General features: G+C 64.9%; 49 protein-coding genes and 1 pseudogene (2 of these 50 running past the window's edge). 28 read left to right on the top strand and 22 right to left on the bottom strand.

Annotation, left to right across the window (positions count from 1 at the left end):
• From IVB46_RS35565 to IVB46_RS35575, 3 genes are all read left to right on the top strand, one after another.
• A protein-coding gene (locus tag IVB46_RS35565) for a DUF1259 domain-containing protein (protein ID WP_247308414.1) crosses the window boundary here: on the top strand, positions 1-307 show its final stretch. 590 nt of this gene lie to the left of the window's left edge; the window shows 307 of its 897 coding nt (coding positions 591-897); its start codon lies beyond the left edge, outside the window; it ends in the stop codon at positions 305-307.
• 28 nt (positions 308-335) lie between these two features.
• Positions 336-932: a Fe-Mn family superoxide dismutase gene (locus tag IVB46_RS35570; protein ID WP_247308416.1), complete on the top strand. Its 597-nt coding sequence runs from the start codon at positions 336-338 to the stop codon at positions 930-932.
• A 142-nt stretch (positions 933-1,074) separates the two neighbouring features.
• Positions 1,075-1,821, top strand: a complete 747-nt coding sequence (locus IVB46_RS35575; protein WP_247308418.1) for a sulfite exporter TauE/SafE family protein — start codon at positions 1,075-1,077, stop codon at positions 1,819-1,821.
• A gap of 72 nt (positions 1,822-1,893) precedes the next feature.
• Here IVB46_RS35575 and IVB46_RS35580 read toward each other — a convergent pair whose 3' ends face one another.
• Positions 1,894-2,832: a transcriptional regulator GcvA gene (locus tag IVB46_RS35580; protein ID WP_247308420.1), complete on the bottom strand. Its 939-nt coding sequence runs from the start codon at positions 2,830-2,832 to the stop codon at positions 1,894-1,896.
• Positions 2,833-2,961: 129 nt separating this feature from the next.
• Here IVB46_RS35580 and IVB46_RS35585 point away from each other — a divergent pair, with 129 nt between their 5' ends.
• A complete protein-coding gene (locus IVB46_RS35585) occupies positions 2,962-3,198 on the top strand; it encodes a hypothetical protein (protein WP_247308422.1) in 237 nt (78 codons plus the stop codon).
• Between the two features lie 40 nt (positions 3,199-3,238).
• Entirely contained in the window at positions 3,239-3,931 is a 693-nt protein-coding gene (locus tag IVB46_RS35590) for a glutathione S-transferase family protein (RefSeq protein WP_247308424.1), read from the top strand.
• A 347-nt stretch (positions 3,932-4,278) separates the two neighbouring features.
• Here the strand turns inward: IVB46_RS35590 and IVB46_RS35595 are convergent, their stop codons facing one another.
• From IVB46_RS35595 to IVB46_RS35605, 3 genes are read right to left on the bottom strand one after another with little or no spacing between them, the layout of a single operon-like run.
• Complete coding sequence (locus IVB46_RS35595; protein WP_063984559.1) at positions 4,279-4,863, bottom strand: DUF1254 domain-containing protein; 585 nt, start codon at positions 4,861-4,863, stop codon at positions 4,279-4,281.
• Positions 4,860-5,438, bottom strand: a complete 579-nt coding sequence (locus IVB46_RS35600) for a DUF1214 domain-containing protein (RefSeq protein WP_028149914.1) — start codon at positions 5,436-5,438, stop codon at positions 4,860-4,862. The genes IVB46_RS35595 and IVB46_RS35600 overlap by 4 nt, the downstream gene beginning before the upstream one ends.
• A 9-nt stretch (positions 5,439-5,447) precedes the next feature.
• Positions 5,448-7,733, bottom strand: coding sequence for a PBP1A family penicillin-binding protein (locus tag IVB46_RS35605; protein ID WP_247308425.1), 2,286 nt, complete (start codon positions 7,731-7,733; stop codon positions 5,448-5,450).
• A gap of 293 nt (positions 7,734-8,026) precedes the next feature.
• Here IVB46_RS35605 and IVB46_RS35610 point away from each other — a divergent pair, with 293 nt between their 5' ends.
• On the top strand, positions 8,027-8,542 hold the full coding sequence (locus IVB46_RS35610) for a YcgN family cysteine cluster protein (RefSeq protein WP_247344619.1): 516 nt from the start codon (positions 8,027-8,029) through the stop codon (positions 8,540-8,542).
• A gap of 156 nt (positions 8,543-8,698) precedes the next feature.
• Positions 8,699-10,282: an MDR family MFS transporter gene (locus tag IVB46_RS35615; RefSeq protein ID WP_247308429.1), complete on the top strand. Its 1,584-nt coding sequence runs from the start codon at positions 8,699-8,701 to the stop codon at positions 10,280-10,282.
• Between the two features lie 3 nt (positions 10,283-10,285).
• On the opposite strand, the gene IVB46_RS35620 is transcribed toward IVB46_RS35615, so the two are convergent.
• The 8 genes and pseudogenes from IVB46_RS35620 to IVB46_RS35655 form a co-directional block, all read right to left on the bottom strand.
• Positions 10,286-11,986, bottom strand: a complete 1,701-nt coding sequence (locus tag IVB46_RS35620) for an alpha/beta-hydrolase family protein (RefSeq protein ID WP_247308432.1) — start codon at positions 11,984-11,986, stop codon at positions 10,286-10,288.
• 21 nt (positions 11,987-12,007) lie between these two features.
• Positions 12,008-14,521 (bottom strand): GAF domain-containing protein, encoded by a 2,514-nt coding sequence (locus tag IVB46_RS35625; RefSeq protein ID WP_247308434.1) that lies wholly within the window; start codon positions 14,519-14,521, stop codon positions 12,008-12,010.
• 95 nt (positions 14,522-14,616) lie between these two features.
• A pseudogene (locus tag IVB46_RS35630) lies at positions 14,617-16,260 on the bottom strand (thiamine pyrophosphate-requiring protein); the annotation flags it as partial.
• Between the two features lie 191 nt (positions 16,261-16,451).
• Entirely contained in the window at positions 16,452-16,886 is a 435-nt protein-coding gene (locus IVB46_RS35635) for a hypothetical protein (protein WP_247308440.1), read from the bottom strand.
• Between the two features lie 351 nt (positions 16,887-17,237).
• Positions 17,238-17,402 (bottom strand): Flp family type IVb pilin, encoded by a 165-nt coding sequence (locus IVB46_RS35640; RefSeq protein ID WP_014496710.1) that lies wholly within the window; start codon positions 17,400-17,402, stop codon positions 17,238-17,240.
• Between the two features lie 217 nt (positions 17,403-17,619).
• Complete coding sequence (locus tag IVB46_RS35645) at positions 17,620-17,799, bottom strand: hypothetical protein (protein WP_247308441.1); 180 nt, start codon at positions 17,797-17,799, stop codon at positions 17,620-17,622.
• A gap of 185 nt (positions 17,800-17,984) precedes the next feature.
• Positions 17,985-18,221, bottom strand: a complete 237-nt coding sequence (locus IVB46_RS35650; RefSeq protein WP_166098405.1) for a hypothetical protein — start codon at positions 18,219-18,221, stop codon at positions 17,985-17,987.
• A 60-nt stretch (positions 18,222-18,281) separates the two neighbouring features.
• Positions 18,282-19,268 (bottom strand): Ku protein, encoded by a 987-nt coding sequence (locus IVB46_RS35655; protein ID WP_247308442.1) that lies wholly within the window; start codon positions 19,266-19,268, stop codon positions 18,282-18,284.
• A gap of 235 nt (positions 19,269-19,503) precedes the next feature.
• Between IVB46_RS35655 and IVB46_RS35660 the strand changes: the two genes are divergently transcribed.
• From IVB46_RS35660 to IVB46_RS35715, 12 genes are all read left to right on the top strand, one after another.
• A complete protein-coding gene (locus IVB46_RS35660; RefSeq protein WP_247308443.1) occupies positions 19,504-19,659 on the top strand; it encodes a hypothetical protein in 156 nt (51 codons plus the stop codon).
• A gap of 235 nt (positions 19,660-19,894) precedes the next feature.
• Positions 19,895-20,569 carry a response regulator transcription factor gene (locus IVB46_RS35665; RefSeq protein WP_014496705.1) on the top strand — a complete coding sequence of 225 codons (675 nt, stop codon included), beginning with the start codon at positions 19,895-19,897 and terminating at the stop codon, positions 20,567-20,569.
• Positions 20,570-20,661: 92 nt separating this feature from the next.
• Positions 20,662-22,038 (top strand): sensor histidine kinase, encoded by a 1,377-nt coding sequence (locus tag IVB46_RS35670; RefSeq protein ID WP_247308444.1) that lies wholly within the window; start codon positions 20,662-20,664, stop codon positions 22,036-22,038.
• Between the two features lie 161 nt (positions 22,039-22,199).
• Complete coding sequence (locus tag IVB46_RS35675) at positions 22,200-23,603, top strand: hypothetical protein (RefSeq protein ID WP_063984548.1); 1,404 nt, start codon at positions 22,200-22,202, stop codon at positions 23,601-23,603.
• Between the two features lie 99 nt (positions 23,604-23,702).
• Positions 23,703-23,972 carry a hypothetical protein gene (locus tag IVB46_RS35680; protein ID WP_166105927.1) on the top strand — a complete coding sequence of 90 codons (270 nt, stop codon included), beginning with the start codon at positions 23,703-23,705 and terminating at the stop codon, positions 23,970-23,972.
• Between the two features lie 131 nt (positions 23,973-24,103).
• Positions 24,104-25,213 carry a c-type cytochrome biogenesis protein CcmI gene (gene ccmI / locus IVB46_RS35685; protein WP_247308445.1) on the top strand — a complete coding sequence of 370 codons (1,110 nt, stop codon included), beginning with the start codon at positions 24,104-24,106 and terminating at the stop codon, positions 25,211-25,213.
• 37 nt (positions 25,214-25,250) lie between these two features.
• Positions 25,251-25,760, top strand: a complete 510-nt coding sequence (ccmE, locus tag IVB46_RS35690) for a cytochrome c maturation protein CcmE (protein WP_063984547.1) — start codon at positions 25,251-25,253, stop codon at positions 25,758-25,760.
• The gene (locus IVB46_RS35695; RefSeq protein WP_247308446.1) at positions 25,757-27,736 is read left to right on the top strand and encodes a heme lyase CcmF/NrfE family subunit; all 1,980 of its coding nucleotides are present in this window, start codon (positions 25,757-25,759) and stop codon (positions 27,734-27,736) included. The genes ccmE and IVB46_RS35695 overlap by 4 nt, the downstream gene beginning before the upstream one ends.
• 4 nt (positions 27,737-27,740) lie before the next feature.
• Positions 27,741-28,223, top strand: a complete 483-nt coding sequence (locus tag IVB46_RS35700; protein WP_247308447.1) for a cytochrome c-type biogenesis protein — start codon at positions 27,741-27,743, stop codon at positions 28,221-28,223.
• Between the two features lie 128 nt (positions 28,224-28,351).
• Complete coding sequence (locus IVB46_RS35705; RefSeq protein ID WP_247308448.1) at positions 28,352-29,695, top strand: HAMP domain-containing methyl-accepting chemotaxis protein; 1,344 nt, start codon at positions 28,352-28,354, stop codon at positions 29,693-29,695.
• A 219-nt stretch (positions 29,696-29,914) separates the two neighbouring features.
• Complete coding sequence (locus tag IVB46_RS35710) at positions 29,915-31,492, top strand: Do family serine endopeptidase (protein ID WP_028149896.1); 1,578 nt, start codon at positions 29,915-29,917, stop codon at positions 31,490-31,492.
• Between the two features lie 274 nt (positions 31,493-31,766).
• On the top strand, positions 31,767-32,447 hold the full coding sequence (locus IVB46_RS35715) for a response regulator transcription factor (RefSeq protein ID WP_063986547.1): 681 nt from the start codon (positions 31,767-31,769) through the stop codon (positions 32,445-32,447).
• Positions 32,448-32,531: 84 nt separating this feature from the next.
• On the opposite strand, the gene IVB46_RS35720 is transcribed toward IVB46_RS35715, so the two are convergent.
• From IVB46_RS35720 to gspD, 9 genes are all read right to left on the bottom strand, one after another.
• Entirely contained in the window at positions 32,532-32,882 is a 351-nt protein-coding gene (locus IVB46_RS35720) for a hypothetical protein (protein WP_247308450.1), read from the bottom strand.
• Complete coding sequence (locus tag IVB46_RS35725; protein ID WP_247344624.1) at positions 32,879-35,419, bottom strand: arylsulfatase; 2,541 nt, start codon at positions 35,417-35,419, stop codon at positions 32,879-32,881. The genes IVB46_RS35720 and IVB46_RS35725 overlap by 4 nt, the downstream gene beginning before the upstream one ends.
• A 133-nt stretch (positions 35,420-35,552) precedes the next feature.
• Positions 35,553-36,974 carry an HlyD family type I secretion periplasmic adaptor subunit gene (locus tag IVB46_RS35730; RefSeq protein WP_247308461.1) on the bottom strand — a complete coding sequence of 474 codons (1,422 nt, stop codon included), beginning with the start codon at positions 36,972-36,974 and terminating at the stop codon, positions 35,553-35,555.
• On the bottom strand, positions 36,961-39,159 hold the full coding sequence (locus IVB46_RS35735; RefSeq protein WP_256468684.1) for a type I secretion system permease/ATPase: 2,199 nt from the start codon (positions 39,157-39,159) through the stop codon (positions 36,961-36,963). Before IVB46_RS35735 ends, IVB46_RS35730 begins: the two co-directional genes overlap by 14 nt.
• A 245-nt stretch (positions 39,160-39,404) precedes the next feature.
• Complete coding sequence (locus IVB46_RS35740; protein WP_247308468.1) at positions 39,405-42,566, bottom strand: AIDA repeat-containing protein; 3,162 nt, start codon at positions 42,564-42,566, stop codon at positions 39,405-39,407.
• 450 nt (positions 42,567-43,016) lie between these two features.
• Complete coding sequence (locus IVB46_RS35745; protein ID WP_247308470.1) at positions 43,017-44,402, bottom strand: hypothetical protein; 1,386 nt, start codon at positions 44,400-44,402, stop codon at positions 43,017-43,019.
• Between the two features lie 237 nt (positions 44,403-44,639).
• Positions 44,640-45,293 (bottom strand): transglutaminase-like cysteine peptidase, encoded by a 654-nt coding sequence (locus tag IVB46_RS35750; protein ID WP_247308472.1) that lies wholly within the window; start codon positions 45,291-45,293, stop codon positions 44,640-44,642.
• 202 nt (positions 45,294-45,495) lie between these two features.
• Positions 45,496-45,993 (bottom strand): tetratricopeptide repeat protein, encoded by a 498-nt coding sequence (locus IVB46_RS35755; RefSeq protein WP_247308474.1) that lies wholly within the window; start codon positions 45,991-45,993, stop codon positions 45,496-45,498.
• A 31-nt stretch (positions 45,994-46,024) separates the two neighbouring features.
• On the bottom strand, positions 46,025-48,298 hold the full coding sequence (gene gspD, locus IVB46_RS35760) for a type II secretion system secretin GspD (RefSeq protein ID WP_247308476.1): 2,274 nt from the start codon (positions 48,296-48,298) through the stop codon (positions 46,025-46,027).
• Positions 48,299-48,826: 528 nt separating this feature from the next.
• Between gspD and IVB46_RS35765 the strand changes: the two genes are divergently transcribed.
• Genes IVB46_RS35765 through gspM form a run of 9 tightly spaced genes read left to right on the top strand, consistent with a single transcriptional unit; the run spans position 48,827 to position 56,170 of the window.
• Positions 48,827-50,380 (top strand): GspE/PulE family protein, encoded by a 1,554-nt coding sequence (locus IVB46_RS35765; protein ID WP_247309109.1) that lies wholly within the window; start codon positions 48,827-48,829, stop codon positions 50,378-50,380.
• A 4-nt stretch (positions 50,381-50,384) separates the two neighbouring features.
• Positions 50,385-51,602, top strand: a complete 1,218-nt coding sequence (locus IVB46_RS35770; RefSeq protein WP_085402754.1) for a type II secretion system F family protein — start codon at positions 50,385-50,387, stop codon at positions 51,600-51,602.
• Between the two features lie 16 nt (positions 51,603-51,618).
• Positions 51,619-52,089 (top strand): type II secretion system major pseudopilin GspG, encoded by a 471-nt coding sequence (gspG, locus tag IVB46_RS35775; protein WP_166351418.1) that lies wholly within the window; start codon positions 51,619-51,621, stop codon positions 52,087-52,089.
• Positions 52,070-52,540 (top strand): prepilin-type N-terminal cleavage/methylation domain-containing protein, encoded by a 471-nt coding sequence (locus IVB46_RS35780; protein WP_256468685.1) that lies wholly within the window; start codon positions 52,070-52,072, stop codon positions 52,538-52,540. The genes gspG and IVB46_RS35780 overlap by 20 nt, the downstream gene beginning before the upstream one ends.
• Complete coding sequence (locus tag IVB46_RS35785) at positions 52,518-52,922, top strand: prepilin-type N-terminal cleavage/methylation domain-containing protein (RefSeq protein ID WP_085402756.1); 405 nt, start codon at positions 52,518-52,520, stop codon at positions 52,920-52,922. The genes IVB46_RS35780 and IVB46_RS35785 overlap by 23 nt, the downstream gene beginning before the upstream one ends.
• Complete coding sequence (locus IVB46_RS35790) at positions 52,922-53,605, top strand: prepilin-type N-terminal cleavage/methylation domain-containing protein (RefSeq protein WP_247308478.1); 684 nt, start codon at positions 52,922-52,924, stop codon at positions 53,603-53,605. Before IVB46_RS35785 ends, IVB46_RS35790 begins: the two co-directional genes overlap by 1 nt.
• On the top strand, positions 53,602-54,549 hold the full coding sequence (locus tag IVB46_RS35795; protein ID WP_247344627.1) for a type II secretion system protein GspK: 948 nt from the start codon (positions 53,602-53,604) through the stop codon (positions 54,547-54,549). The genes IVB46_RS35790 and IVB46_RS35795 overlap by 4 nt, the downstream gene beginning before the upstream one ends.
• On the top strand, positions 54,546-55,616 hold the full coding sequence (locus tag IVB46_RS35800; protein ID WP_247308481.1) for a PilN domain-containing protein: 1,071 nt from the start codon (positions 54,546-54,548) through the stop codon (positions 55,614-55,616). Before IVB46_RS35795 ends, IVB46_RS35800 begins: the two co-directional genes overlap by 4 nt.
• Positions 55,613-56,170 (top strand): type II secretion system protein GspM, encoded by a 558-nt coding sequence (gene gspM / locus IVB46_RS35805; protein ID WP_247308483.1) that lies wholly within the window; start codon positions 55,613-55,615, stop codon positions 56,168-56,170. Before IVB46_RS35800 ends, gspM begins: the two co-directional genes overlap by 4 nt.
• A gap of 56 nt (positions 56,171-56,226) precedes the next feature.
• On the opposite strand, the gene IVB46_RS35810 is transcribed toward gspM, so the two are convergent.
• Positions 56,227-57,335, bottom strand: the 3' portion of a protein-coding gene (locus IVB46_RS35810; RefSeq protein ID WP_247344630.1) for an O-antigen ligase family protein. It continues 154 nt past the right edge of the window; 1,109 of the gene's 1,263 nt are visible here — the last part of the coding sequence; its start codon lies off the right edge, out of view; the stop codon is at positions 56,227-56,229.

Raw genomic sequence — 57,335 nt, forward strand, 5'->3', positions numbered from 1 at the left:
GATCACGCAAGATGGCATGCCATTGACCCCCGTCGCTCCAATGGGCGTTGCGATCGGTATCAACTTCCAGCCGACCGGGGGCGGGAAGGCGGCCATCACGGGCGACTTCGTGCTGACGGGCAACGAGGTCAACCCTGTCATTCTGGCGCTGCGCACGCACGGCATCGAGGTGACCGCGCTGCATAGCCACATGCTGGATGAGCAGCCGCGACTTTTCTTCATGCACTTCTGGGCGAACGACGACGCCGTCAAGCTCGCCGAAGGATTGCGTGCGGCCTTGGACAAGACTGCCAGCACGAAGAGTTGAGCCAAAGATCGGGGGAAGGAGACGCCCGATGCGTTACGAAGCCAAGCCGATGCTGTTCGATCCGAAGTCGATCAACGGCATCTCCGAAAAGGTTCTTATCAGCCACTACGAGAACAACTACGGCGGGGCCGTGAAGCGGCTCAACGCGATTGGCGCGCAGCTCGCAGAGCTCGATTTCGCCAAGGCGCCGAACTTTCTTATCAACGGCCTGAAGCGCGAGGAGTTGATCGCAACGAACTCGATGATCCTGCACGAGATCTACTTCGACGGTCTTGGTGGAGCCGAGAGGCCGAGCGGCGCTCTCGCCGATGCGATTGCGCGCGACTTTGGCAGCATCGAGCGCTGGCGTACGGAATTCGCAGCCATGGGCAAGGCCGAAGGCGGCGGCTCGGAGTGGGTGATCCTTGCCTATTCACCCCGTGACGAGCGGCTCATCAATCAATGGGCCGCAGATCATACGACAACGCTCGCCGGCGGTCGGCCGGTGCTGGTGCTCGACATGTATGAGCACGCCTATCACATGGATTTCGGCGCTGCCGCCGCCCGCTATGTCGACGTCTACATGGAGGCCATTCGCTGGGAGAACGCCGCCAAATTGTACGATCGATACGCCGGGGAATCCTGAAAGAGGCGCGGGCCCGCATTTCGAGGCGATGGGGGATCGGACGCTGAGGTAAACAAGTGATCGATTGCGGGGACCCGCGACCTCCCCATCAGATGGATATCCATCCAAGTGCTCGCCTGCATTGTTCTTGGGGAGACGACCCATGGATGGACCTGTCTTCGCTCTCTTCGCACTTGCCGCGCTCGCTGGCGGCTTCGTCAGCGGCTTTTCCGGATTCGCCATGGGCCTCGTGGTGTCGGGCGTCTGGCTGCACATCATCACGCCGATGCAGACCGCTACCTTGATCGCAGGCTACGGCTTGCTCACGCAGGGCTACGGCATCTTCAAGCTGCGACATCTCCTCGACCTTCGGAAGGCTTGGCCGCTCGCGCTCGGAACTGTCGTCGGCATCCCGATCGGCGTCAGCATTCTCGCCTACCTGAACCCCAGCTACCTCCGATTTGGTGTGGGGCTCCTGCTGTTGCTCTACGCAATCTATGGCCTGACGAAGCCCGTATTCGCTCCGGTGAAGATCGGAGTCGGGGCCGATATCGCCATTGGCGTTTCCAACGGCTTGCTTGGCGGCCTGACGGGGCTCGGCGGCGTGATCTCGACGATTTCCTGCCAATGGCGCGGCTGGCCCAAGGACGTGCAGCGCGCGGTGTTTCAGCCGGTGTTGTTCGTGGCGTTCGTTGTCATTTCGACCGCTCAAGCCGTAGCCGGCACCATCACCAGGGAGACGCTGGTGCTCTATGCGCTCGGCGTTCCCTTCATGGTCGCCGGCCTTTGGTCCGGGTTCAAATTGTTCGGCAAGATCAACGATGAGAACTTTCGCAGGACCGTGCTGGCGCTTTTGCTGCTCGCGGGATTGTCGCTGATCGCATCGGTACTGTCGTTCGGACTGCGTTGATATCAGCCGAAGCCCCGGCGGCTTACCACCTCGGACTATTCTCCGCGGACGAGAAAATCGCCGGAAAGAGGCCTATCGCCGCCTCGCTGCCTTTGGTGTCCCGGTGACGGATTTAAGCAGGCGCAGGTCGCTCGCGGCCTCCGCGAGCAGCCAGTCACGAAATGTCGCAATCTTCGGAAGTGACGCGGTCGCCTTGGGGCAGACGATCCAATAGCTCTTCGACAATGGCACCGACTCCGGGAAGGGCAGCGCCAGCCGTCCATTGATCAGGTCCCAGGCCCCTAATGTCGTGCGGGCCAGGGCGATGCCCTGGCCGTTGATTGCGGCATCGATGACCATGCTGGCGCGATTGAGCACCGGACCATGCGTGACATCGGCGTCGTCAATGCCGACGCCACGTAGCCAATTTGCCCAGTCGGATCTGCTGTCGAGGTGGATCAGGGGAAATCTCAGGATATCCGCGACCCCGCCGATGCGGCGGCGTCCCGACAGCAGCTTGGGACTGCATACGGCGAAGAGCCGTTCCGTGCAGAGCCTTGTGGCATCGAGGCCCGGCCAGTTTCCATCGCCATGGCGGACCGCAAGATCGACCTCCTCACGCGCAAAATCGACGTGATGCATCGTTGCCGAGACGCGGAGATCGATTCCCGAATGCGCTTCCGCGAAATGGCCGAGGCGATGCACCAGCCATTTGGCGGCAAAATCCGGGGACGTGCTGACCGTGAGCACGCCTGCGTTTTGTCGCTGCAACAGCCGCTCCGTACCCGCGGCAATTCGGTCCAGCGCATCGCGTATCACCGCGAGATAGTCGCGGCCCGCTTCCGTGATGATCAGGCGCTGGCGCTCGCGGCTGAACAGCTTGATGGCGAGCTCCGTTTCCAACGCCTTGACCTGATGGCTCACCGCACCTTGCGTGACGCACAGCTCTTCGGCGGCCCGCGTGAAGCTCTCGTGGCGGGCTGCGGCTTCGAAGGCCTTTAGTGCGTTCAACGGTGGCAAACGCGGGCGCATGACGCACCCTCCTGAGGGACTTCATGAGAAAAATTGGGGCTGGCCCGAGAAACGATGCTTTGCGGACTTTGCCCTGCCGGCCCTATGCAGGCGGCCACGACACGAAATCATGGGAGTTGGAGGCAATAAATGTCAATACCTATTGCCGATCGTGGTTTTCCGTCGCGAGTTCGACGCAGCGCGACGGCTGCGGATCATAAACAAAATTCATGGCAGGCGTTGATCGGCAGATGGCTTGCCCGTATCGAGCGGATAAATCAGCGCGACGATCTTCGCGCGATTGCCGACAATCCCCATCTCCTTGCCGATCTCGGGCTCACCCGGGAAGAGGCCTTGGAGCAAGCGAACAAGCCGTTCTGGCGCTGATCGAGCCCGATCGACAGCAAGCGAACCGGGAGGAGAAAAGATGTCCGAGACCATCGTTTACGGCTTTCCCCGCAGCACGTTCGTCAACATCGTGCGGCTCGTCCTCACCCACAAGGACGTGGCCTACCGCTTCGAGGACCTCGAGCCCGTGATGGGCAGGAGCGAGCATCTCGCGCTCCATCCGTTCAACCGCGTTCCGATCTTCCGGCACGGCGACTTCACCGTCTACGAGACGCGCGCCATCGTCGGCTACATCGACGAGGTGTTCGCGGGAGCACGGCTGACGCCGCAGAACCCGCACGCGCGGGCTCGCATGAATCAATGGATCGGTGTCGTCGATTCCTACGTCTATCCCTACATGATCTACCATGTGACCCACGAGCGGCTGGTGTTTCCCGAGCTCGGGATTGCATCCGACGAGAAGGTGGTGGCGCACGCACTGCCCAAGGTCGAGAACGCACTCGTGGCCATCGAGCGCGAGCTCGCCGATGGTCGGGGCTACCTCCTCGGTCCAGAACTCTCGATCGCGGATTTCTACCTTTTGCCAAGCACCTTTGCGTTCAGCCTGACGGAGGAAGGCAAGGCCATGTACCCGAAATATCCGGCCTTCTGTCGATGGCGGGAGCGCATGGAGAGCCTGCCGACGACGCAGAAGCTGCGCGCGATCCTGCCGCCGCGCGCGCCCATTGCGCATGCCCGCGAGTGGGCGCACTCGCACCGCCCGAGATATTGAGCTAGGCTTGGACTGACACTGGGGGCAGGGACTTTCCGCCAGGTACCCGACGCAGTGGATTGCGTTTTCGAGCGGCGGGGGACGACGGTGATCCTTAGATCACGGCAACCTGTGCTACGACATGAAAAACGCGGCGGATTGCTCCGCCGCGGGTGTTACGAACTTTCGATGTTGCCATCATGCCAGTGTTTTGCCCGACGTGTCAAAGGCGGCCAAAATGGTCTCGCCGCTGAGGTCGCGCTGCTGCTGATCGGTCGTTCAAATTAGCTAACAGTTTCAATGCCCCCGCTACTGTGCATGGGGTTGTTTTTCAGTTTTTGTATTGCGGCTCGCCGAAACGGCCGCGCTCAGCGCCGTCCGCGCGGCGCTTCGGCCTTGGCGGGCGCCTCTGTTTGCGGCGCGCAGGTCGCAGCCTGAAGCGAGTTTTGCGCCTGCTGCATCAGGCCAGGCTCGGCGGCGAGCGCCTTCATCACGATCAGGCCGGTGGTAGCAGGGGAATCGATGATGAGGCGGTCGGCCGCGGTGATCTCTTCGTCCTCAGGCAATTCGTTGTGCTGCGGCTCGGTCATCAGGTCGAGCTCGATCACCTTCTTGCCGGCGGAGCGGTCGTTGATGGCGTAATAGGCGATCTCGTTGCGGGTGTAGAACGACACCGAGGTGTAGGCCTGGCTCACCGGCACCGTAAGCTTGAGCGGCCCGCCCGTGAGGTCGTAGCGGCAGATCGCGATCGCGAAGGCCGGGTCCATGAACGGCATCGGCGAATTGTTGGGATCGGCGAGGGGAAGCTGCGTCACGGCGTTGAGCTTGGTCATCGGCGTCAGCCGCGAATAGGCGTCCTGTGTCGCGATCCGCGGCAGCGCCAGCACGCTGACGAGATGGACCACGAGGCCCAGCACCACGCCCGCGACGATGGTGAACATCAGGCGGATCATGAGCAGCCCACCGTCTTGATCGTGGGCATCGGCGCATCGCGCTGGGTGCGCGTCGCGACCCCGACCGGTGTGTCGTAGAGGCGCAGCATCAGCGCGTAGCGCTCGATGCCGCCGGTCGGCAGCCAGTTGCCGGCGCGCGAGCGCGAGGCGATGCGGATCTCGAACGTCCCGTCGGACTGCCGCACGATCTCCTGGCTGGTGAAGCCATAGCGCTGCAGCGAGTTGGCGACGAGGTGGCCCTTGCGGTCGTACAGCGTCAGCGTCCAGAACCGCGCCGGCGGCGTCACGCCCGAGACGACGACGTCGCAGCGGCCGTCGAGCGCCTTTTTCTTCTCGTCGGCGGTCGCGGTGAAGGCGACGCCGTCACCGGTGCCGATCGGCAACTCGCCGTTGCGCACGATGGTGGCGCGCGAATAGGGATCGACGTCGGCGGTGCCGGTGCGGGGGCGGGCGGTCCACGGGCCGATGGTCAGCGCGCCGATCTCGGTGCCGCGCGTCGTCGTCATCCAGGTCGCGCCGACGCCGACCACGCTCGCGAGCAAAAGGGCCGTCAATGTGATCAGGATCAGCCGCACGGGTTTCGATCAGTTCTTGCGCGGAGCGGATGCATTCGCATTCTCTTCCGCGTAGTTCTGCGGGAAGGCGAGCGCGCTCGTCGACGAGGCCGGCTTGGCCAGCTTGTCGTCGTCGGCAGCCGCCTTGGTCGCGGTCCTGGCGGCGTCATCGAGCAGCTTCTCGACGCGCACCAGGACGTCGGCGCCGCGCTTGGTCAGCACGGGCGGCGGGCCGGGCTTGGTCTCCAGCACCTTCGGCGCCGCATTGGCCTGCGCTGCCGTCGGCTGCGGCGGCAGCTTCTGGCCCATGCCGATGCCGGGGATTTCCCGGACCTCGACGCCCTGATGCGCGGTGACCATGATGTCGTGCCAGGTCTGCGCCGGCAGCGATCCGCCGGTCATGCGGTTGGTCGGCGAATAGTCGTCATTGCCGTACCACACCGCGCAGGTGAAATTGCCGGTGTACCCGACGAACCAGGCATCACGATACGCATTGGTCGTGCCGGTCTTGCCGGCGGTCGGAATGCCGTCGAGCGCGGCGCGGCGCGCGGTGCCTTCGCTGACGACGTGGCTCATCATGCCGGCCATGTCGGCGGCAACGGAGGCCGGGATCGCCTGTCGCGGTTTTGGACCGTCGCGGTCCCAGCGCCAGACCGGATCACCGGCACCGGTGCGCACTTCCAGCACCGAATGCGGCGTCACCGCCTTGCCGCGGTTGGGGAAGGTGGCGTAGGCGACGGCGTGCTCGATCACGGTGACTTCGTCCGAGCCGATCGGCAGCGACGGCGTGTCGGGCAGCGGTGCCTTGAGGCCGAAGCGGCGGGCGACCTCGACGATCTTGGCGCGGCCGAGCTTGGCCGGGTTCGGCGCCTTCGGCTGTTCCTTCTGGCCGATGGCAATGGACAGCTTGACGGGCACGACGTTGATCGAGCGCGTGATCGCCTGCGTCAGCGTCACCGAGCCGGAATAGGAATGGCCATAGTTCTGCGGACACCAATTGCCGATGCAGACCGGACCGTCGACCACGATCGAGTTTGGCGTGAAGCCGTTGAGGAGCGCGGTGGTGTAGACGTAAGGCTTGAACGACGAGCCGGGCTGGCGGTAGGCGTCGGTGGCGCGGTTGAACTGGCTCGCGCCGTAGTCGCGGCCGCCGACCATCGCGCGGATGCCGCCGTCGAGATCGGAGACGACGGTCGCGGCCTGCGTCGCGTGATAGTCGCGGCCGAACTGGCGCAGCTGGTTCTCGATGGCGTCTTCCGCGGCCTTCTGCACGTTGGTGTCGATCGCGAGGCGCACCACGAAGACGCGCTCGGTGTACGACTTCGGGAAGGTGTCGACCAGCTTGCGCATCTCGTCGAAGGCGTAGTCGAGATAGTAGTTCGGCGAGGCCTCGTCGCGGCGATCGACCGCGAAGGCCGGGTTGCGGCGGGCGCCGAACACCTGGCCCTCGGTCATGAAGCCGGCATCGACGAGGTTGTCGAGCACGACGTTGGCGCGGGCACGCGCCGCGGGCAGGTTGATGTGGGGCGCGTATTTGGTCGGCGCCTTGAACAGGCCGGCGAGCATCGCGGCTTCCGCCAGCGTCACGTCGCGCGCGGATTTGTTGAAGTAGAAGTGGGCTGCGCCGTCGACGCCGAAGGTGCCGCCGCCCATATAGGCGCGGTCGAGATACAGCTTGAGAATCTCGTTCTTGGTCAGGCGCCATTCCAGCCAGACCGCGAGGAAGGCTTCGTTGACCTTGCGCTCGATGGTGCGCTCGTTGCTCAAGAACAGGTTCTTGGCGAGCTGCTGGGTGATCGAGGAGCCGCCCTGGCGGACGCCGCCGGCCTGGGCGTTGGTGACGAGTGCGCGCGCGGTGCCGGCGATGTCGATACCGAAATGCTCGTAGAAGCGGCGGTCCTCGGTGGCGAGCGTCGCCTTGATCAGCACGTCCGGAAAGTCTTCCAGCGGGATCGAGTCGTTGTGCTTGATGCCGCGGCTGCCGATCGGGTTGCCGTAGCGGTCGAGGAACGACACCGCCAGGTCGGACTTCTTCAGCCAGTCCTCGTCCGCGGTCTCGCGGAAGGCGGGGATGGCGAGGGTGAGCATCACCACCAGGCCGCCGAGGCCCAGCGTCGCGGCCTCCGACAGCGGCTCGATGAACACCCAGCGCTTCCACCGCCCGACATAGAAGCGGTCCATGAAGGTCGAGTAGCGCTCGTAGAGCTCGCGGATGCCCTTGGCGGAGGAGAACAGCGAGGAATCGATGCGCGCGTCGAGGTCCAGAAAGAAATTCCGGATGCGGCTCTTCCAGTTGGATGGTGTGTTCTGGACCACCTAGAACCCTTGAGGCTCGGTTCGACAGCGTTCAGGCACCCGGCCGGGGCGGCACCGAGACGTCTTGAGGGAATGTTACGACAAACCCAAGGCGCCGGTTTCGCGTCCGAGGGGACTTGCTGTTCCTTCTAGCCGAGCAGGGCCCATAAACCAATGGTCAGGCTCGCGATTTTGAACAACAGGCCTAATTGACCCCGGTTCATTACGGGCCTCAATTGGGCGTTGCTTGCAGCGTCCCGGCCGCACGCCGTAGATGAACGAGCCGTAGCTCTTTCGAACCCTTGTTGAGGCGCATGACCGCAGCTCCCAAACGACCTTCAGGCCAGGAAGGATTCTTCTGGAAAACCAAGACGTTGGAAGAGCTGTCGACGGCCGAATGGGAGAGCCTGTGCGACGGCTGCGGCCGCTGCTGCCTGAACAAGCTCGAGGACGAGGATACCGGCGATATCTATTTCACCCATGTCGGCTGCAAGCTGCTCGATGCCGGGACCTGCGGCTGCAAAGACTATCCGAATCGCTCCGCCAAGGTTCCCGATTGCGTCCGCCTGACCCCGGCCAATGTCCGCACCCTGAACTGGCTGCCGCCGAGCTGCGGCTACAAGCTGGTCGCCGAAGGGCGCGACCTCTATTGGTGGCATCCGCTGGTCTCGGGCGATCCCAACACCGTTCATGAAGCCGGCGTCTCCGTCCGCGGCCGGGTCGAGGGCAGCGAGGAGGAGATCCTGGACGAGGAGCTCGAGGACCACATCGTGCAATGGCCGGCGCAGCTGCCGAAACGGGCACGCCTGAAGCGACGTCCGAAGGACTGACCCGCCTGCGACGTCGAATCACGTCATCGCGATGACCCCGCGGCGGGATGCACCCATGCGCCGCGGTGCCTGCCTGAGAAGAACTTTCCTCTCTACATTGCCTGCATAGAACGAATCCTCCGCGGCGTTTGCGCCTCCTCACGGCTTCCGATCGAGATGAACAAGTTCGACCGGCAGAGCAGTTCTGCCGACATTCAGGCTTTGCCTGACGACATTGCCGAAGAGCTGTCCCGCCTTCCCAGCGAGGTCTTGAGCGTCGACGACGCGCCTTCGCTCGCGCCGCCGGCGCCGTTGTCGCAGGACGAGGTCCGGACCATCGTGATCAGCCTGATGCTGACGATGTTCCTGGCTGCGCTCGACCAGACCATCGTCGCGACCGCGCTGCCGACCATCGGGCGCCAGTTTAACGACGTCTCCAACCTCTCCTGGGTCATCACCGCCTATCTGCTCGCCTCGACCGCGGTCGCACCGGTGTTCGGGACGCTGAGCGATATCTACGGCCGCCGCGTGATGATCATCATTTCGCTCAGCCTGTTCGTCGCCGGCTCCGTGCTGTGCGCGATCGCGCCGAACATGCCGATGCTGATCCTGGCGCGCGGCCTTCAGGGCCTCGGCGGCGGCGGCATCATGCCGGTCGTGCAGACCGTGATCTCCGACGTCGTCTCCCCGCGCGAGCGCGGCCAGTACCAGGCCTATTTCTCCAGCGTCTGGATGGTCGGCGGCATTTTGGGCCCGGTCATCGGCGGCGTGTTCGCCGAGCATCTGCACTGGTCGATGATCTTCTGGATCAATCTGCCGCTCGCGGCCGCCGCCATCGCGATGCTGCTGCCGAAGATGAAGAAGATCCCGGTGTTCCACCGCAAGCGCAAGGTCGACTGGCTCGGCGGCGTGCTGCTGATGGCCTCTGCGGTCGTCTTCATGCTGGTGCTGACCTGGGGCGGCACGCGCTATCCCTGGCTCTCGCCGACGGTGCTTGCGATGGTGGGCGGCGCCGTCGCGCTCGCGGTCACCTTCGTCTGGCACGCGCGGCGGGCCGACGAGCCGTTCCTGCCGTTGAAGCTATTGACGGGTTCGGTGGCGCCTTTCGCCATGACAGCCGGGGGCTGCGGGCTCGGTGCGATCACGGGCCTCACCGTGCAGCTGCCGCTCTACTACGAGTCGGTCTACCATCTCAGCGCCAGCGAGGCGGGCCTTGCGCTGATTCCGCTCGCGGCGGTCTCGACCTGCGGCGCGGCGATTGCCGGCCGCACCATGGCGCGCGCAAAACACTACAAGCGCGTTGCCATCATCGGCACGTCCTGGGCCGCGCTGTGCGGCCTCGCCCTCACGGTCACCACCTTGCCGCTGTGGGGCTTGCTGATGCTGATGGCCGCCTTTGCGCTCGGCCTCGGCACGACATTTCCGGTCTGCGTGGTCTCGCTGCAGAATTCGGTCGCGCGCCCGCAAGTCGGCACCATCACCGGCGCGATGAACTTCTTCCGCTCGCTGATGTCCTCGTTCACGGTCGCAGCGTTCGCGGCGATCCTGCTGATCGCGCTCGGCACCGACGTTCCGCTGGCCGGCGAGCATCACGCCGCGGGTGCCATCGCAATTCCCTCCGACGACATGCGCCACGCCTTCCGCTACGTCTTCGGCGCCGCCACCGCGCTGATGACCACCGCCGCGCTCTGCCTGATCATGATGGAGGAGCGGCCACTCGCCGGCCCCTCCGTCACGCAGCAGGTGGAGATGGCGGAGTAGGGGTTAGCCGCCGCGATCGGGATCGTCGTCGGCATCACTTGCGTTCGTCTTTCGCGCCTTCGCCGCGAGCTGTTCCTTGAGCTTCGCGAGTGCTTCGGCGGACCAATCATTCACATCTGTCACCGCAACCCAGGCATCGACGTAATGCTCGGGCGCGTAGACATGGCCAAAGCCCATCGGCGTCGCGGTCGCGACCGCCATGTCGAGGGCGAGCTGCAGCATCGTCACGACAGGATACCATCGCAGCTCCGGTGACACGTCCGGCCCGCGCGGCGCGTTCATCCAGTCCGGCGCCCGATAGGCGTCGCGGTAGGCGAAGAAGGTGATCGCGTCGCTGGCATATTGCAGATAAACGACGCGCATCGGCCCCCAGGGCCTATCCGCCGGCACCGTCGGCCCGTTCTGGTTCATGAAGCGGACGAGGCGGCCGTCGCGGAATTCCGGGAGCCAGGCCGGCGATCCCGGATTGCGGTTCGCGGTGACCGAGCGCCAGATGCGGCTCTCAAATGGCGCCCCGCTCCATAGCGCGCCGCCAATGGGATCCCCGATCGTCTCGAACAGCTCCGCGGATTTCTCCGAGTTCATGGCGCCGAGGCTCAGTCCGTGCAAATACAGCATCGGCCGCTTGTCCTTCGGCAGCGTCGTCCAGTAGCCGTAGATCTCCGCGAATAACGCGCGCGACGCCTCGGCGCCGTATTCGGGCTGAAACAGCAGCGACAGCGGGCTGTTGAGATAGGAGTACTGCATCGCGACGCTCGCGACATCGCCATGGTGGAGATATTCGACCGTATCCATCGCGGCCGGATCGATCCAGCCGGTGCCGGTCGGCGTGATGACGATCAGGATTTTGCGGTCGAAGCCGTGCTGGCGCTTGAGCTCCTCGAGCGCGAGCCTGGCGCGCGCTTGCGCGGTGTTGCGGCTGCCGAGCCCCACATAGACGCGCACGGGATTCTGCGCGGGCCTTTCCGTGACGGCGCTGATCTCGGCTGCGGTCGGGCTTGAGGCGATGAACCGGCGCCCCATGCGCCCGAGCTCCGTCCATTTCACCAGCGATGCCGGGCTTCCCGTCCGGTCGGCTGCGGTCGGCTGCGGCCGCTCCGGCTCGAACAGAACATCGAGTTCGCGGAAGGACGAATCGAGTGCGTTGAACGCCGTGCGGATCAGGACATTGCTGGCGATCGACCAGAACAGCAGGGCTGCGATGAGCACGCCGATCACGTTCGCGACCTTCCGCGGAACGAGGCGTCGTGTGCGCGCGGCGAGAAAGCGGGCGACAAGCGCGAACAGCCGCCCCAGCGCCAGCAGCACGACGAACGTGATCAGGGCGATGACGCAGACCTTGAGCGGATGGGCGGTCTCCAACGGCGCCATCTTCATCACGGCGCGGATCGAGTTCTGCCATTCGGCCGTGCGCCACAGGAAGACGATGACGACGAGCAAGCAGACGGCTGCGGCCAGTGCATTCGCAATTGATCTTGCGCGCGCCGAAGGTTCGGGCAGTTCGAGATAGTGCCACAGCCGGCGCCACAGGATTCCGGTGAAATAGCCGATCGCAAAGCAGCCGCCGGCGAGGGCGCCTTGCGTGAGATAGCTGCGCGGGATCAGCGTCGGCGTCAGCGCGGCCGCGAAGAACAGCGCACCCAGCGTGAGGCCGACGCCGGACAGCGACAGCAATTGTCGCCGAATGAGCCGCACTGGATTCATGAAACCACCTCGCGAGCGACGCTATCCTCTGGTCGGGTCCGGAAAGCTGCTCTTTCGAGGCAGCAGGATCGTAAACTCGGTGAACGCGCCGGGCTCTGTCGCGACGTCGATCGTGCCGCCGTGCTGCTTCACGATGATGTCGTGGCTCATCGACAGCCCGAGACCGGTACCTTCGCCGGCCGGCTTGGTCGTGAAGAACGGATTGAACATCTTCGCCTTCACGTCTTCCGGAATGCCGGTGCCGTTGTCGCGGATGCGGATCTCGATGCTGTCGCCGCGGTCGCGGGTCGCGGCGATCACCACCGGCACGTAACCGGCGCCGCTGCCCATCTGGCGCCGGGTCACCGCATAGAAGCCGTTCGAGATCAGGTTCAAGAGCACCCGGGATATCTCCTGCGGAAACACCTCGGCCGAACCCGCCGCCGGGTCCAGCTCGCTCTTCAGCGTCACGTCGAAGAGCGGCTTCTCGGCACGCGCGCCGTGATAGGCGAGGTTGAGACTCTCCTCGACCAGCGCGTTGATGTCGCTGAGCCGATGCTCGCCGCCGCCCTCGCGCGAATGCAGCAGCATGTTCTTGACGATGGAATCGGCGCGCCTTCCGTGCTGCACGACCTTTCCAAGATTGTCCCTCAGCAGCCCCGTCAGCTCGTCGACCTCCGCGCGCAGATCGTCGGCGAGCGGGACGGGCGCAAGCACCTCGTTCAGCTCGTCGGTCAGCTCGGCCGAGAGCGAGGCGAAATTGTTGACGAAGTTGAGCGGGTTCTTGATCTCGTGCGCGATGCCGGCGGTGAGCTGGCCGAGCGAGGCCAGCTTTTCGGTCTGGACCAGACGGTCTTGCGCCGCGCGCAAATCGTCGAGCGATCTGGCGAGCTCCCGCGTGCGGTCCTGCACCTCGTTGAACAGGCGGGTGTTCTCGACCGCGATCACGGCCTGGTCGGCAAAGGTCTTGAGCAGGCTGATCGCCTTGTCCGGGAAAGGGCCGGCCTCGCGGCGCGTCACGCCGATGGTTCCGATCGCAATGCCGTCGCGCAGCATCGGAATCACGAGAATGCTGCGATAGCCTCGCGTCCGCGCCAGCTCCCGCATCGCCTCCGTGAGGTCGGGCTCGTTCTGCATGTCGCTGCGGAAGGCGTATTCACCACTCGTCGCCACCCGACTGTGAATGCCCGATGCCGCAAGCGGCGCTGGGAACGAGCTACGCAGCTCCGCGTTGCCGGCCTCGTTGTCAGTAGTGAACGCGGCCAGATGCAGCATGCCGTTGATGACGCGGGTGACGGTGGAGGAATGTCCGCCGACCAGCGCCTTGGCACTGTCGGAGATGGCCTGGAACACCGGCGTGACGTCCGCCGGCGAGGCCGCGATCACCTTGAGGATGTCGGCGGTCGCGGTCTGCCGTTCCAGTGCTTCCCGGGTGGCGTTGAACAGGCTGACATTCTTGACCGCGATCACCGCCTGGTCGGCGAAGGTCTGCAGCAGCCGCACATGATGCTCGGCGAATGCGCCGGTCGTCCGCCGCGTGGCGATGATGACGCCTTTGGCCTCGCCCTCGCTCATCAGCGGTGTGAACAGCATGCTGCGAAAGCCGCGGGCGCGCGCGATGTCGCGTGCCGCCGGCTCGAGCTCGGTATCCGGCAGCTGCGCCGATTCACCATGGGCCGTGAGCTGGTACGCCGGGAACTGCGCGAACGGCACCGGGAACGAGGCCTGGAGCACGCGATCGCCGGCCGGATCGCCCGGCGTGAATGCCACGAGGTGCGCGGCGCCGTCGACATAGCGCAGCACCGCGGTGGAGAAGCCGCCAATCAGCCGGTTGGCGTTGGCGGCGACGGCGTCGAACACCGGCTGCACGTCGGAGGGCGAACTCGCCAGCACTTTCAGAATGTCGGCGGTCGCGGTCTGCCGTTCCAGTGATTCCCGCGTCTCGTTGAACAGGCGCGCGTTCTCGATCGCGATCGCGGCCTGGTCGGCAAAGCTCTGTTGCAGCGCCATCTCGTCATCGGTGAAGGGCGCGAGGCGGTCGCGGTAGACGATCAGCGCGCCGATCGCCTTGCCTTCAAGCCGCAGCGGCGAGCCGGACATCGAACGCGTGCCGGCGGCGCGAGCGTGAGGCATGCCGGGCCAGTCGGCGATGGCCGGATCGACATTGTCGAGATCGGGGACATGAACCTGCCGGTTCTCGGCCACGATGGTGCCGGGCATGTTGCGGCCGCCGATCTTGAGCTGGGCGAGCGGCACGCCGGCGCCGACGCGCATGGAGCTGTCACCGACCCGGATCACCCTGGACCACCCGTCGCCTTCCGCAATGTGAATGGTGGCGCTCGGCGCGCCGAACAGATGCATGGTCGCTTCCGCGATCTGTTGCAGCGAGCCCTCAGCATCGCCCGAGGAGTTGGCGATGGTGCGCAGGATCTCCATGCTGGCGTTCTGGCGGTCGCGCGCAATGGCAAGCTCGGCCTGCAGGCGGGCATTCTCGGCCGCTTGGGATCGCAATTGCCGTTCGAGCTCGGCGGCCTTGTCCTGGGGAGGCGCGGTCATTGATAATCCGGCTAAGCGCCGCGACGTACGCGGTACCAAGCCCGATTATCACATCTCCTGCGGCCGGAGCCAGCGCCCACAGCCTTGTGGCCGCCTCAAGTCCCTGGCCGCGACACCTCGGTCTCCTTGCTGGTGATGAACTCCAGCAGCACCGGCACGCCTTCCTTCGTCTTCTGGATGCCGCGCTTGATCGCGGGGATGATGTCCTCCGGCCTCGTCACCCGCTCGCCATGACCGCCAAAGGCGCGCGCCATCGCGGCATAGTCGCCGGAAATGTCGGTCGAGCGATATTTCTCGGTCGAGATCGGCATCACCTTCAACTCGATCGCCATCGAGAAATTGTTGAGCAGGATCGACATGATCGGGATGCGCTCGCGCACCGCGGTCTCGAAATCCATACCGGTGAACCCGATGGCGGCGTCGCCCCAGACATTGATGCAGAGCTTGTCGGGCTTTGCGAGTTTTGCGCCCATCGCGAGCCCAAGGCCGTAGCCGAGCTGCGTCGTCTTGCCCCAGCCGAGATAGGTGAGGGGCTCGACCGCCTTCCAGAACGGCGAGAGCTGGTCGCGCGGGCTACCGGCATCATGGGTGATGATGGTGTTGCTGACGTCGACGGTGTGCTGGAGGTCCCAGAGCACGCGATAGGGGCTGAGCGGTGCGTCATTGCTGGTGAGTTTTGGCATCCATTTCGCCAGCCACTCCTTGTGCGAAGCGGCGATCTCGGCCGCGACCGCTGATGCGTCGCGATCCGCCGTGACGGTCTTGCCGATCTCCTCCAGCAGAGCATCGAGCACGAGGCCGGCATCGCCGACGAGGCCAACCTTGGCTTCCACATCCTTGTTCAGATGGTTCGGATCGAGCGTGGAGTGGATGATGGTCTTGCCCTTGGGCATCGCGATGCCAAAGCTGGTCTCGGTGAAGGAACAACCGATGCCGAAGATGACGTCGGCCTCAGCGAGGAATTTCGGGACCGCGCGCGGCACCGCGAGGCCGCCCGAGCCGAGCGACAGCGGATGCGTTTCCGGGAACGATGATTTGCCCCCTAAGCTGGTGGTGACGGGAATGGCGAGCCGCTCGGCGAGCCGCTTCAGTTGCGGCCAGGCCTGCGCGTAGTGCACGCCCTGGCCGGCATAGATCACGGCGCGCTTCGCGTTGACGAGCAGGGCTGCCGCCTCCTTCACATGAACAGGATCGGCGCCGTAGCGCGTGCGCAGCACCGGCGTGTAGTTCAGCGGCTCCGGCACCTCCTCGTTCCACATGTCGGCGGGGATCTCGACAATGACGGGCCCACCGCGGCCGTTCTTGAGCTTGGTGAAGGCACGGCGAAAAATGTTGGTGACCTCGGACGCTAAAATGATCGGCTCGGACGATTTCGAAAACGGCTTCATCGCCTCGCTGGAATTGAAGTTCGGCTCGATATGCGCGAGCCGGCGCTGATAGCCCATCGGCAGCACCAGCACGGGCACGGATTCGCCGTAGCATTGCGCAACGCCACCCATCGCGTTCTCGGCGCCGGGCCCATGCTGCATGCAGAACGCGCCGATCGAACGCCCCGACGTCACCCGCGAGATCGCGTCCGCCATATGCACCCCGACGCGTTCCTGCCGCACCATCACGGGCCGGATCTCGGCCTTGGCCGCGTGCTCGATCAGATGGTTGACCGGATAGCCGCAGAGGATTTCGATCCCCTCGCGCTTCATGATTTCCGCAATGGCGGTGCCGAGCTTCATGGCGTCTCTCTCCTCAGGCTTGGCCGGTTGCTCCGGCCGATTGGGGAGAGAGGATCAGGAATTTACAGGAGGGTAAAGCACGGGTGGGCGACGGTCGCGGTAGGTCAGCCATGCAGCGAGCTGCCGTAGCCTGGATAGAGCGACTTGTCCGCCGTAGCTCGAAGAGCGAAGGCGGAAGCGCAATCCGGGCTACAAACGTCCTATTTGCAGTTTTTGCAGATCGTCAGCTTTCGTTTCAGCGCCTCGTCTTCCTGATCGACCGATGACTGGCCGCCGAGGCCATTTGTATCGGGATTGGACGCGGAATTGGACTTGGCGCCCTTTGCTGCGCGTGACCTCACGGGCGGCGTCACCTGGCTTGAGGCGTCATTGTCGTCGACGGTGCCTACGCTGAAGCCGTCGTAGTCGGCGGCCGGATTAGGCATCGGCGGAGGCCCGCCGATCACAGGGGGCGAAGCCTCCCTGCCGGATGTCGCCGGCGGAGTTCTGGAAGTTTTGGCGCTCGCGCGTGGCGGCGATGCACTGGGCGGAGCAAGCGAAACCGGAGGCGCGACCGAAGTCTGTCCTTTCGCGCTGTCGTGCGACCAGGCGCCGACAAACATGAGGCTGAGAGCCAAGAGCGTCACGCTTCTCATCCGCATCCTTCAAATCGCTCTGGTCCAATGATTGCGCATGGCCCGTCGAACCACGCCGGGCCGAAGACTATCAGGACTCAAAAGGCCGTCAAAGCGCGGGAGCGCGAGGATGTGGTTGCTTGAAGGACGTTGCGTCGCGTCCGGGACACGATTTTGAGTGCGTTACGGGCCACGCACCGCTATTGCGATCGCAGCGAGGTAATCCAGAATTCCTCTGCGGGAGGCCTCTGGATTGCTTCGCTATCGCTCGCAATGACGAGATCGGGGAGGGAGCGTGCGTCGACGGACGCGCCGGAGTCGGCGCGTGCAGGGACGTCGCCTCAGGCCAGGGCGGCCGTTACGAGGCGGCCGTCACTTCAGCGACGAACTGATCGAGTTGAACTTGTTGTTGAGGAGCTGGCTGCCCGTGTTGTTCACGACGGTCACGATCGCCAGCGCAATGCCGGCGGCAATCAGGCCGTATTCGATGGCGGTTGCGCCAGTCTCATCGGCAAGGAAAGACCTAAGCAAAGTCATTGCCAACTCCTCTTCATCCGATCCAATGTGTGGCAGCGTCGTTTTCGGACTGGTAAATAGATCGAATAGATTTTTCTGCGCGGCGGAAGAATGAAGCCCGGGCGGTCGCGCCTCCGTCACATACGATGGCATCCATTAAATTAAGGTTCCATCGATCCATCCAAATGGATTCAAATCGACAGCCCCCCGCAAGGACACGCGGAAGCCGGTGCGCCTGTCAGGGCGTGATGGTCGGGCCTGGTGCAGCGGGGAGGCGGCGCTTCAGCACGGTCGCGAGACGGCCGACGAAGTCCTTCATCGTGCCCGGCTGCGGCCGCGGCGCCGTGCTCGCCGCCTGCTGGTGCTCAGGCGCGTCGTTCACGATGCTGATGTAGTTCTTTCTGACGTCCTGCTGCACGGGGGCACGCGAACCTTGGCTCGATCGGAGCCGGAACCATGCTGCGCATAAGGGGAACCAACGGTTAATTTTGTCGCCCGTAGGAATACCCTGTCGTGCTGGACACGAGGGCGCCGATTAACGGTTTGTTGAGCCTGTTCGTCACGGTCGGCACAGATGCCTGCCAGGGATGACAACCAAGGCTCTCATCGGCCGCGGCCGTCCGCATTCAGCGCCCGCAACATCGCGATGCGGGCGAACATTACCCAGCCGCCGCCTGTCTCGGCTGCGTTGATCAAGGTCTCGATGGCGGTCTGCCAGTGCACCTCGTGCTGTGCGTCCTCAGGCAGCTGCATGATGTAGTCCGCCGCGTCTTGCAGCGTCAGCAGCTTGCGCTTGTGACTTACGCGAACGGGATCGTCGAACGCCGTCGACCAGGGCATGTCAGGCCGGCCGATCGGCGAGGGGAGACATCACGGCGCGATCGCAGACGCGGATTGCGTCTAACCGGCCTTCTTCGCCCGCGCCGGCGCGCGCACCGGCTTGTCGGCCTTCTTGGGCGGCGCTTCCTTGGCTGCTGCTGTCTTGCCGCCCTTGCCGGCGATCGGCAGCAGCATCTCGCGCTGGCCCTCGACGCGCTTCTTCGGCTTCTTGCCCCTGACGGTCTCCCTGACGGCCTCCTTGGCGGCCTTGGCCGCAGGCGCCATGTCCTTCTCGCTGGCGATGCTCTTCTTCAGCGCGTCCATCAGGTTGATGACGTTGCCGCCGGTCTTCGGCGCGGCCTTCGCCGCGATCGGTGCACCGCTGCGCTTCTTGTTGATGAGGTCGATCAGCGCCGTCTCGTAATGGTCCTCGAACAGCTCGGGCTCGAACGCGCCGGACTTCTTCTCGACGATGTGCTTGGCGAGGTCGAGCATGTCCCTGGTCAGCTTCACGTCCTGGATGTCGTCGAAATATTCCTTCTCACTGCGGACCTCGTAGGGATAGCGCAGCAGCGTGCCCATCAGGCCGCTCTCGAGCGGCTCCAGCGCGATGATGTGCTCGCGGTTGGTCAGCACGACGCGACCGATCGCGACCTTGTCCATGGTGCGGATGGTCTCGCGGATCACCGCGAAGGCGTCGTGGCCGACCTTGCCGTCAGGCACGAGATAATAGGGGCGGATCAAATAGCGGCTGTCGATATCGGTCTTCGGCACGAACTCGTCGATCTCGATCGTGTGCGTGGAGTCCAGCGCGATGTCGTCGAGCTCGTCCTTGGTGACCTCGATATAGGTGTCGGTGTCGACCTTGTAGCCCTTGACGATGTCCTCGGAGGTCACCTCGTCGCCGGTCTCGGCGTCGACCTTGAGGTACTTGATCCGGTGGCCGGTCTTGCGGTTGATCTGGTTGAACGAGACCTTCTCGGTATCCGAAGTGGCCGGATACAGCGCGACCGGGCAGGTCACGAGCGACAGACGCAGAAAACCCTTCCAATTGGCGCGGGGGGCCATGGGCTACTCCAAACGCAACGGGGACAGAGGACGAGGATACCATCGGGGAACAACGAATCATAGCAAGGCGGATTGCGGAATCTTGCAACTGCGTTAACCGGCCGCCCGGCGCGCGGTTGCAGCCCGATGCAGCGGCAAAAACCGGAACATCATATCCAATCACGCGTTGGCTCAAGACATCAGGCCGCGAGGGGGGCGCGGCCACCGCAGCCGACATCCAGAGATTGAGGGCATTATGGCAGCCACGCGAGAGCACGATCAGATCGTCGAAACCGCCACCGAGGCGCGTCAGGGCGAGCCCGGGCCGTCAGTGGCGGCCCTGCTTACCATCTCGACCGGGCTCGCGGTCCTGATCCTTGCCGTCATCTGGTTCGTGTTCTTCCGGACCTGACGGCCGATCGAGGGGACGGTTCGGACCTTCCGACTCGCCGCGTAACGCGGCACATTGCGCCCGCCACGCCCGCCGGCTCGTCCGGTGGCTGCCTGGCGGGCGCCGTCGCGTCGGCGCTTGAGAAGCTCTATATGACCAAAAAGTAACGCGGCCGGTTCCCCGTGTTCATATTCAGTTCACGCCGGAATTGCTCATCTCTGGCGATCGATTGTGCAGTCTATTTCTGGAGAGAAGCGTGCGCCTGCTTGTTGTTGAGGACGACCCCGATCTCAATCGGCAGCTCACCAAGGCGCTGACCGACGCCGGCTACGTCGTCGATCGTGCCTTCGACGGCGAGGAGGGGCATTATCTCGGCGATAATGAGCCCTACGATGCCGTTGTGCTCGACATCGGCCTGCCGAAGAAGGACGGCATCTCGGTGCTGGAAGCCTGGCGCCGTAACGGCCGCACCATGCCGGTCCTGATCCTCACCGCGCGCGACCGCTGGAGCGACAAGGTCCAGGGGTTCGATGCTGGCGCCGACGATTACGTGCCGAAGCCGTTCCATCTCGAGGAGGTGCTGGCGCGCATCCGCGCGCTGCTGCGCCGCTCCACCGGCCATGCCCAGAGCGAATTGAGTTGCGGCCCCGTCACGCTCGACACCAGGACCGGGCGGGTCAGCGTTTCCGGCAATCCCGTCAAGATGACCTCGCACGAATATCGGCTTCTGGCCTACCTGATGCACCATTCGGGGCGCGTCGTATCCCGCACCGAGCTGGTCGAGCACCTCTACGACCAGGACTTCGACCGCGACTCCAACACCATCGAGGTTTTCGTCGGCCGCATCCGCAAGAAGCTCGACGTCGACATCATCCAGACCGTCCGCGGCCTCGGCTATCTCCTGACCCCGCCGCCTGCTCCCGGCGCTTGAGGCGTCAGGACTTGACGGCCGGCCGAACAGGGGCCTTGGTCCGGTCATGACGTCCGACGCCCCGCCCCCCTGCGCCTGCCGGGATCCTTCCGATGGCCGCTAGCTCGCTTGCCAACCGCCTGTTCCTATCGGCGACGGCGTGGCTCGTGGTGATCCTGGCCATCACCGGGGTGGTGCTGTCGTCGGTCTACAAGAACGCCACCGAGCGCGCCTTCGACCGCCGGCTCAATCTCTATCTGCGCACCCTCATCGCCGAGGTCGCGACCCCCGACGAGCCGCCGGACCGTCAGTTCCAGTCGCTCGGCGAGCCCCTGTTCGAGCTGCCGCTGTCGGGCTGGTACTGGCAGATCACGCGGACCGATACCGAAAAGCCGGAGGTGCGCTCCTCGCGCTCGCTCTGGGACAAGAAGCTGCCGAAGCTGGAGGAGCAGGGCACCGAGCTCACCGCCGCCGGCATTCGCCTCGCCTATGTCGACGGGCCCGAGGGACAGAACCTGCGCATGGTGGAGCGGCCGGTCGATCTCGGCGCGGACGGCAAATATCTGGTCAGCGTCGCCGGTGACGACACCGAGATTTTCGACGAGACGCGGAGCTTCGACTACTACCTCGGCGGCACCTTCACCGCGCTCGGCATCGTGCTGCTGCTGACCACGGTGTTCCAGGTGAGGTTCGGTCTTGCGCCGCTCAAGCGCATCTCGGAATCTATCGCCGACATCCGCTCGGGGCGGGCGGAGCGGCTCGAAGGTGAATTCCCGGTCGAGATCGCGCCGTTGGCGCGCGAGACCAACGCGCTGATCGATGCCAATCGCGAGATCGTCGAGCGCGCGCGCACCCATGTCGGCAATCTCGCCCATGCGATCAAGACGCCGCTCTCGGTGATCGTGAATGAGGCCGGCACGCACGCCACCGAGCCGTTCGCAGCCAAGGTGATGGAGCAGGCGGACGTGATGCGCGACCAGCTCGCCCATCATCTGGAGCGCGCGCGCATCGCGGCACGCGTCTCGGTGGTCGCGACCGTGACGGAGGTCGCACCCGTCATCGAGGCGCTGCGGCGGACCATGGAGAAGATCCATCGCGATCGCGGGATACTGGTCGAGGCCAAGGCCGATCCGTCCGCAAAGTTTCGCGGCGAGCGGCAAGATCTGGAGGAGATGGTCGGCAATCTCGTCGACAATGCCTGCAAATGGGCGGCCTCGCAGGTCTTCATCGAGGTTCTGGTGGAAGTGCCGCACCAGACGGGCACCGGCCCGCGCCTGCGGATCATCGTCGACGACGATGGCCGCGGCCTGTCGGAGGCCGAGCGCGCCCAGGTCTCCCGGCGCGGCCAGCGGCTCGACGAGTCCAAGCCCGGCTCGGGGCTCGGCCTGTCCATCGTGACCGACCTCGCCGCGCTCTATGGCGGCAGCCTCTCGCTCGCGGGCGCCCCGACCGGTGGCCTGCGGGCGGAGCTGGTCCTCCCCGGAATATAATCCTTTGTTCCGGCACGACTATTTGGCTGGTCCGGTACCGATCCGGACGAAACCGGAGCTATTTCGGAGCGACTTCCTAAACGGCTTCTTAAGTGGGCCCCATCTATGATCGCGCAGGACGCATCCTACGTCTGCCATTTTATCGTGCATCACCCGGGCGCATGAGCCAGACATCGATCGAGCGGCTGAGGGAATATCTCGCGCAGCTCCCGCCGCAGTCGCAGGCGCTGCTGATGCGGGAGTTCGAGCGCGCGCTCGAGCGTGGCCAGGACACGGCGGTGGCGACCCTCGTGCTCGAGCAGCTGCGCAAGATCGTTCGCAAGACCGAAGTCGACGAGGCTGCGCCGCCGCGCACGGACGATCTGTCGCGGCTGTTGTTCCAGGTGCTGGAACCGTTCCTGGTCGAGACGGGCGCCCCTGTCAGGGTCGGCCAGATCCGTCGCTCCTCGCTGCATCCGATCTGGCAATGGCTCGGTCGCGATGGCGCCCCCGACAAGGTCAACGAATTCGAGGCGGCGCTGGCGCGCATGCCGGCTTCAGACAGTGCAGGGCAGGTCGAAGCCCTCGCCGCGAAGCTCCAGGCCGTGGCCGCGGATGCCATCTTCGGGCTGACGGGTCCCGGCGGCGGCGACAAGTCGCGCGCGCTCGCCCGCGTCGGCCCGCCTAACGTGATCGAGGACCTCTATTCGATCGGAGCGGTGCTTCAGGTCCGGGAGGCCATCGCTACGCTGAACGAGAAGCTGCCGCGCTTCCTGCGTGCCTTCGGCGAAGCCCAGATCGCGTCAGTGACGTCCACGCTCAACATCCCCGCGCTCCAGACGCCGCAGATGCTGCCCTTCGCGCTGTCGATGGTCGTGCAGCGGATGACCGCGCCGTGGCAGATCATCCGCCTCGCCATCAAGATTGCCGCGTCCGACGACGAGATCCGCGTCGCGGCGACGCCCTACGGCGTGGCCGTCACGATCGCTTTGCATGATTTGTCCTGCGTTGCCGCGATCCTGCGCATGGACATCAAGCGCGGCCATTTCGAGAACGTCGCCGACAATCTCAAGGCGCTGCATGACGGCGTGCGCGGTCTTCGCACGGAGCTCGATCTGCGCAACGATTCCGTCTGGGGCAAGCAGCTGACCTCGATCCGGGCCGACATCTCCAATGCGCTGCAATCGGAGATCGACAGCGTTCCCGGCCGCGTTCGCCGCATCCTGCGCCAGCGCGCCGAGAAGGATATTCCGCCGGGGGCGCGGATCGACAGCACCGAGGTCGAGGAAACCGCGGCGCTGATCGATTTCGTCGCGACCTGCCGCAACTACGCGAGCGAGCTTGCGATCAACGAGGTGACGCTGCGCACCTATTCCGATCTCCAGCAATATGTCGAACGCTCGACCGAGCAGTTGGTGCAGTCGCTGCGAGCGGCCGATCACAAGGTCCGCACCTATCGGCAGCAGCAGGTGCAGGCCGCGATCCGCTTCTGCCAGGTGCTGTTCGGCGATGATTACGCGTCGCTGATGAGCCGCGCCGCGGAGAACGCGGCCACGGGCGAGCGCAAATCGTCGCGGGCAAGCTGATCAAGCGCATTTTTTTGTGATCACAATTTGTGGTTGACGGTGCCGGTGGCGGGCCCTACGGTCGCCGTGCAAATTTTTGGAATTTCTATCTGTGGGCGCATGAAACCCCTTATCAGCTCCATCGAAATTGAAAACCGCGTCATTGTCGCCAAGTATCAGAGGCTGATGGTTGGCGCGAAGGTGGTGCTGATCGAGAAGGCAAGCGGCCGGCAACTGCCTGAGACCGTCACCAGGGTTGCATCGCCCGTTCCCGTCGGGGCGTTGCGCATCAAATTGCCTGAAGCAATCGAGCCGGGAACATACTTCCTGAGGGCCTTCAACGGGCACGGCGAGGACGCCGCTCAAAGCGCGGACTTCGAGATCGGTTAAGCCGTTGGATTTTCACAGTTTCGGGACTGTGTGCGGTCGCGCCGAATTGACAATTGTCAATTGCCGCATCGTCCGGCCGTGGTGTAAAGCCACCTATCGGCGCGGTTCGCGCGCCGCCGGAAGCTTGCCAGATGACGCTATGGTTCGTGTTCGCGCTGATGACGGTCGCGGCGATTTTCGCCGTGCTTCTGCCGCTCGGCCGTAGCGGACGCGCGCAAAATCAGGGGAGCGAGGTCGCGGTCTACAAGGACCAGCTGGCCGAGATCGAGCGTGATCTCGCCGCAGGACTGATCGCCGCGCCGGAAGCCGAGGCCGCACGTGTCGAGATCAGCCGCAGGCTGCTTGCCGCGGCCGGGAGCGAGCCTGCATCGGAACCGACATCGAGCCTCAAATGGCGCCGCGCGGCGGCTGTGCTGGCGCTTGCCGGCCTGCCGCTCATTGCGATTGGCGTCTACATGCCGCTCGGCTCGCCCAGGCTCCAGGACTTTCCCCTGGCGCAGCGGGAGCGCGGGGCCGGGTCCGGCATGGCGCTCGAGAATCTCGTCGTGCAGGTCGAGCAGCATCTGGAAAAGAATCCGACCGACGGGCGCGGCTGGAACGTGCTCGCGCCGGTGCTGGTGCGGCTCGGCCGCTTCGACGATGCGGTGCGCGCCTATCGCAACTCGCTCACCTACAATGGCGAGAGTTCGGAGCGCCGGGCCGATCTCGGCGAGGCGATCGCGGCTGCTGCCGGCGGTGTGGTGACCGCCGAGGCCAAGACCGAATTCGAGCGCGCGCGTGGCCTGAACGCGGACGATCCCAAGGCGAACTATTTCCTCGGGCTTGCCGCCGAGCAGGATGGCCGCAAGGACGATGCCGCCAACATCTGGCGCTCACTGCTGGCGAAAGCGCCGGCGGATGCGCCGTGGCGTCCTCTGGTGCAGACCTCGCTGGCGCGGGTCGGCGGCGGTGGCGCTACGATGCCGGCGCTGTCGGACGAGACGATTGCAGCCTCCAAGGACATGAACGAGGGCGATCGCAACGCGATGGTGCGCGGCATGGTCGAACGCCTGGCCACCCGGCTGAAGCAGAACGGCGATGATGTCGAGGGTTGGCTGCGCCTGGTGCGCGCCTATCTCGTGATGGGCGATCGTGACAAGGCAATGGGCGCTTCGACCGACGCCCGACAGGCGGTTGCCAACGACGCCGCGCGGCTGCGCCAGCTCAACGAAGGCCTCAAGACTCTCGGGCTCGACGGATGACGATGTCGGGACGAGGCGAGCGGAGAACGGATACGCCATGACGCGCAAGCAGCGACGTATGACCATCATCGGCGGCTCCCTCGCAGTGCTCGCGCTTGCGGCCGCGCTGGTGCTCAACGCTCTGCGCGACTCCATCGTGTTCTTCTCGACGCCGACGATGGTCGCCGAAAAACACGTCGAGCCCGGCAAGCGGTTTCGTCTCGGCGGCCTGGTGCAGCCCGGCTCGCTCCAGCGCGGCGACAATCTCGCCGTAACCTTCGAGGTTGCCGACGGCGGCGCCAAGCTGCCGGTCGCCTACAAGGGCATCCTGCCCGACCTGTTCCGTGAAGGGCAGGGCGTGGTCGCCGAAGGCGCGCTCGACGCCAACGGCGTGTTCAAGGCCGACACCGTGCTCGCCAAGCACGACGAGACCTACATGCCCAAGGAAGTCGCCGATGCCCTGAAGAAGCAGGGGCATTGGAAGGACGATTACGGCGCCAAGGCTTCTGATAGCGTCAAGCCCGCGGCGACGACCGCGCAGGGCAACCCGCAGGGAGCAGTGCGTTGATCGCGGAATCCGGACACTACGCGCTGGTGCTGGCCCTTGGCCTGGCGCTGATCCAGTCCATCGTGCCGCTGATCGGTGCGCGCTTGCGCGATGCCGCGCTGATGAACGTGGCGCGCTCCGCCGCGCTGGCGCAGCTGCTGTTCGTCGGTGCGTCGTTCGTGGCTCTCGTGATACTGCACGTGAACTCGGATTTCTCCGTCGCCAACGTCTACGAGAACTCCCATTCGATGAAGCCGCTGATCTACAAGATCACCGGCGTGTGGGGGAACCATGAAGGCTCGATGCTGCTGTGGGTGTCGATCCTGGCGCTGTTCGGCGGAATGGTCGCCGCCTTCGGTAACAATCTGCCGCTGTCGCTGCGCGCGCATGTGCTGGCCGTGCAGGCGTGGATCGCCAGTGCGTTCTATCTCTTCATCCTGGTCACATCGAATCCGTTCCTGCGTATCGCCAATCCGCCGATCGAGGGACGCGATCTCAATCCGGTGCTCCAGGACATCGGCCTCGCCGTGCATCCGCCGATGCTCTATCTCGGCTATGTCGGCTTCTCGATCTCGTTCTCCTTCGCCATCGCGGCGCTGATGGAGGGGCGGATCGACGCGGCCTGGGCGCGCTGGGTGCGGCCGTGGACGCTGGTGGCCTGGATCTTCCTGACCCTCGGCATCGCGATGGGGTCGTACTGGGCCTATTACGAGCTCGGCTGGGGCGGCTGGTGGTTCTGGGATCCGGTCGAGAACGCCTCGCTGATGCCGTGGCTCGCCGGCACGGCGCTGCTGCACTCGGCGCTGGTGATGGAGAAGCGCAACGCGCTGAAGGTCTGGACCATCCTGCTGTCGATCCTGACCTTCTCGCTGTCGCTGCTCGGCACCTTCCTGGTGCGTTCGGGCGTCATCACCTCCGTGCACGCTTTCGCCACCGATCCGACGCGCGGCGTGTTCATCCTGCTGATCCTCTGCCTGTTCATCGGTGGCAGCCTGTCGCTGTTCGCAGGGCGCGCGACCTCGTTGAAGCAGGGCGGCCTGTTCGCGCCGATCTCGCGCGAGGGCGCGCTGGTCTTGAACAATCTGCTGCTCAGCGTAGCCTGCGCGGTCGTGCTGTTCGGCACGCTCTATCCGCTGGCGATGGAAGCGCTCGACTTCAAGATGTCGGTCGGCGCGCCCTTCTACAATCTCACCTTCGTCCCGCTGTTCGCGCTGCTGCTGCTCGTGGTGCCGTTCGGGCCGATGCTGGCGTGGAAGCGCGGCGATCTGCTCGGCGTCACCCAGCGGCTGCTTGCGGCGGGCGTTGCCGCGCTCGTTGTGATCGCCATCGTCTGGGCCTGGACCCGTGGTGGCAGTGCGCTGGCACCATTGGCAATTGGGCTTGGAGTCTTCGTCATCGCCGGTGCCGTGACCGATCTGTCCGAACGGACCGGTTTGTTCCGCCTGCCGTTCGCAACGACGCTGCACCGGGCCCGCGGCCTGCCGCGTTCGGCCTGGGGTTCTGTGTTTGCCCATGCGGGCCTCGGCGTCGCGCTGATCGGGATCGTCTGCGAGACCACCTGGAACAGCGAGTATATCGCGACCATGAAGCAGAACGACGTTGCACACGTCGCCGGCTATGATCTCAAGCTCGACGGCCTGTCCCAGCGTCAGGGGCCGAACTTCCGCGAGATGATCGCCGAGTTCAACGTCAGCCGCGACGGTGAGAAGATCAGCGTCATGACGCCGTCCAAGCGCAACTTCACGACGCGCGGGTCCTCGACCACTGAGGCCGCATTGCTGACGCGCGGCGCGAGCCAGCTCTACGTTTCCCTCGGCGACGCGACTGCCGATGGCGCCATTGCGGTGCGCATCTATCACAAGCCGCTGGTGCTGCTGATCTGGTGGGGACCGGTGCTCATGGCCTTTGGCGGCATGCTGTCGCTGTCCGATCGGCGCCTGCGGGTCGGCGCACCGAAGCCGGCGCGGGCCAAGCAGCGCCTTCAGCCGGCGGAGTGATCCGATGCGGCGGATGATGGTCACGATCGTTGCGCTCATGCTGCTGGCTTTGCCCGCCGCCCACGCCGTGCAGCCCGACGAGATCATGTCGGATCCCGCGAAGGAGGCACGCGCGCGCGACCTATCGCGCGAGCTGCGCTGCATGGTCTGCCAGAACCAGTCGATCGACGATTCCGACGCGCCGCTGGCGCGCGATTTGCGGCTGCTGGTGCGCGAGCGGATCGCTGCCGGCGACAGCAATTCGCAGGTGCTCGACTTCCTGGTCGCGCGCTATGGCGAGTTCGTGCTGCTCAAGCCGCGCTTCGAGCGGCAGACCGTGTTGTTGTGGCTGCTCGCGCCGCTGCTGCTGATCGGCGGCGGCCTGGCGCTCTGGCTGCAAATCCGCCGGCGCGCGCGAAGCGGTGCAGACCTACCAGCTCCGCCGCTCACTGCGGATGAAGAGGCACGGCTCACAGCCTTGATGTCGGACGAGACGAAGTCGTCCTAGCGACTTCAAGTCGTCCCGGCCTACGTAATGATACGTAGGCCGTCTGCGGCCGCGTGTTTCATGCTCTGTTGACCTTTGTCTGGAAGCTTGTCGCGAAATTCGATTCCAGATTTTTGAGTCCTCAGCCGATGTTCACGAACAGCAATCTGACGATCCGCTTCCTGGTCGGCGCCGTCGTCGCTGCATTATTGTTCCTGCTGGGCATCGGCGGCGGCACCGGCTTCGTCGCGGTGCTCTACCTCAACAACGAGATCACCAGCCTGTCGTCGGATTTCGCCGCGCTGAGCGGCCCCGCGCGCGAGCATGCAATGCTGATCTACCAGCAGGCGCAGGCGGCATTCTCCTATTTTCTGATCGCCTGCGGCGTGATCGCGGTGGTCGCTGTCGCGATCTGCCTCACTACCTGGTTCGCTGTGCGCAACGGCATCCTCAATCCGCTGGCGGCGATTGTGCACGCCATGCGTGAGGTCGCCGATCAGAAATTCGAGACGCCTGTTCCGGGCCTCGGCGGTACCAACGAGATCGGCCTGCTCGCCGGCGCACTGGAAGTGTTCAAGACAAACGGCTTGGAGCGGCGGCGCCTCACCGAGCAGCAATTACACGAAGCGCAGCATCAGGCCGAGCGGTCGAAATTCCTGGACGCCCGGATCAAGCGCTTCAACGATCTCGTTGCCAGCGTGGTCGACAGCGTGGCGTCCTCGGCCGCGCACCTGAAGAGCAATGCCGAAACGCTGTCACGGACGGCCAACGACACGAGCTCCAAGGCCAATGCGGTCGCGAGCGCGGCGAACCAGGCCAGCGCCAGCGTGCAGATCGTCGCGGGCTCGGCCGAGGAGATGACGAACTCGATCGGCACGATCAGCCGCCGCGTCACCGACGCGACGCAGCGTGCCGAAGGCGCGGCGACGCAGGCCGAGAAGAGCCGCGACACCATCCACACGCTGTCGGATGCCGCCGACAAGATCGGCGAGGTCGTGCAGCTCGTGCAGGCGATCGCCTCGCAGACCAACCTGCTGGCGCTCAACGCCACCATCGAGGCGGCGCGGGCTGGGGACGCCGGCAAGGGTTTTGCCGTGGTTGCCTCCGAAGTGAAGAGCCTCGCGCACCAGACCAGCAAGGCGACGGAGGAGATCACCTCGCACGTCGCCAGCATCCAGGGCATCACCGCGGAGACGCGCGGCGCGATCGACGGCATCTCGAAGACGCTGTCGGAGATCTCGTCGATCATGTCGGGCATCGAGGTCGACACCGCCCAGCAGCGCAACGCCACGCAGGACATCACCCGCAGCGCGCAGGATGCCGCGCATGGAACGCTGGACGTCTCCAACCACATCGTCCAGATCACCTCGACGTCGGCGGAGACCGGCCGCATGGCGGCCGAAGCGCGCGATTCCGCCGTCGATCTGTCGCAGCAGGCCGAAACCCTGAAGCGTGAAGTCGACGAATTCATCGTCAGCGTGAGGGCGAGCTGATCTCGCCAAAGGCGTGTTCGACGCTCGTCAGGGGAACTCGATTAAGTTCCTGTAAGGCCACGACTTTCGGCGTGCGATAAACTGCCGCAACGGCGCGACCCTTCATTACAAAAGTTTAACCCCGCCGCCAGCGCACGGTAAGGCGGGAGCCCCCATCTTCATGTCCGTAACGTGCTGCCATCCGGCACCGAAAGAATTCAAGGCCTTGGAGATTCCTGCATGACCGACCGTCCCGACCTCACGAACCTTCCGTCCTACCGGCCGCCCCGCCGGTCGGTTTTCTCCGCGCGCAGGATCGCGCTGATGGCTTCGGTCGTCGCTGGCCTCGGGATTGCCGTCCACGGCTTCAGCCCGTCGACCTCGCCGAGCGAGCTGTTCTCCAGCCCGGCGCATGCGCAGGTCAACAACGAGGTCCGGAAGGTTGAGCGTCCGGTCGGGTTCGCCGACATCGTCGAGCGCGTGAAACCGTCGGTGATCTCGGTGAAGGTCAATATCAAGGAGAAGACCGCGAGCAACGACGATGGCGATGATTCCTCCTCGCCGTTCCAGCCGGGCTCGCCGATGGAGCGCTTCTTCCGCCGCTTCGGCGGTCCGGATGGTTTCCCGGGCCAGAAGGGTGGCCGCGGCCGCGTCGTGCAGGGCCAGGGCTCCGGCTTCTTCATCTCCGCCGACGGTTTTGCCGTGACCAACAACCACGTGGTCGACGGCGCCGACAAGGTCGAGGTCACGACCGACGACGGCAAGACCTATACTGCCAAGGTGATCGGCACCGACCAGCGCACTGACCTCGCCCTCATCAAGGTCGAGGGCAGCTCGAACTTCCCGTTCGCCAAGCTCGCCGACAGCAAGCCGCGGATCGGCGACTGGGTGCTCGCGGTCGGCAATCCCTTCGGCCTCGGCGGCACCGTGACTGCGGGCATCGTCTCGGCCAGCGGCCGCGACATCGGCAACGGTCCCTATGACGATTTCATCCAGATCGATGCGCCCGTGAACAAGGGCAATTCCGGTGGTCCCGCTTTCGACACCAATGGCGAGGTGATGGGCGTCAATACCGCGATCTACTCGCCCTCCGGCGGCAGCGTCGGCATCGCGTTCTCGATTCCCGCGAGCACCGTGAAGAGCGTGGTGGCCCAGCTCAAGGACAAGGGCTCGGTCAGCCGCGGCTGGATCGGCGTCCAGATCCAGCCGGTGACGTCCGATATCGCCGACAGCCTCGGCATGAAGAAGGCCGAAGGTGCGCTGGTGGCGGAGCCGCAGGCGAACGGTCCGGCGGCGAAGGCCGGCATCGAGTCCGGCGACGTGATCACATCGGTCAACGGCGAATCCGTCAAGGATGCCCGCGAGCTTGCCCGCACCATCGGCGGCATGGCGCCCGGCGCGACCGTGAAGCTCAACGTGTTGCACAAGGGCCAGGACAAGGTCGTGAACCTCACCCTCGGCCAGCTGCCGAACACGATCGAGGCCAAGGCCGACACCGACAAGGATAGCGGCAAGGGTGCGAGCCGTGGCACCGACGTGCCCAAGCTCGGCATGACCGTCGCGCCCGCCGACTCAGTGGCTGGCGCCGGCAAGGAAGGTGTCGTGGTCACCGAAGTCGATCCGAAGAGCGCCGCGGCCGAACGCGGCTTCAAGGAAGGCGACGTCATTCTCGAAGTCGGCGGCAAGAGCGTGAGCACCGCCGGCGAAGTCCGCGACGCCATCAACACGGCGCGGACCGACAACAAGAACAGCGTCCTGATGCGCGTGAAGAGCGGCGGCCAGTCGCGCTTCGTCGCCGTGCCCATCGCCAAGGGCTAAGCCTTCAGGAGGTCTACGAGATGAGGGGTGTCGCCGGCATCAGTCGCCCCCGCCGCCGACGCCCTTCGGGGGAGCAGCGTAAGGCCCGCTCCCCCAGCCTACCTTCCGGTGGAATTACGCCCCCCTCCGTCGGAAGGCCTAGGGCGGTGAGGTCCCCCCAGCTTCACCGCCCGCCTTTTTGCCTACCCAAGTCCCGTTTGCTTGGCTTGCATGCGATTGCCGCTCGCGCCATGTTCAGGAAAGGTTGACCCCCTTGACCGCCGCCGAACGCACGATGCGCCTCCTCATCATCGAAGACGACCGCGAATCCGCCGACTATCTCGTGAAGGCGTTTCGTGAAGTCGGACACATTGCCGACCACGCCGCCGACGGCGAGGAAGGCCTCGCCATGGCCGAGAGCGGCGATTACGACGTGCTGGTGGTCGACCGCATGCTGCCCAAGCGTGACGGCCTGTCCCTGATCGGCGCGTTGCGCGACAAGGGCGACTCGTCGCCGGTGCTGATTCTCTCCGCGCTCGGGCAGGTCGACGATCGCATCAAGGGTCTGCGCGCCGGCGGCGACGACTATCTGCCGAAGCCTTATTCCTTTGCCGAGCTGCTGGCCCGGGTCGAAGTGCTGTCACGGCGCCGCGGCGGTCCGGCCGAGGACACGCTCTACCGCGTCGGCGATCTCGAGCTCGACCGGCTGTCCCATCGCGTCGCCCGCGGCAAGGACGAGCTGACGCTCCAGCCGCGCGAATTCCGCCTGCTCGAATACCTCATGAAGCATGCCGGCCAGGTGGTGACGCGCACCATGCTGCTGGAGAACGTCTGGGACTACCATTTCGATCCGCAGACCAACGTGATCGACGTGCACATTTCGCGGCTGCGCTCCAAGATCGACAAGGGTTTCGAGCGGCCGCTGCTGCACACGATCCGCGGCGCCGGATATATGATCCGGGATGGGATACGTTAAAGCTTTGGATACTCTTCAATACGCAAGGCACTGAGCCAGAAGAATTTTGAAGCTTCCCCGGAAAGGGCGGGGTCGATGAGAAATTCAGCGGTCGCGGCTTTGCGAGCCGCCGCGCATCAAGAGCGTGGTCAGGATTAGATGAAGGACGACCGCCGGCCACAGAAGGACGCCGCTCATTCCACCTGCGAAACCGAGGTAGGCCAAATATAGGGTGATGGCTCCGTTATAGATCAACATGCCCGGCAGTGGCGGCCACCCTGGCCAACAGGCGATCCCCAAGGCAATCAGCGCAATGCCGGCGACACGCGCGACCGGCGTTGCGACACCGGAAAGCTGCTCGCCCAGCAACAACTGGCCAACCAGCGACGGCGCGATCAACAGCGCCAATCCCGTTGCAGCTTCGCTGATGGCGGCGAACGCCAATGCGCCTTTCATTTCTTCCCAACGTTCGCGGGTGGCTTTTGAGACTTCGACTCTTCAATGGGATCCGGCTCCGGCGCTGGCATAGATCCAAGTTCTGCCTTGGCTTGCGCTGGGTCCTTCAACTCAGGTCCGAGCTTGAACGTCAGCTTGTTGATCTTGCCCGTGAACTTGAACGGAGGATCGTAGCGATACTCGAGCATCGCGACCCCGGTGCGGGTGTCCTGGCCGACGTCGAAGGTCTCGTCCTCCGGGAACGTGATGGGCGTACCGTGTTCTATGGATTTCCGGTCTGCTTCCTTGCCATCCACTGAAAGTACGCCTGTACCGCCCTTGCCCAATCCCGGCCCATCCGACTTGAAGTCGAAGACGATGGTGTGCTTGCCCGCGGTCAACTCCGGTCCCGACCAGACCGTGCGCTTGAGGTTGAGCAGGTTGTAGAGGAACACGGGCTTACCCCGCCGAAGGCCCGCCACACCCTTGCTTAGAAGTAGCCCGTAGCCGCCGAAACGTCCGCCTTCGGTGACGATCATCCCTTCAGCGCCGCCGTTGGGAATCTCAACCTCGGCGGTGATGGTATAGGACTTGTTGAGGATGCTCGGCGCGGCGCTAGCCGGCACACCGGTCAGTTCGCCCGAATAGGTGAATACCGTCTGCCCGGCCGTCAGGCTTGGGCGCGGCGTATTCCAACGCGCGAGCGTCGTGTTATCGAGCGGCAGCACGTTGTACTTCTTCGCCTCGACGTCGAAGAGGGCCTGCATTTCCTTGACCTTCTCCGGCATCTTGGCGGCCAGATCTTCAAACTGGGTGGGGTCTTCCTTGACGTTGTAGAGCTCCCACTTGTATCCGGTGATGACATCCGGCGGTGGCGCGCTGCTCAGCTCCCAGGGAAGCGTGATCGGCGTCGTGGCCGCCACCCACCCATCGTGATAGATGGAGCGATTGCCGAGCATCTCGAAATATTGGGTCGTGTGCATCGTCTTCGCGTTGGTGTTCGCCTTGTCCCAAGTATACGCCATACTCACCCCTTCCATGGGGCTCTGTTTGATACCGTCGATCGCCTCGGGTTGCGAAATGCCGGTCGCTTCGAGGATGGTCGGAGCGATGTCGATGACATGATGGAACTGGCGGCGGATGCCTCCCACGTCGTTGATGTGGCCAGGCCAGGACATGACCACGCCCTGGGCGGTCCCACCGAAGTGCGACGGCACCTGCTTCACCCACTTGAACGGGGTGTCCATCGCCCACGCCCAGGGCGCGGCAAAATGCGGGAATGTCTTGTCTGAGCCCCAGAACGGGTACCAGAGGTACTGCGCCTTCACCGGCACCGGGACACCATTGAAGGTCGTGAACTCGTTCGGCGTACCGTTGATCATGCCTTCGGCGCTCGCACCGTTGTCACCGCCGATGTAGATGATCAAGGTGTTGTTGAGTTCACCGAGGTCTTCGACCGCCCGGATGACCCGACCGATCTCGTTGTCGGCGTAAGCGAGGTAGGCGCCATAGACATCGGCTTGCTTGATGAAGAGCTTCTTCTCCAGCTCGCCCAGGGAATCCCACTGCGGCAATTCTTTCGGCCACGGCGTCAGTTGGGCGTTTTCGGGCATGATGCCCAAACGCTTCTGGTTGGCGAAAATCTTCTCCCGCACCTTGTTCCATCCATCGTCGAACAAGTGCATATCGCTGATCTTCTTGATCCACTCCGGTGTTGGATGATGTGGCGCATGGGTTGCGCCAGGTACGTAATAGACAAAGAACGGCTTTTCAGGCGCAATTTCCTTCAGCTGCTTGATGTGCTGGATAGCCTCGTCGGCCATGGCCGTCTCCAGGTTCCAGCTGGGATTGTCCTGGAAGGGATAGATGGCCGTCGTGTTGCGAAACAGATTTGGTTGCCACTGGCTGGCGTCGCCGCCGACAAAGCCGTAAAAATATTCGAATCCCATGCCGTTTGGCCATTGATTGAACGGCCCTGCCTGGCTCGACTGGAACGAGGGTGTGTTGTGGTCCTTGCCGAACCACGAGGTGGCGTACCCGTTCGCCTTCAGGATGGTGCCGACGGTGCCTTTCTCGATCGGAATAATGGAATCGTAACCCGGGAACCCAGTCGATATTTCACCGACTACTCCGAAGCCGACCGAATGATGATTGCGGCCCGTGATGAGCGCCGCCCGCGTCGGTGAGCACAGCGAGGTGGAATGAAAATTGGTGTAGCGCAGGCCCTGCGCGGCGATACGATCCATCGCGGGCGTGGGGACAACGCCGCCGAAGGTGCTCGGCGCTCCGAAACCTTGGTCGTCGGTCATGATGAGCAACACATTGGGCGCGCCCTTCGGCGGTACGACACGCGGTGCCCACCACGCCTTCGACTCCGAGGCTCTCTCGTTGATGACCCCTCCGAATTCTGGAGGCGGCGGCGGAAGCAGCTTGCCGTCAATTGTCGTCGTGGCTGCGGGCGAGCCTGGGGTACCCGTGATCTGCTGAGCCGACGCGGAGATGCAACCGAGGGCGAGAACACTTGCTGTGGTCGCAAGGGTGCGGCAACGGATTTTCATATTCCGACCTCCCGCAGTCCATTTGGCGGGTTGAGGCTGTCACCGCTAACCGATACCTGCTTGATTTAGGTCAAATGTGCCGGTTGGGCTGGGCCAGAGATCCCGATACCTTCCCGCCGGATTCGCGGCCGTCTCACCGTTCCCGCAAGCTCTCCTGCCCATACCGGATCAGCGGCGACACCAGATAGCTGATGATCTTCCTTGTGCCGGTCTTGATCTCGACGGTTACGGCCATGCCGGGCGCGAGGTTGACGGTGCGGCCGTCGATGTCCATCTGGGCGCGGTCCAGCGAGACGCGGGCGGCGTAGACCAGCTCCTGGCCCTTGGGCTCACTGGATGATGTCTCGGCGCCGGCCGGCGTGTCGCCGGGCTTTTCCGGCGGCTTCTGGCGGACGATGGCGTCCTGGGAGACGCTGAGCACCTTGCCCTGGCGCAAGCCGTAGCGGGTGAAGCTGAAGGTGTCGACCTTGATCGCGGCGTCCTCGCCGGGATTGACGAAGCCGATGTCGCGGTTCGAGATCATCGCCTCGATCTCGAGGCCGCCGCTGGTGGGCACCACCACCATCAGCGTCTGAGCCGGCGTCACCACGCCGCCGACCGAGTGCACGGCGAGCTGCTGGACGATGCCGTCCTCCTGCGCGGCGAGGCGGAGCAGGCTGGTGCGCTGCTCGGCCTTGACGATGTCCTGGCGCAGGCCAGCCGCCTTCTGCTCGGCTTTCGCAAGCTCGTCGAACAGGCCGCGCTGATATTCCGCCTCGGTGCGCCGCAGCGTCTCCTCGATGCCTCCAACGGCGGCATCGGCCTCGGCATAGTGGCTCTTCTGGACCAGCAATTCCTGCTGTTGCGCGACCAGGTCCTGCGTTTCCGTGAGGTATTGCAGTTTGGAGCCGAACTCGCGGTCGACGAGATATTTTCGTACATCGACCCGCTGCTGCATGATGGGAATGAGCGCGCTGATCTTGCCGATCGTGGCCTCGCTGGTCGAACGCTCCGCTTTCTTCTGCGTGCCCTGCCATTCGAGCGAGGTGATCTTGGACGCCTGCTCGGCGGCCTGCGAGGCCAGGAAACGCTTTGCGGTGCGGATCTGATCGGAGGTCGCGCGCGCGGGCGCGATGAATTTGGCGGGATCACCGCCGGCAAGTGCGGCGTGCAGACGTGCGATGTCGAGCTCGCTCGCCAGCAGATCGCTCTGGAGATGGCCGAGCTCGGCCTGGCTCATGGTGGGATCGAGCTCGATCAGGAGGTCGCCGGCCTTGACGCGCTGACCGTCCTGCACGTGGATGGCGCGCACGACCGCGGTCTCGAACGGCTGGATCACCTTGGTGCGGCCGTCGGGGACGATCTTGCCGGTCGCGGTCGCGATGATGTCGACCGTGCCGATGCTGGCCCACACCAGCGCGATCAGAAACACCGCCGAGATCGACGCGGAGATGGCGCGGCCGATCGGCGAAGGCGGGGTCTCGACGATCTCGAGCGCCGCGGGGAGGAACGCCAGTTCGTCGCGCGTCCGCGTCGGGCTGCGCAGCGAGGCCATCATCGCCTTAGCCGACTTCATGGATGCCTGCCTGGACACGATGCAGCGTGGCGTAGCGGCCGCCGCTGCGGATCAGCTGGTCGTGCGAACCGTCCTCGACGATACGGCCACGCTCCACGGTGATGATGCGGTCCGCGGTGCGCACGGTCGACAGACGGTGGGCGATGATCAGAACGGTACGGCCCGCCGTGATCTCGCGCATGTTGTGCTGGATGATGCGCTCGCTTTCATAGTCGAGCGCGCTCGTTGCTTCGTCGAAGATGAGAACGCGCGGATTGGTCGTCAGCGCGCGTGCGATCGCGATGCGCTGGCGCTGGCCGCCGGACAGTGTGCTGCCGCGCTCGCCGATGACGGTGTCGTAGCCATCCTGGAGTTCGAGGATGAAGTCGTGTGCGCCAGCGAGCTTTGCCGCGGCCACGACGCGCTCCATCGGCAGCGCGGGGTCGGCCAGCGCAATGTTGTCGCGCACCGAGCGGTTGAACAGCATGTTCTCCTGCAGCACGACGCCGACCTGCCGGCGCAGCCAGGTCGGGTCGACCGCCGCAAGGTCGTTGCCGTCGACCAGCACGCGGCCGCACTCGGGGAGATAAAGCCGCTGGATCAGTTTTCCGAGCGTGCTCTTGCCGGAGCCGGAGGTGCCGACGATGCCGACGATCTGGCCGGCCGGAATCTTCAGGGTGATGTCGTTGAGAATCTGCGGTCCGTCGACGCGGTAGCGGAAGCCGACATGCTCGAAGGTGATGTCGCCACGGATGGCAGGCAACGCCGCGCGCCCCGGGCGATGGGTCGGCTCGGGCACGGTGTTGAGGATGTCGCCGAGCCGCTCGACCGACAGCCGCGCCTGGTGGAAATCCTGCCAGAGCTGGGCGAGCCGCAGCACCGGTGCGGTGACACGTCCCGACAGCATGTTGAAGGCGACGAGCTCGCCGACTGTGAGGTTACCGTCGATGACCAGCTTGGCGCCGAAATAGAGCAGGATCGCCATGTTGATCTTGCTGACGAACTGAACGGCCTGGCTTGCAACATTGCCGAGATTGACCACGCGAAAGCTCGAGGCGACGTAGCCGGCAAGCTGCTCTTCCCAGCGCTTCTGCATCTGCGGCTCGACCGCCATCGCCTTCAAGGTCTCGACGCCGGTGACGCTCTCGACAAGGAACGACTGGTTCTCCGCGCCGCGCTTGAACTTCTCGTCGAGACGGTAGCGGAACAGCGGCGTGGCGCCAGCCGAGATGACGATGTAGAGCGGGAACGACGCCAGCACGATCGCGGTCAGCAGCGGCGAGTAGAACGCCATCAGGCCGAGGAAGACGAAGGTGAAGAACAGGTCGATCACCAGCGTCAGCGCCGAGCCGGTGATGAAGTTGCGCAAATTCTCCAGCTCGCGCACCCGCGCGACCGTGTCGCCGACCCGCCGCGCCTGGAAATAGGACAGCGGCAGCGCCAGCAGGTGGTGGAACAGCCGCGCGCCGAGCTCGACGTCGATGCGGTTTGTCGTGTGCGAGAACAGATAGGTGCGGAGCGCGCCGAGCACGACCTCGAAGATCGAGATCGCGACGATGCCGGCGACCAGCACATCCAGCGTGCCGAGGCTGCGGTGCACCAGCACCTTGTCGATCACCACCTGGAAGAACAGCGGCGACACCAGCGCGAAGATCTGGAGGAAGAACGAGGCGAGCAGCACTTCGCCGAGCAGGCCGCGATAGCGGTTGACCGCGCCCATGAACCAGGTGATGTCGAAGCGCCGTGACAGATCGGCAAGGCCTGCGCGCTTGGTCATCAGCACGATGCGGCCGTCCCAGAGCACCTCGAACTGCGCCTTGGTCAGCATCTGCGGCCGCGGGGAGCCCGGATATTGCACGATGGCCTTGCCGTCGCCGGCCTTGCCGAGGATCAGGAAGCCGCCGTCGCGCAAGGGGACGATGGCCGGCAGCGGCGTCTTGTCGAGCCGGTCCCAGCTCGTCTTCACCACGCGCGCCTTGATGTTGAACTGCCTGGTACAGCGCAGCATCTCGGTGGTGCCGATCACGGTGACGCCGAGCTGATGGCGGAGCTGCTCCGGCTCGGCGGGCACCCCGAGGAATTGGAGCATCATGACGAGCGCGGTCAGGCCGGGGTCGGCCGGCGGCTTCGGCACGGCCTGCACCGGCGGCTCCTTCGGCTGCTCTTTGGCGGCCGGGTCGCGTGAAATGGTCTCGTTCGGGCTCATTGGAAGCAAATATCCGCGGTCATCGGGTCCGGACGATTTCACGGACGGGGTCCCGCCGGTCGGCAGGGCGGCCGATAGCTAACGCGGCTATGTTACGGTTTGATAACTATGTCGGACCGCTCACATAACGGTCGGATTTGGCGTTCTACGGCGGGATGCGGGACGGCGGGAGGCAAGTTCACCTCCCGCCGCGATCGCATGACGCACCGGGGCGGGGACCCCGGTGCGCAGATCGTGTTGGCCGATCAGCCGTGGCTGGCCAGCGTGGGCTGCTGCTGCGTCGTGTCCGAAGGCACGAGGCTGCTCTCGCCGGCGTCCGGGACGATGCTCGCCGACTGCTGCACCAGCAGAGACAGCGAGATCGCCGATCCGCCGTGGCCGTCGTCGGTGACGTTGAGCTCGGTGCCGGACTGAACGCCAGCGAACTGGTAGGTGTGGCTGCCCGAGTTCGTGGCGAGCGTCAGTGTCGTACCGTCGAAGGTGAACGACGAGACCGACGTGTTGAGCAGGTCGATCGTGTCGCCGAGTTCGAAGTTCGACACCGTGCCGGTCAGGCCGGACGCGCTTTCGAGCGTCAACGTTGCAGCCGAGCCGGCGAAGTCGACGCCGTTCTGGACGCCTCCGGCGAAGACATGCTCGACCCCGCCCGCAAGGTGGGTGTTGTCGGCGGTGCCTGCGACGTCGAGTTCGCCGCTGTTGAGCGTCGTGTTGGACGCCGTTCCAATCACGAACCCGACTCCGCCGTTGATCGTCGTGGACGCGGCCGAGCCGCCGGCGTCGACATAGAGCAGGCCGCCGCCGTTGACCGTGGTCGCCGTCACCGATCCGCCCGCGCCAATGTACGAATTGCCGCCGTTCTCGATCACGGTGTTCGCGGCGATGCCGCCATCCAGCACCTGCTGATTGCCGCTGAGGTTCGTGCCGGAGACGGTGGCGTGGTAGACGTCCTGGAAGCCGCCAGCCGCAACGATCGTGCCGATCGCGCTGCCGCCGTGGTAGACGTGCTGCGCGCCGCCGTTCTTGACGGTCACACCGGTCGCGACGCCGCCGCCCAGCGAGTTGCCGCCACCGACCGAACCGCCGGTCGCCGTGCCGTCGACATACTGGAAGCCGCCGTCGATCACGGTGTCGCTGGCCGACCCGCCGGCATCGATGTATTGGAAGCCGCCGGTTTTGACCAGCGTGCCGGCGCTGGTGCCGCCATCGCCGACATATTGGTAGCCGCCGCTATAGACCGTGGTGTCGATGGCCGTTCCACCCGCCAGCACCTGCTGGTTGCCGCTGAGGCTGACGTTGGTGACGGTCGAGTTCGAGTAGACGTCCTGGTAGCCGCCGGCCTCGACCGTCGAACCGTTGGCGCTGCCGCCGAAGTAGACGTGCTGCTGGCCACCCGCGTGAACGATGGTGTCGTTCGCGGTGCCGTAGTCGTACTGGACGCCGCCGCTGAGGATGTCGGTATGCTCAGTGGTCGCGCCGTTGAGGACGTCGACGACGCCGCCATTGCCGATCGTGATCTGGCCGGAGACGTTGCCGCCGGTGACGACATCGAGAGTGCCGTCGCCGAGCACGACATAGCCCTGCGAGGTCGTCGATGCGCCCGTGACCGAAACCGCGCCGGTTGAGACCAGCGTCGGCGCCGCGAAGACGGTCGAGGTGCCGGCGTTGCCGGCTGCATCGGTGGTCTTGGCGGTCAGGTTGTTGGCGCCTTCCACCAGCGTCAGGCCGGCGAGGCTCCAGGAGCCGTTGGCGCCAGCCGTGGTGGTGCCGACCAGGGTCGCACCGTCATAGACCGAGACCAGAAGGCCGGCTTCGGTGGTGCCGCTCACCGTGAAGGTGGGCAGGTTGGCAGTGTCGAGCGTCACGCCGGTGACGCCGACGGCCGGGGCAACCGTGTCCACGGTCACGTTGATCGCCGAGGCGGCATCGCTCACGGCGCCGGTCGTATCGGTGACCTTCGCAGTGATGGCGTGGGCCGCGTTGCCGAGCAGGCCGGTCTGGATGTCGACGTAACCGCGCGCGATGTCGGCGAGCGAGAGCGTGACTGCCGAGCCGATCGCGGTCTGGCCGTCGAACAGCTGCACGACGTCGCCGGCAAAGTTGCTGCCGGTGGCGATGCGGACCGTCAGGTTGGTGTCGTTGGTGCTGGCGCCGTTGGCGAGCGCGCCGCTGTTGGGCGAGACGTCATCGGTGACCGACACGATGGTCGGCGCGGTCGGAGCGTTCGACAGGTTGAAGACCTGCGCGGTGATGCCGTAGGAGGAGTTGTCACCAAGCGTCTGGCTGAAGTCCTGCCAGCTGATGACGAAGCCGCCATTGGCGAGCGCCGAAACGGTCGGATAGTACTGATAGCTGTTGGTCTGCGAGTTGACGATGTACTCGCCGCCGATCTTGTTGCCGGCCGTATCATAGACCTGCGCCTTGATGCCGGAGCCGCTGCCGTCGGCCGTTCCTTCGTCCGACCAGGTGACGACGAAGCCGCCGCCGGTCAGTGCGGTGATGCTCGAAAAGCCCTGGTTGCCACCGGTCTGGGTGTTGACCTGGAATTCCGAGCCGACCTTGCTGCCGCCAGCCGTGAAGACCTGCGCGCGAATTTCGCCGCTGGTGTCCTCGAAGCTGATGACGAAATTGCCATTGGCAAGACCGGTCACGCCGGCAACCATGCGGCTGTTGTAATAGGCGGTGTCGACGGTGAATTCGGAGCCGACCTTGGTCGCGCCGCTCGCACCCGGGTGGAACACCTGGCCGCGGACTTCCCAATTGCCGGTGCGGAAATCGTTCCAGGTGACGACGAAGTCGCCGTTGCTGAGCGTTGCGATCGAGGCGCGCTCCTGATCGAAGTTGGCGCTGGTGGAGTTGACGAGGAATTCGGAGCCGACCTTGGCGCCGTTCGCGTCATAGACCTGGGCCTTGATGTCGGGCGCGACGCTGCCCTGGTTGGTCCAGGCGACGACGAAGCCGCCATTGGGCAGGCCGGTGATGGCCGGGGTGTTCTGGTTGTTGGCGGTGACGGAGTTGATCAGGAATTCGCCGCCGACCGGGGCGCCGTTCGCGCCGTAGATCTGGGCCTTGATGTCGCCGCTGGTGGAGTTCTGGTCCTGCCACGAGACGACGAAGCCGCCGTTGGACAGGCCAGTCACGACCGGAGCAGCCTGCGAACCGTTGGTCTGGGTGTTGACGAGGAATTCGCCGCCGACCTTGCTGCCGTCGGCCGCATAGAGCTGGGCATGGACGGCGGAGCCGCTGGCGTCGCCGAGCGTGCTGCTGCCGCTGGTGGAGCCGGCGAGGCCGTCCTGCCAGGTGACGACGAAGCCGCCATTGGTGAGGCCGGTAATGGAGGGATACCACTGGCTGCCAGCCGTCTGGCTATTGACCTGAAATTCGGTACCTATTTTTACGACGGTGGTCATAACATACCTCAAGTGATGCTAAAGGGAGCGCTGAAGGGCTGAATTCCGCGCTGCGACCGCCTGTTGCGGAGGCATGCGCCGAACCTGCACGGGCTCTAAACGATCTATTTATGATATTTTATGATACATTTTTGCGCGGTATGCGGCATTTTGTCCGAAATAACGTTATATCAATGATATGAAGAGGTTCCGCGGGTGCAGCCGAGGCGGGTGCTCCAAATGGTATGCAATCTCGCGCTGGGCATGCCTCCCGCATAGGCAGGCGTGACTGGAGCCGCCGTCGCACGGACGTGCTCGCGGGTTGCCCCTCGATGGCGCGCGACCTGTTGCGTCTGAGATTTGATGAGCGAAGAGTGGCGAGGCTTGCGCCGATGGCCTTGGCCGGAGCAGGGCTCGACAGCCGAGGAAGCTGTACCGGGACTTGTCCTGGTACAGCAACGTCGTCTCAGGTCAGCTCTGGGCGTGAACGAGCGAAGCGCCCTCGGGATCGGAGCCCTGCTGCGTGACCGCGCCTTCGCCTGCATCCGGGACCAGGCTCGCCGAGAACTGCGAGAGCAGTGACAGCGACACGGACGTGCCGCCATGACCGTCGGAGGCGACGTTCAACGCGGTGCCGGCCTCGACGCCTGCGAATTGATAGGCGAGCGAGCCGTTGCTGGTGGTCAGCGTGAGCGTCGCGCCATCGAATTCGTACGAGGTCACAGCAAGGTTGCGGAAGTCGATGACGTCGCCGATCTCGAAATTCGAGATCGTGCCGGTCAGGCCGGACGCATCCTCGAGATAGAGCGTCGAAGCCGAGCCAGCGAAATCGACGCCGTTCTGGACGCCGCCGGCATAGACGTATTCGGCGCCGCCGGCGAGATGCGTGTTGCTGGCGCTGCCAGCCACATCGAGCTCGCCGCTGTTGACGGTCGCGCCCGAGGCCGTGCCAGCCACGAAGACGAAGCCGCCGTTGACCGTCGTGGAAGCCGCCGAAGCGCCAACGTCCACATATTGCAGGCCGCCGGCGTTGACCGTCGTTCCCGTCGCCGAAGCGCCGGAGCCGATATATTCGCTGCCACCGGACAGGACCACTGTGTCGGTCGAACTGCCTGTGCCGAGAACCTGAAGGCCGCCGCTGACCTGGCTACCCTGCACGCTGCCGCTGTTGACCTGCTGGAAGCCGCCGGCCTGGACCGTCGTCGTGATCGCGGTGCCGTCCAGCACGATGTGCTGAATGCCGCCGCTGTTGACGGTGGTGTTGTTGGTCGTGCCGGCGACTTCCTGGACGCCGCCGCCGAACACGACGGTGTCGTTGCCGGTGCCGAGCACGAATTGATAGCCGCCGTTGTTGATCGCGGTGCCGTTGGCGGTGCCGTCCTCGCCGACATATTGCAGGCCGCCCGACGAGACGATCGTCCCGTTGGTGGTGCCGCCGGCCGCCACGAATTCGTTGCCGCCGTTGACGATGACCGTCGCGTAGGTCACGCCGCCGACATGCACCTGCTGGAAGCCGGCGAGCGTCGTTCCGGTGACGGTGGCGTTCATGACGTCCTGGTAACCGCCGGCGCTGATCACGACGTTACTGGCGGTGCCGCCATAGACGTGCTGGGTGCCGCCGTTGGAGATGACGACGCCGTTGGCCGTGCCGTAATTGTACTGCACACCGCCGGCGATGGTCGAGTTGTTGGCGGTGCCGCCGGCCTCGATCATGATGACAGTGCCGGGGCCGACCGCGGTCGCGCCGGACACGACGCCGCCGCTGGCGACGTCGAGCGTGCCCGAGACGACGATGTAGGTCGTGGTGGTGGGGGCGGAGATCGTTGTCGTGCCGCCAAATACAACTTGAGTGGTCATTGATGCCTCAAATGAGCGCTAATGGGGATGGTCGCGATGATGATACAACTCGGAATGGGAATCATTCCGTAGCTAATGATATATTTTGTATCATAACGCGCGAATAATGTTATAGTGATGTTCAGAACAAGAAGGTGCGGCGAAACGCCGGACGTCTTGCGAGGTCATGCGGACTGTTGCGCATGACCGGCGACCGCGCGGCGCGCCGTGGCCGAGAGGCCGGTCTTCAGGGTCGCTCTACGGGGAATTAACGCTCGACGGGAAAAGCCGGCGGCTTCGGTTGGAGCCAAAGGCCACCCAGACGTTCGGGTCGGTGGCGCTTTGCCGCGACAGGTAGCGGTATTTGGTCTCGTACCAGAACAGGATTTCCGGGGTCTGGTTGTCGAGGATCATCTCGCCGCGGTCGGAGCGGACGGTGAGTACGGCGTGACGACCTTTGGCCGGACCGGGCTCCTCGACCGTTGTGATCAGGAGCGATCCCTGCGGCCAGCCCAGCTTGGCGAGCATCTTGCGCTTGAGCAGGACGATGTCCTCGCAATCGCCGCGATCAAGCGGAAGGGTCCAGCGTTCGGCCTTGCCGTAAAGCGCGTCATCGCTGGTCCAGGCGACGCGATCATTGACGTATTTGTTGGTCTCGTAGAGCTGCTGAAGCAGTTCGGGCGTGAGCACGACGTCCCGGGCCTGATCAGCGCCGGGCCGGCAGTCCTCGGCATTCTCGGCGCAGAACTGTTGCCAGCCGGACGGTGCCTTGGTCGCGGCGCCGATCGCAGCAAACAGGGTGGGGCGGGCCAGGAAAGCATGGGCCGGCAGCGCCATCGACAGGCAGGCCGCGGCAAGGCCGGCGGCCGCCAGCGTCGTCAGTCTCTGCTTTGCGTTGCGATTTCCCGCCATGTCGTGCCCCGACGCTCCCTGTGCAGGGGACGTTGGCAGAGACAGCTCGCGATCCGACTAAGCTATTGCTTCAAATTGTACCGATCCGCGCGATGTCGGCCGGGCCGGCGGCGGTGATGGTATGATTTCCGTTAAGACCGGCGTTACGCCGTCACATCATGATATGACGGCGTTCCCCGCAGCTTGCGGCCCGCGCCGTCGATCAGAACGGCGACTCCTCGGGCCAGCGCAGCGCGTGCCATTGGCCGGCCGCGATCTGGCCGCGGCTCATCTTCGAGGCGACCGCATTGCGCAGCTTTGCAAAATTCTCGCGCGTTTTCCTCGGTGCGTGCGCAGCCGCGAGGTTCAGCCATTTGTAGGCGGCGATGTCGTCCTGCGGCACGCCCTGGCCCTTGTCGTAGGCGAGGCCGAGCAGATATTGCGACGTGGTGTCGCCTTGCTCGGCGGCCAGCCTGTACCAGTAGCCGGCGGCGTCATAGGCCTGCGGAAGGCCTTGGCCCGTCGCGTACATGAAGCCGACCATCCCCTGCGCGCGGGCATTGCCGCGCTCGGCCTGCGGCAACAGTAGACGGGCAGCGGTATTGTAGTCGCCGCGGTTGAAGGCGCCGGTTCCGGCGCCGAGGGAATCTGCGTGGGCGATGCTTGTCGAGGCAAGTCCCAGCACGATGGCGGCAATCAAGAGTCTGCTGGACCTGATCATGTGAACCGCTCCTCGGGCAATTTGTACTGGCTCAGCGGTAGGTCGTCGGCGCAGGCTTCGGCCCGATCGCGTTGATCGTGCCGCGCAGCTTGGTGCGCAGCTCCTCGGCGACGAAATGAGCATCGGCGCCGTCGCGGATGATCTGCGGCCGGATGAAGATGATGAGCTCGGTGCGCTTGACCTGCTTGTCCGTCTGCCCGAACACGGCTTCGCCGAGGCCGGGAATCTGGTCGAGGCCCGGAATGCCCGCGCGGCTCTTGGTCTGGGTGTCGCTGATCAGGCCCGCCAGCAGGACCGTCTGTCCGCTGGCGACCGCGACCGAGCTGCGCACCTTGCGGGTCGACACCGTCGGCGTCAGCGAGTTGGTCGACGTCGAGGACGACCCTGACGACGAGTTGCTGACCGGATTGGAGATCTCCTGCTCGACATCGAGCCTGACATTGCCGTTGGCATTGATCCGCGGCACCACGCGCAGGATGATGCCGGTGCTGCGATAGTCGGTCGTGTTGGCGATGGTGTTGTTGCCGGTCAGCACGGTTGCGCTTCCGGTCTGGATCGGGATCTCGTCGCCGACCTGGAGGGTCGCGACCTGGTTATCGATCACGACCACGGACGGGTTCGACAGCACCTTGACGTCGGTGATCGCATGCAGCGCGTTGAGCACGGCGCGCGGCGTCTGCGCCGAGCCGACCAGGAAGTTGAAGCCGGGGATGGCGCGCTGGAGCACGACATCGGCTGCCGCCGCGGCGACCGACGTTGCGCCGTTGAAGCCCACCGAGCCGGTGTTGGGCTTCAGGCCGACATCGCGGCTCATGATGTAGGACTGGATGCCGTACTGGAGATCGTCGGTCAGCGTCACCTCGGCGATGGTGGCGTCGATGGCGACCTGGAGCTGCGGCTGGTCGATCTCCTTGATGGTCTGCTCGATGATCCGGTACTGTTCCTGGCTCGCATAGATCAACAGCGTGTTATTGACGCTGTCGGCAGTGATGCGGACACCGTCGAGAACGTTGCCGGGACCTGCGCCGCCGCGGCCTGAATTCTGTCCTGTGGAGGAGTTGTCGAACAGGCTGCCGCCGCCTTGCGAAGCGGATGATGAACCGTAGGCGGCCTGATTGCCGGTAGACGCGTCGGAAGCACCCGCGCTTGCGGCGCGTCCGCCTGAATTCGAACCAAAGCCGCTGCTCGACTGATTGGGCGAGGCCGACAGGCGGCTGAGCGCAGAGCCGCCGCTCGAGCTCGAGGCGAGGCCGGATCCTGGTGCGACCTGTCCACCCGGGCTGTCGAGCTGAGAGGCGGACGAGCCGGATGAACTGCTCGAACCGAAGACGTCGTTGAGCACCCGCGCGATCTGCCGGGCGTCGCCGAACTTCACGCGGTAGACGTGGACCGCCGAGCGGCCTGTATTGGTGGTGTCGAGGCGGCGGATCCAGGTTTCGACACGGTTCAAAAGCTCCGGCTTCCGCGTCACCGCGAGCACCGCGTTCATCCGGGCGATCGACTGGAATTTGATCACGTTCTGCGTCATGCCGCCTTCGCCGGAATCGACGATTTTCTCGAGCTCGGCGATGATCGGTCCCGGATTGCTGTTCTGCACCGGGAAGATACCGACCGACTGTCCCTTCAAGAAGTCCGCATCGAAGCTCAGCACGAGATCGACCGCGTTGCGGCGCTCGCTGCCGGAGCCCTGGATCAGGATCAGGTTGCGGCTGGTGTCGGCGCGGATCATGCCCTGCTTGGTGGCAAAACTGTCGACCAGCTTGATGACGGTCTGCGCCGAGACATATTGCAGCGGCACGATCGTTATGCCGTAGCCGGGTGTCATGCGATCGGAGGCGTCCGCACCGCCGACGCCGACCGCGTCGCCCTGCGGCATCAGCCGGTAGCCGGTATCGTCGCGCACCAGCGCCACGCCGCCGATCCGCAGTGCGTTTTCGAGCGCGAAGACGACGTCGGATTTGGGGATCGGGCGGCCCGAGGAGAGGCTGATATTGCCCTGGACGCGCGGATCGATGACATAGCCGACGCCGAGGATGTCGCCGAGCACGATCTTGGCGACGGATGCGACCGGCGAATTGTCGAAATTGAGCTCGAACCGGTCGGTGCTGACCGCCGCTTGCTGCGAGGAGGTGGCGGTTGGCGCATCGTCGCTGGCAACCGCAGCATAGATCGCGGTCTTCGCGCGGGGGCCGGTCGAGAGCTCGTGCTGCGGCAACTGGTTCGGATAGCGCGGCAACAGGTCAACCGAGCGGACCTTGTCGAAGACATCCGGATCCTTGGTGTCGGCATCGGCGATGCCGCTCACCGTGTTGCACGATCCGAGCAATACGCAGATGGCAGCGCATTGGACAGCCAAGCCGATCCGGAATGTTGCTCGGCTCACTGGACTGCCTCACTCACGCGCCGCCCGCTGTTGTTCCCGTCGAGGCGGGGCGGGCCGAATGCGGCTTGCTTAACCCTCTCGTATGACAGTCGTGTGTTACGAATTCTGTTAGCCTTGCGCCCGTCGCGCGAGCTTGTTGTGAGAATGTGATGCGACGGAAAATTGCGCAGGGACATCAAGGACGTTCTGTTCGATCATGTTGTGACTGGCCGGGGACGATATTGCGATCGATCATGCCGTCACATTTCCAATCGGAAAACTAAGGTAAACGGCCCGCTCGCCGCTCTGCGGCCGTCAGAGTGACTACGGTAGACGTTCATGGCCTCCCCGAATGCGCACGAGTTCGTCGCTCGTTTCAGCCAGAAGGTTGGCCTGAAGCCGGACGCGGACAAGCTCGGCAGGCCGAATGGGTCCCGCCCCGCCGAAGGTGGTCTGCGTAAGCTGTGGGAAATGAGTGAATTGTCGGCGAGCGAATTCGCCGACGAGGTGTCGCTGTTCTTCGAGCTTCCGCGCGTCACGCTTCAGGAGATGATGGCGACGGAATCCCGCGCGCAGCAGTTTTCGCGCCGGTTCCTGCGCGAAATGGCGGTGTTCCCGTGTCAGCCCGCTGGCGGATCGCCAGTGCTTGTGCTGGCCGACCCCACGGACCGGGCCTCGATACAGGCGGCTGCAATCGTGCTTGGCGCGGCGCCGACCATCAAGGTTGCCTCGTTCGAGGATATCGCCACCGTGCTCGACCAGCGTCTCGGCGAGGAGGAGAGCGCGAGCGCCGAAACCGCCGTCAATGCCACAGCGCAGGATGACGACATCGACAATCTGCGCGACCTCGCCAGCGGTGCGCCGGTCGTTCGCGCCGTCAACGACATGTTCGAGACCGCCGTCGAGCTGCGCGCCAGCGATATCCATATCGAGCCCGGCCGCGTCTCGCTGGTGATACGGATGCGCGTCGACGGGCTGTTGCGCAATGTCGCGACACCGAACGGCGTGCCCCCGGCGGCGGTGATTTCGCGCATCAAGATCCTGGCGGGACTGAACATCGCCGAGCGCCGGTTGCCGCAGGACGGCGGCGCGCGGGTGCGGGCGGCGCGCTCGGAGATCGACGTGCGCGTCGCGATCATGCCGACGCAGCATGGCGAGTCCGCCGTCATCCGCCTGCTGCCGCGGGACCGCGCCCTGCTGTCGATCGACAAGCTCGGCTTCCTGCCCGGCGACCAGGGCAAATTGCGGCGCATGCTGGCACTGCCGCACGGCATGATCATCGTCACCGGCCCGACCGGCAGCGGCAAGACCACGACGCTCGCGACGGTGCTGTCGCTGCTCAACGAGCCGACCCGAAAGATCCTGACCATCGAGGATCCCGTCGAATACGAGATCCCCGGCATCTCCCAGTCGCAGGCCAAGCCCTCGATCGGTCTGACCTTCGCCACCGCGCTGCGCTCCTTCGTGCGCCAGGACCCCGACGTCATCATGGTCGGCGAAGTCCGCGACTCCGAGACCGCTCATGTCGCGATCCACGCAGCGCTCACCGGCCATCTCGTGCTGACCACGCTGCACACCGAGACGGCGGCGGCCGCCGTGCCGCGCCTGCTTGATCTCGGCGTCGAGGCGTTCCTGCTGCGCTCGACCTTGCGCGCGGTGATCGCGCAGCGCCTGGTCCGCCAGCTCTGTGACCGCTGCAAGAGCAGCCGGCCGCTGACCCATGCCGACGTCGAGGCCGATCCGCGCTACACGGCGGTCGGTCTGTCCGTCGGCAATGTCATCTTCGAACCCGTCGGCTGCGAGCGCTGCGGCAATGTCGGCTATCGCGGCCGTATCGGTGTGTTCGAGGTGCTCGAGATGAACGAGGAAGTCCGCGCGCTGGTCGAGGAACAGTCCGACTGGGAATCCATCGACAAGGTGGCCATCCGCAACGGCATGACGACCATGATCGAGGATGGCCTCGCCAAATGCCTGTCGGGCATGACCTCGGCGGCGGAGATCCTGCGCGTAACCACCGTGCGGTGACGAGATGCCGAACTTTCGCTATCGCGCGCTGACGCAGAAGGGAGAGGTGGTCTCCGGCTCGATCACGGCGGCCAACCTCGCCGAAGTGTCCCAGCGCATCGAATATCTCGGCCTGGTCGCGATCGATGCCGGGCCCGAGGAGGAAGCCAAGGGTTGGTCGCTCTCGCTGGCGTCGTTGACGTTGTCGAAGCCGGGGCCGGCGGATGTCACGATCTTCACGCGCGACCTTGCTCTGCTCCTGAAGGCCGGTGCCCGGTTGAATGATGCGCTCGAACTACTCGCAGGCGACATGGACGTCAGCCGGCTGCGTCCGGTCGTCAATACCATCAAGACCGCGATCATGTCCGGCGAGAGCTTTGCCGAAGCGCTTGCGCGCGAGCCGACGCTGTTTCCGCCCATGTATGTCGCCCTGGTCAGGGTCGGCGAGATGTCGGGCACGCTGGACCACATTCTGGAGACGATCGGGACCGAGCGCACACGTGCGGAAGCCCTGCGCCGCAAGGTGACCGGCGCCCTGCAATATCCTGCCTTCGTGCTGCTCGCGGCCGGTGGCGTGCTGATCTTCTTCGTCACGTTCGTGCTTCCGCAGTTTTCGGCGGTATTGCGCGACTTCAACGCCAAGACTGATCCCGTCATCGAGGTGTTCCTGACGCTGTCGGACATCCTGCGCGGTCACGGCTTCGAGGTCGGCGCCGTGGTTGCCATCGCCGTCATCGGTGGCTGGCTGGCGTGGCGCAGGCCATCGGTCCGCGCCAGCATCGTGACGCAGATCGCGCGGCTGCCTGTCATCTCGACCGTGGTCGAATTCCACCGCGCCGCGCTGTTCTCGCGCAATCTCGGTATTCTGCTCGGCAGCGGCGTGACGCTGACGGCGACGCTTCGCATCCTGATCGACATCATGAATGCGACTGGAAACGTGCAGGCCTGGGCGGCGATGGCCGACCGCGTGCGTCATGGCGGCAGGCTCGCCGAGGCGCTGGCCGCTTCGGCCGTGCTGCCGCCCGTCGCGGTGCGGATGCTGCGGCTCGGTGAGGAGACCGGGCAGTTGCCGACGCTGTCGGGCCGGGTCGCGGAGTTCTACGAGGAAAAGCTGCAGCGGCAGCTCGATCGCGTCGTCGCCATCATCGGGCCTGCCGCGATCATCCTTATCAGCGTCGTGGTCGGGGGCCTGATCGTGTCGGTCATGACGGCGCTGTTGTCAGTGACGCAAGTTGTCGGTTGAGAAGGGGAGGGTTCGCATGATCCGCGTTTCCAAGAAGGGGCTGTTCCCTCCGCCGAGGCGCCGCCGCCGGCGTCGCGGCGAGGAAGGCTTTACGCTGGTGGAGATGCTGGTGGTCATCACCATCATCGGCATGATCATGGCGCTGGTCGGCCCGCGGGTGCTGAACTATCTCAGCGAATCCCGCGTCAAGGCGGCCAAGATCCAGATCCAGAGTTTCAGCAGCGCGCTCGACCTGTTCTACCTCGACGCCGGACGCTTCCCGACCAGCTCGGAAGGACTGGGCGCCCTCGCGCATGCCGTGAGCGGCGTGGCGTCCTGGAATGGCCCGTATTTGAAGGGCGGCAACGTTCCCAACGACCCATGGGGCAATCCTTATGTCTACAAGCAGCCGGCGGAACGCGCGCCCTACGAAATTCGCTCGCTCGGCTCCGACGGACAGGAAGGCGGGACGGGAACGTCGACTGATCTTGTCTCCGGAGCGAACTGATACGGGCGAGGCCGGCTTCACGCTGCTCGAAATGGTCTGCGTGCTGGCCATCGTCGCGATGCTCGCGGCCGTGCTGCTGCCGCGCTTTCCGTCGCAGACCTCGCGGCCGCGGCTCGAGGCTTATGCGATCGAGGTTGCGGCCCTGCTCAAGGCCGACCGCAACGCCGCGCTGTCGCGCTACGGCGCGGTCAGCGCCGTTGTGGACGCGCGGGCACGTACCGTGAGGTCGGGGTCGGGCCCCTGGATCATCCAGGTGCCGCAGGACGTGGTGTTCGACGCGCTGCTGCCGCAACGCTGCAACGGCCGGCCGGCGTTCTCGACCATCAGTTTTTTCGCCAGCGGCATGTCATGCGGCGGCACGATCCGCCTGACACGCCTCGGCAACGCCGTCGAGGTGCGCGTGAACTGGCTGACGGGAGGCGTGGACATTGTCGCGCAGGAAGTCCTCTAGCCGCCGGCGCGAAGCCGGCTTCACCATGATCGAGGCCGTCGTGGCGCTCGCACTGGTAACGATCGTGCTCGCTGCGATTGGAACGCTGGTCGCGACCAATTCGCGCGGCGCCTGGAAGCTCGAGCAGCATGCCGCCCTCGTCAATGCGGCGCGCGTGGTGGTGTCCACCTTGCCGCGCGCCGGAGCGCCGATGCTTGATGATCTGCGCGGACGGGTCGCCGGCCACCGCTGGCAGATGCGCATGACGCCATTCCTCGACGATGTGCCTGTCGTGCCGGAGTCGCGGTTCGTCCCGCAGCGCGTCGAATTGCGCGTGCAGGCGCCGGGCGGGGCGATGGTGTCCTTCGAAACGATCCGCTTGCAGAGCAGAGGCGGGAGCTGATGACCGACGCCCGGCAATGGCGCGCCGAAGACGGCTTCACGCTGTTCGAAGCCCTGGTTGCGCTGGCACTGATGGGCCTGATCATGGGCGCGCTGGCCTCGGTCACCGGGCAATGGCTGCCGAGCTGGAACCGCGGCATCATCCGTGCCCAGCGTAACGAGCAGGTCGCGGTCGCTCTCGACCGGCTCACGTCCGATCTGGCGGCGGCCGACTACGTGACGCGGTCGGACAATCTGCCGTTGTTTCGCGGCGGGGAGCAGGCCGTGATGTTCGTCCGCTCCGTGCTCGGCCCGAATGGTCGGCCGGGGCTGGAGATCGTGCGGATCTCCGAGATCAACGACAGAAACGGTCCGGCACTGGTGCGCATGCGCGCGCCGTTCGTGCTGCTGAAGGCGGGAGATCCCAGGGCAGACCAGATTCCGTTCGTCGATCCCGTCGTGCTGCTGCGGCTGCCATATCGCATCAGCTTCGCCTATGCCGGCCTTGACGGCAAATGGGGCAGCCGCTGGCTCAACTCCGGCGAACTGCCGATGTCGGTCCGCTTCGACATCAGGGATGTCGAGCGCGGAACCGTGATTTCGAGCGCCGCGCGGATCCATGTCGAGACAAGCGCGCCGCGGCCGGATCCGTCGACCGAGCAGGAGGCGACGCAGACGCAATCCGGTAACGGGCCGACGCAATGACCAGTCCCGCCGCTCGACTGAGACGCAAGCTTGCAGCGCAGGACGGGTTCATCGTCGTCGCCACCCTGTGGCTGCTCGCGGGATTGGCCGCGCTTGCGACCGTCGCTTCGGTCTATATCGCGCAATCGGCCAATGCGCTCTCGGCGCTGGACGCGGCGACGCAATGGGAGATGCTGGGTTCGGCGGGTGTCGAGCTCGCCGCCTACCAATTGTCGGCGCCCGCGACGATGCGGCGTCCGACCCATGGCGGCTTCGGCTTCCGCCTGGCCGATGCCTCCGTGCGCGTCGAGTACATGTCGGAATCGGCACGGATCAATCTCAACATGGCGCCGCGTGCGATGATCGCGGGCCTGTTCAGGGCGCTCGGCGCGCCGGCGGAAGCAGCAGACGAATATGCGGCGCGTGTCATCGCCTGGCGGCGCACGCCGAGACCGGACGGGCGGGATACGGAGCCGGCGGCCTATGCTGCGGCGGACCTCGCTTACGTGCCAAGGCAAGCGCCATTCGCCAGCGCCGATGAGCTGTGGCTGGTGCTCGGCCTGCCGGTCGCGCTGGTCGAGCATGCGATGCCTTTCGTGACCGTCTACAGCGGTATTGCGGAGGTCAACGTGCTCGATGCCGCGCCGGAGGTGATCGCGGCATTGCCGGACATGACGACGGCCAGGCTCGACGCCTTCCTCAATCAGCGCGCGGACCTGCCGCCCGACAATCCAGAGTTCGTCATCGGCGCGCTCGGCGGGCGGCAGCCCGGCGCCACGATATCGGCGAGCGACGCCTATCGGGTGCGCATACGGATCACGCTGCGGGACGGCCGGCAACGAACGCCCGAGGCGGTGATCCGGATTCCGGGACCGGGCGAGAAGGAGGCCTTCCGCGTACTGGCATGGACCGACGAGGTTGATCCGGATCGAGGAGGGCGGCCAAGGCCGCGGGAGAGCCGATGAGTATTCCCAGTCAAATCGCAGCCGCGCTGTCGCTGTGGATCGACAGCGTTGCGCGCACGGTGAGCGCGCGGCTCGAACGAACGCGCGGTGCGCGGCAGATCGCGATCAGCGAGGACGAGGAGGGCGCCCTGACGCTGCGCCTTGCCTCGACGACGAGCAAGGATGCCGATCTGCCGCCCGGTCGCATCAACGTCGTCGATGGCGTGATCAGCGAACCGCTGTCGGGCGAATGGTCCGCGGCGATGAAGGGTGCGATGGTCGACCTCGCGCTTCAACCATCGCGCTTCGTATTTCGTCCGCTGGAGTTGCCGGGACGTGCAGTCGAGTTTCTCGACGGCATCATCCGTGCCCAGATCGATCGGCTGACACCCTGGAGCTCGGCGGAAGCGGTGTTTCACTGGACGCCGCCGCAGGCGATCGCCGACGACCATGTCGAGTTGACGGTGGTGGCGACGGCGCGCGCGGCGGTGACGTCGTTGTCGCAAGCTCTCCTCGATGCAGGCGCGGCCGCCGTCGAGATATCGACCTCGGCGCCCGGGATGGAGCGGGTCGCCGTCTATCATCAGCGCGTCGGCGGGCAAAGCGGCTCGAGCCGGCTCCGCTTTGCGCTGATCGCAGTTCTCGCGACGACCGGCGTGCTGGCGATGCTGTCGGTCGGGCTCGGCGGGATCGCCACCGATTCCTACGATGCCCAGCTGCAGCAGACCCAGCGCCGGATCGCCGAGCGCCGCGCGCTCGCGCGCGGCGGGCAGGGCGGCCAGGGCAGCTCGCCGCTCGAAATCCTGGCGCGCCGCAAGCAGACGATGCCGTCGGCCGTGATGGTGCTGGAAGAGCTGTCCGGCCTCTTGCCCGACCACACCTACGCGACCGAGCTGAGGATCGAGGGCGACAAGCTCCAGATCACGGGTCTGACCAGCGACGCCCCGTCGCTGATCCAGATCCTGGAGCAGTCGCCGCATTTCGCCAGCGCAGCCTTCTTCGCACCGACGACGCGCGCCGCCAACGAGGCGGGCGAGCGCTTCCACATCGAGACCAGGATCAAGCCGCAATTCGGGCCGGGCACATGATCAGCATGCAGAAGTTCGAAGGATATCTCACGCGCTTACCGGTCGCCGCGGTCGCGGCCTATGTGGCGCTGGTGGTGTTGTTCGCGTTCACGACAGTGCAGACCGTGATCGAGATCCTGGGTAGCCGCGATGCTGCGGCGTCAGCCGCGGAGATCCTTCAGACGCTGGAGGCCCGGCGTGCTACGCCGCCGCCCGCCGTCCGGGCCGATATCAGCGTTCCCACTGGCTCGGCGTTCCTCGAAGGACAGACGGCTTCGGTCGCAAGCGCCGTGCTGCTCCAGCGGGTGCTCGCGGCGACCAAGCGGGTGAACGGCAACACGCTGTCGTCGCAGGTCGATGTCCAGGGACCGCTCGCCAAATCCGGCTTCGTCTCGGCGACGTTCAACATCGAGCTCGCTTCAGCATCTCTTCAGCCGCTCCTCTATGACCTGGAGGCCGGCATGCCCTTTCTGTTCATCGATGGTCTGGTCGTCCAGACCACCTCGGGCAGCGCCGACAACAGCAAGTTGCGCCTGGTCCTCGGCATCTCGGCGCAGCGACAGAACGCGAAGTGAACGAAGCGACCTCGGGTGGAGGCGAAATCAGCTCGCGATCGTTGCGCGGTCTGCGCTCACGTAATTGCTGCGCGACCGGATACCGGCTTCATTTCAGGTTTGAACAGCAGCAATAGGAGCGAGACACCGAACGCGTCGCCGAGACTGAACAACTGGGGTTGGAAGAAGGCCCCAAACGCCAGGGCGACCAATCCGCCCAAGCGGGCACAGGCAAAGCGGCGTTGCTGCCGATCCTTCCCCGTTGATCGCACTGCTTCGGCGCGTGCAGCGGCAATGACGCAACCGACAAAGAGGATTATCAATCCGCCCCCGACGATTCCGAATTCCACCAGCGTCTTCAGGTAGCCATTGTGCCCGGCCTCAAAGGCTGATGCGCGCTTGAATCCGATGCCGAGCGGATGATCCATGATCGTCGCCAGGGCCGCGTACCAGTATTCATCCCTTCCTGTGAATCCTGAAGACAGATCTCGACTTGAATCGTCAAGCGCGAGAAAGGTGGCAATCTGCGGCCAAAGGAATATGCACAACAGCAACGCAACGATCGCCGCGGCAACCTTCCACGGGCGCAGGGAATTGAAGGTCAAGTCATGCACGACAAGCGCGGAAATGCAGCCGATCAAGGCGTACCGCGAGCTGACGAGAGCGGCCATCGAGAAGCACAGGATCCTGACGACGATACCCGTTTTCCCCGCGTGAAACTGCGACAGAATGAAGCCTGCGAGTAACGGTGCGGAAAAAAGATTTGGTTGAATACCCCCGACATTGCGGCCTTGCGGTAATCCCAGGACGGCCAGCGCGGAGATGCCGAACAGACAAAATATGATGGATGCCACCTTCATGCAGGTTTCGGTGTCGTCCGGTGGCAGCGTCCATACGACAGACAGCATCAAAGCAGTCAGCATGAGCAGAATGGTGTAAAAAACGCCAACGAACGTCGCCGCCTCGTCATCGTGCAATTGTAGGACAACAGACAGGTAGATGATGCCAATGATCGCGACCTGGGCGAGGCTCAATCGCCCCAGGCTGGCGAACGCCCGCGAAGCGTGCATCAAGGACACCGTCGTGGCGAACAGCGCGATTCCGGTAATCTGTCCGATCAGAACCGTGCCGCCCAGGGCAAACGAAGTTGGAACGTCCGCGAAGTCCGGGTTCAGGTCAATCATGG

The organism is Bradyrhizobium sp. 61, from assembly GCF_023073075.1.
GTDB lineage: Bacteria > Pseudomonadota > Alphaproteobacteria > Rhizobiales > Xanthobacteraceae > Bradyrhizobium > Bradyrhizobium barranii.

Excerpts from the sequence above, each read along its gene's own strand:
- IVB46_RS35590 (WP_247308424.1), top strand. The coding sequence starts at position 3,239 with ATGTCCGAGACCATCGTTTACGGCTTTCCCCGCAGCACGTTCGTCAAC.
- IVB46_RS35660 (WP_247308443.1), top strand. The coding sequence starts at position 19,504 with ATGGCAGCCACGCGAGAGCACGATCAGATCGTCGAAACCGCCACCGAG.
- IVB46_RS35610 (WP_247344619.1), top strand. The coding sequence starts at position 8,027 with ATGACCGCAGCTCCCAAACGACCTTCAGGCCAGGAAGGATTCTTCTGG.
- IVB46_RS35650 (WP_166098405.1), bottom strand. The coding sequence starts at position 18,221 with ATGCCCTGGTCGACGGCGTTCGACGATCCCGTTCGCGTAAGTCACAAG.
- IVB46_RS35580 (WP_247308420.1), bottom strand. The coding sequence starts at position 2,832 with ATGCGCCCGCGTTTGCCACCGTTGAACGCACTAAAGGCCTTCGAAGCC.
- IVB46_RS35655 (WP_247308442.1), bottom strand. The coding sequence starts at position 19,268 with ATGGCCCCCCGCGCCAATTGGAAGGGTTTTCTGCGTCTGTCGCTCGTG.
- IVB46_RS35730 (WP_247308461.1), bottom strand. The coding sequence starts at position 36,974 with ATGAAGTCGGCTAAGGCGATGATGGCCTCGCTGCGCAGCCCGACGCGG.
- IVB46_RS35725 (WP_247344624.1), bottom strand. The coding sequence starts at position 35,419 with ATGAAAATCCGTTGCCGCACCCTTGCGACCACAGCAAGTGTTCTCGCC.
- IVB46_RS35675 (WP_063984548.1), top strand. The coding sequence starts at position 22,200 with ATGAGCCAGACATCGATCGAGCGGCTGAGGGAATATCTCGCGCAGCTC.
- IVB46_RS35800 (WP_247308481.1), top strand. The coding sequence starts at position 54,546 with ATGAGTATTCCCAGTCAAATCGCAGCCGCGCTGTCGCTGTGGATCGAC.
- IVB46_RS35640 (WP_014496710.1), bottom strand. The coding sequence starts at position 17,402 with ATGACTTTGCTTAGGTCTTTCCTTGCCGATGAGACTGGCGCAACCGCC.
- IVB46_RS35595 (WP_063984559.1), bottom strand. The coding sequence starts at position 4,863 with ATGATCCGCCTGATGTTCACCATCGTCGCGGGCGTGGTGCTGGGCCTC.
- IVB46_RS35755 (WP_247308474.1), bottom strand. The coding sequence starts at position 45,993 with ATGATCAGGTCCAGCAGACTCTTGATTGCCGCCATCGTGCTGGGACTT.
- IVB46_RS35620 (WP_247308432.1), bottom strand. The coding sequence starts at position 11,986 with ATGAATCCAGTGCGGCTCATTCGGCGACAATTGCTGTCGCTGTCCGGC.
- IVB46_RS35795 (WP_247344627.1), top strand. The coding sequence starts at position 53,602 with ATGACCAGTCCCGCCGCTCGACTGAGACGCAAGCTTGCAGCGCAGGAC.
- IVB46_RS35740 (WP_247308468.1), bottom strand. The coding sequence starts at position 42,566 with ATGACCACCGTCGTAAAAATAGGTACCGAATTTCAGGTCAATAGCCAG.
- IVB46_RS35705 (WP_247308448.1), top strand. The coding sequence starts at position 28,352 with ATGTTCACGAACAGCAATCTGACGATCCGCTTCCTGGTCGGCGCCGTC.
- IVB46_RS35765 (WP_247309109.1), top strand. The coding sequence starts at position 48,827 with ATGAGTGAATTGTCGGCGAGCGAATTCGCCGACGAGGTGTCGCTGTTC.
- IVB46_RS35570 (WP_247308416.1), top strand. The coding sequence starts at position 336 with ATGCGTTACGAAGCCAAGCCGATGCTGTTCGATCCGAAGTCGATCAAC.
- IVB46_RS35700 (WP_247308447.1), top strand. The coding sequence starts at position 27,741 with ATGCGGCGGATGATGGTCACGATCGTTGCGCTCATGCTGCTGGCTTTG.
- IVB46_RS35635 (WP_247308440.1), bottom strand. The coding sequence starts at position 16,886 with ATGAGAAGCGTGACGCTCTTGGCTCTCAGCCTCATGTTTGTCGGCGCC.
- IVB46_RS35735 (WP_256468684.1), bottom strand. The coding sequence starts at position 39,159 with ATGAGCCCGAACGAGACCATTTCACGCGACCCGGCCGCCAAAGAGCAG.
- IVB46_RS35750 (WP_247308472.1), bottom strand. The coding sequence starts at position 45,293 with ATGGCGGGAAATCGCAACGCAAAGCAGAGACTGACGACGCTGGCGGCC.
- IVB46_RS35790 (WP_247308478.1), top strand. The coding sequence starts at position 52,922 with ATGACCGACGCCCGGCAATGGCGCGCCGAAGACGGCTTCACGCTGTTC.
- IVB46_RS35625 (WP_247308434.1), bottom strand. The coding sequence starts at position 14,521 with ATGACCGCGCCTCCCCAGGACAAGGCCGCCGAGCTCGAACGGCAATTG.
- IVB46_RS35710 (WP_028149896.1), top strand. The coding sequence starts at position 29,915 with ATGACCGACCGTCCCGACCTCACGAACCTTCCGTCCTACCGGCCGCCC.
- IVB46_RS35770 (WP_085402754.1), top strand. The coding sequence starts at position 50,385 with ATGCCGAACTTTCGCTATCGCGCGCTGACGCAGAAGGGAGAGGTGGTC.
- gspG (WP_166351418.1), top strand. The coding sequence starts at position 51,619 with ATGATCCGCGTTTCCAAGAAGGGGCTGTTCCCTCCGCCGAGGCGCCGC.
- IVB46_RS35745 (WP_247308470.1), bottom strand. The coding sequence starts at position 44,402 with ATGACCACTCAAGTTGTATTTGGCGGCACGACAACGATCTCCGCCCCC.
- IVB46_RS35575 (WP_247308418.1), top strand. The coding sequence starts at position 1,075 with ATGGATGGACCTGTCTTCGCTCTCTTCGCACTTGCCGCGCTCGCTGGC.
- IVB46_RS35720 (WP_247308450.1), bottom strand. The coding sequence starts at position 32,882 with ATGAAAGGCGCATTGGCGTTCGCCGCCATCAGCGAAGCTGCAACGGGA.
- gspM (WP_247308483.1), top strand. The coding sequence starts at position 55,613 with ATGATCAGCATGCAGAAGTTCGAAGGATATCTCACGCGCTTACCGGTC.
- IVB46_RS35670 (WP_247308444.1), top strand. The coding sequence starts at position 20,662 with ATGGCCGCTAGCTCGCTTGCCAACCGCCTGTTCCTATCGGCGACGGCG.
- IVB46_RS35680 (WP_166105927.1), top strand. The coding sequence starts at position 23,703 with ATGAAACCCCTTATCAGCTCCATCGAAATTGAAAACCGCGTCATTGTC.
- IVB46_RS35615 (WP_247308429.1), top strand. The coding sequence starts at position 8,699 with ATGAACAAGTTCGACCGGCAGAGCAGTTCTGCCGACATTCAGGCTTTG.
- ccmE (WP_063984547.1), top strand. The coding sequence starts at position 25,251 with ATGACGCGCAAGCAGCGACGTATGACCATCATCGGCGGCTCCCTCGCA.
- ccmI (WP_247308445.1), top strand. The coding sequence starts at position 24,104 with ATGACGCTATGGTTCGTGTTCGCGCTGATGACGGTCGCGGCGATTTTC.
- IVB46_RS35715 (WP_063986547.1), top strand. The coding sequence starts at position 31,767 with ATGCGCCTCCTCATCATCGAAGACGACCGCGAATCCGCCGACTATCTC.
- IVB46_RS35585 (WP_247308422.1), top strand. The coding sequence starts at position 2,962 with ATGTCAATACCTATTGCCGATCGTGGTTTTCCGTCGCGAGTTCGACGC.